The sequence below is a fragment of the Rhodopirellula sp. MGV genome (assembly GCF_002251265.1).
GTDB lineage: Bacteria > Planctomycetota > Planctomycetia > Pirellulales > Pirellulaceae > Stieleria > Stieleria baltica_A.
The window spans coordinates 1-57,671 of sequence record NZ_NPDI01000027.1 but is presented as its reverse complement, the minus strand read 5'-3'; the positions used below and the strand labels follow the sequence as shown (position 1 = coordinate 57,671).

Genomic DNA, 57,671 nt, shown 5'->3' with positions numbered 1-57,671 from the left:
CAACCGTGAAGTCGCGGCGGGAAAGCATCGCCGCGCAGCCTATATCTACGCGCACCTGCTGAATGATTTTCGGGCTGCGGCGAATGCGCTTGAGCAAGGCCGGTTTTATGCCGAAGCGGCGACGCTCCACAAAGACAAGTTGAATTCGCCTCGCAATGCCGCCCGTTGCTTGGCGTTGGGCGGTCAATTTGAAAAGGCCGCAGAGATTTACCTGGACCTTTCGGAATATGAGCTGGCAGGTGAAGCATTCGTCCAAGGGGGAGATCTCGAACGCGGCAACCAAGCCTTCGAGTCAGCCTATGGACGGGCTCTCGCACGACACGCGTTGGTGTTGGCGGCAGAGATTCTGACGAATCGACTTGGCAAACGTAAAGAAGCTATCGAATTGCTGTGTCAACAATGGCCCGATGGATATCAAGCCAAGGACACAGCTGAACTGGCAATCCAGTGGTTGGGACAGGACGGTCAGCACGAGCAAACACAATCATTCGCCCAGCGGGTGCTCGATCAAGCGTCCGTATCGCAGTTACCCGATGTGGTCGCAATCTTCAGCCAGCAGTGCCGACGTTACCCAGAACGTCTGTTGCGATATCAGTTCGACGATCATTGTCGAATCGCCGTTGCGCGAGCGATGGAATCCGATTCAAGGTTGGTCCATGACGAGGTCTTGAAATCACTTGGAGTTTCCTCGCCAGGAGATCGTCAGTTACGTCGGGACTGCCAGATTTACGGCAGGCGATTGAAGCCCAGTCCCAGCGAGCGTGTGCCGTCAGCATCGAGATCTGATGCGATCACGGCGGTCGCGAAACTGAAACTGCAGAAGCTTTTCCACTACAGCGACTTTCAGGTCTACAAGAAGCAGTTAATCGCGGTCGGTATCGCAAATGGTTGTTTGCAAGTGCATCGTGTCCCGGTTGGTGATCCAATGCCAATGGATCGGTATGTGAAGTCGGGCAAAGTGAAACTGTCCTCGGCATTGGGGCAGCACGAGCCTTGGATCGCATCAACTGGACTGGATCGCAACGATGGAGTCGATGCAGTTCGTATTTATGCGGATACACCTTGCGAGGCAATCGAGGCTGCAATTCCTGACGATCACATTGCGCCAGTCAAGATTTACATCGCAGCGCGTCGCGAATTTCTTGCCGCCGCGGGCACGATCGGAAAACAGGAGTGGATTGTTTTTGCGGCCAACCAGTCAATTGTGTTGGCTGATGCGGCCACCTCCTTCGATTTGCTGCAGCACCTGCATGCTGAGGATATCTCGTTGGAGGATCTCTCTTCCTTGAACGTCAAGTTAGCTTTAGTGGATGAGCAGCCTTTCGTCGCAATTGGGAACTTGCTGATCAACGTAAAGGGAGCGTCAACGCATTGCAGCCCGCTCGATTCAGACATTCGCCTTCTAGCAGGCTCGCCACCGCGGACGCGCAAACGTTTGCTGTTGGCTACCGAAAGCATGTTGGAATTACGATATCTCGATGGGCAGCCATCCGCAGTGCTTTGCCGTGACTACCGGTATGACAGCGCGATGATGGTGCCAAACGGAAGCATCATCGCGATCGAGAATCAGACGCTGCATCGATTCGATGTTCGCGATGGCGTTGGCAGTCGAGTCCAGTCGATGCGTTTGCCGGAGCCGAATCCGTTGAAGCTGCTTTGTGTGTCGGCGAAGCTTGTGGCTGTCGCGTATACCGACGGAAGCGTTTATTTCTACCGCTTGGCTTGATTAGCTTCGCTAGGCAGATGCGACGGCCGGTTCGTTGCAGCTTGCACAGTGAAGTGCACCGAGGCCCCAGATCATTTCGCGGCAGTTCACTGTGGCAAATTGGATGTCTGGAGTGCCCTGTTTGGCAAGCGACTTGAGGAGTTCGGCCGCTTGCGCGTCACATGCTTTGTCACCGAATTCGGGGATCAGCAAAGCTTGTGGTCCGACGCGAAGAAAGTTGCAGTAGCTTTCCGGCACGCGTGTCCCGTCGATGTAGCGCGGCGGAGGCGTGGGCAATCGGTGGATGGTCACGTTGGGTGACGTTTCGGTTCCCCAGCGGCAAAGTTGTTCGTAGTTCGCTTCGAGCCCGTCGTGATTTGGGTCAGCAGGATCGCTCGACACTGCGACAACGATGTTGGACGGATCGATGAACCGCGCCAGTTGATCGATATGACCGTCAGTGTCGTCGCCTTCGAGTGCACCGCCATCGAGCCAGACGACTTCGCGGGCGCCACAACGTTGTTGCAGCCGCTCGATCGCCTGGTCTTTGGTTAGCGTGGGATTGCGAGTGTCTGTGATCAGGCATTCGGTTGTGGTCAGCAGTCGTCCGCTGCCGTCCCATTCCAGGGCTCCGCCTTCGAGGCAAAGTCCGCCTTCGACACGATTCCAATTTCCGTTTTCGCTTGCCGCGTGGTCGATGATTAGGGCGGTCGCGGCGTTGTCCAGATTCCAGGGCGGGTACTTGCCGCCCCAGGAATTGAAGCCCCAGTCGATTGCTTGGTGTTGCCCGTTTGGCTGGAACACGAAGGTCGGTCCGTAATCACGAATCCAGCAATCGTTCGTCGGGATGTCGACCCAGCGGACTTGCGGAAGCTCGTCGAAGTCGACGCCGGCTTGGCGGGCTTGGTCGCGGAGTTCGGGGGCGCCGATGAGGCGGACGTTCGTAAACATCGCGGCGGCGCGGACGAAAGCGGCGAACCGCTGAGGGATCAACTCGAAATGACCGGGCCAGGTTTCCGGGTTATGCGGCCAGGCGAGCCAGATGGCTTGCACGGGTTCCCATTCAGCGGGAACGCGGAGACTGGGCGAGGTCAATCCTGGCGATTTCGGTGGACCGGTGATCACTGATCAAGAGGTTTCTGCTGAAGAAGAAAGCGGCCGATGGAGTGAAGGTCGGCCGCAAGTCGTTCAAGCGAGTTACTCGATTTTGATTTCTTCTTTGACCTTTTGGACAAAGTGTGGCGACTTCCCGCCTTTGCTGAGCTCTTTGGCACGTTTGTCGGCTTCGTCTTTCTTATCGAAATCGAAGACAGCAACACGTTTCAGGCTTTGGCTGAAAACCCCCCAGTAGAGTCGCATGCGAACATTGTCGGAGGCCTTGGATCGCTTGCTGGATTTCTTCTTCTTAGATACGAGCGCTTTTTCGGCGGCTTCGGCTTCGGCAGCTTTATCGGCTCGGCTAACGACCTTTCGGGCCATGGACAGGTAGCGGGCTTAGTGGTGTGGAAACTATCAAAATCGTCCCGTAGCCTAGCAGTTGGTCGAACAGGTGGCCACGGGGTTATTGCCAAGTTTTGTAGCCGACTCACTCGCTGGGAGGGGCAATGGCGTCTATCGGACCCACCCGGGTGGGCTATCTTGCAAAATGATCGCTACCCGCGGACGCAATTGTCGCGTATGCTTGCCGGATATCAGGAGTATTCCACGCTGGCGCGGTGTGCTGGGCCGTTCGTGTGATGAGCGCGATTTTTGGTCGTTGCACACCATTTTTTGGCATTCGAGGCCGAGAAATCTGTCGGCGAGACGAGCGTGGAGTCGAATAACATCGATCGGAGAGAAGCAACGATGCAGGTAAGTGTCTCGGCACGCCACGGCAATCTTCAGCCTGGTGACCAAGAGTTAATTGAAGAAAAGGCCACGAAGCTAAGGCGGTTGAACGACCGGATCAACGCCATTGAAGTGACCGTGGATCTGGAGCACACCGACAAACCTGTCGTCGAAATTCAAGTCTCGATCGAACATGCCGGGGAGTGCGTTTCGCACGCGGATGCCAACACTGTGATTGCAGCGCTGGATATGGCAATCCCGAAGGTGGAGCAACAGCTTCGCCGGGTCAAAGAAAAAATGACCGGTCATCGAGCCACCGGACACAAACACATCGAGGCTCCCACGCCGGACGAAGCCGAGTCCTGATTGGGGCCCGACATTCGAAATCCGTGTGGGGAAGTACCACCCACTCAAATCAATAATCCACACCCATGAAGTTTGCAGATTTCATCTCAACACCGTCGATCAAGGCGGAACTCCAGGCCAAGACAAAAGAGCAAGCGATTGAAGAGCTTGTCGGAAGTCTTCTGGAAGCTGGCGAAATCGACGCGGATCAACGCGAAGACATCATCGCCGCGATCATGAAACGCGAAGAGCTGGGATCGACTGGTATCGGTCGTGGCGTCGCCGTTCCTCACACCAAGCACCCTAGCGTGCAGAAGTTGGTCGGAACGGTTGGTGTCAGCGAAGAGGGCGTCGACTTCGACTCGCTCGATGGCGAACGCGTCCAGTTGTTTTTCCTGCTGATTAGCCCTCCAGAACGCCCCGGCGATCACCTTCGGGCGCTCGAAAATATTTCTCGCCAACTCCGCGACGAAACGTTCTGCCGCTTTTTGAAGCAAAGCAAGACGGCCGACGACATCTCGCAGCTGCTGCAAGAAGCCGACGATAACCAGTTCGCCACCGGCTGAGCTGACTGGCCGGTTCGACCGGCCGACACACAGCGGCTGACAATGAATTGACTTGTCAGCCGCGTCCCGCTTCAGGGAAACGCTCTGTTTCTCCGAAGCATGATTTGACAATCCGCAATTCGCCCCACGCACTTCGTCCTTACCTGCCGCATGTCCAAGGCGCACAGCCGAACCGTCGTTGTCCGCAACCCTCAAGGGCTCCATGCGCGACCCGCTGACATGTTGGTCCGGATGGCAAATCAGTACACGTCTAGCATTTTGATTAGCCGTGGGGGCGAGGCCGTCGATTGTAAAAGTATCCTGTCGTTGTTGACCCTCGGTGCCGCTTGCGGGACCGAGCTTTCGCTACGAGTTGAAGGCGATGACGCCGAAGCGGCGATCGATTCCATCGAGCAGCTGTTTTTGCGAGGCTTCGACGAAATGGGCGACGAAGATGTTGCCGACAATAATTCCGACCGCAATGAACCCGGCGACAGTAGTGAGTCCGCCGAGAGCGTCGGACAGACCGACTCGACACCTTCGGCGTGACGCAGCATTGCTCCGCCGGTTTGGTTTCGCCCGGTAAACAAAACACAAAACTGATAAGACAAGACTTGGTTTGAAAGACTCGAACATCCCATCCGAGTCGCCCGCCGACGTCCGACGTCGGCACCGTTGTTAAAACTATCCGTACACACATTTAATCGATGGATCGGTCCAGCCTGCCTTGGCTAAATGACTGTCAGTCACGAGGCCTGTGCGCATGATCGCGAACAATTCCACTCACCTGACTCTGCCGACCGGTGCGCCGGGCGGCTCCAGTTCGCTCCCACGGCCAGGCTTCAAGCATGGCTCTGATGGCGATCCTGGAGGGGTGTTCGTGGAAGCGAATTCGTTGCATGGGTGTCGACGTGAACGCCAGCGTTGGCTTGCCCCGGCAGGTGATCACCGAACCATCGGCCCACGATGGTCGAACTGCAAGGCATCCCCGTTTCACCAGGGGTCGCAATCGGCCCAGCCCTAGTGCTGGACGCTGCCGGTTACCGAATCCCTCGTACCCTGTTAGCCGCCGATGAGGTGGACGCGGAATTCGCGCGTCTGCGCGAGGCGGTCGATAAGGTGTCGACGGGTCTCGAAGCGAATCGCTTGGAAACCTCTGCCGTCGCCGGCGAACACACCGGCGATATCTTTGCTGCGCAGCTGCAGATGCTTCATGACCCGCGTTTGCAGGCCGAATTGCGGCGTCGTATCCGCGAAGAACGCCAGTCGGCGGCCTATGCCGTTAGTCGCGTTCTGCACAACTATGCTGCCGCGATCCGCCGCGTCGATAGTCCCCTGTTGGCTGACCGCGCCGACGATGTGCTGGATATCGAAAAGCAGTTGTTGATGTGCTTGGGCGCAGTCTCCGCGGGGCCGCTTTCGGATCTGTCGGAACCCGTCATCGTGCTGTCCCATGTCCTGACGCCCAGTGAAACCGCGAACTTGGACCGCAATTACGTCCGCGCGTTTTGCACCGAAACCGGCGGGCCGGGCGGTCACACTGCAATCGTCGCCAAAGGTTTGGAACTGCCTGCGGTGGTCGGCATCGGAAGCTTCTTGGATCAGGTCGGTGACCACTGCAATGTGATTGTCGATGGCGATCGCGGCCGGGTGATTATCAACCCTGATGCCGAAACGATCGCGTATTACCGCAAGAAGCTCAAAGATCGACGATCGCTGACGGCGCGTTTGTCGGAACTGCGCGATCTGCCTGCCGAGACGATTGACGGCACGCCGCTGCGGCTGAGTGCCAACATCGAATTTCCGCACGAAACGTCAACCTGTATCGAACGCGGCGCCGATGGCATCGGTTTGTACCGCACCGAGTTCCTGTACCTGGCCAGTCACGAAGAACCTAGCGAAGAAGATCACTACCAGGCCTACAGTCGGGTGATCCGAGAAATGGAAGGCCGTCCCGTGGTCATCCGCACGTTGGATTTGGGCGCTGACAAAATGGGCCATCGTCCGATGGCCGAACACGAACACAATCCGTTCTTGGGCCTGCGCAGTATTCGATTGTCGCTGCGCAACTTGGACCTGTTTCGCCCTCAATTGCGCGCGATCTTGCGCGCGGCGATCCATGGTGACGTGCGAGTCATGTTTCCATTGATCACCACCTTGGCCGAGTATCGTCAGGCCAGGATGCTGTTGAACGTTGTCGCCGAAGATTTGGTCGATGCGGGGATACCACACCGCAGTAACATTCCGGTCGGCATGATGGTCGAGGTTCCGGCGGCCGTCATGATGCTGGAGCGTTTTGCGCCTGAGGTCGATTTCTTGTCGATCGGCACAAACGATTTGGCCCAGTACACCTTGGCGGTCGATCGTAGCAATGAAAACGTTGCCGACCTTTATCAGTCCAGCGACCCAGCCGTGTTGCGTTTGATCGCGCGATGCGTGGAGGTCGCCGAACAATTTGACAAACCACTTTCGATTTGTGGCGAGATGAGCAGTAACCCCGCCCGCGCTTTGTTGCTGCTGGGGATGGGTGTCCGGCATTTGAGTGTGCCGCCTTCTTCGTTGCTACGAGTCAAGAAAGCGATCCGCTCCGTTTCGATCGATCAGTGCATTGAGATCGCGAACCGGGTGATGCAATTGGAAGCGGCTCGCGATGTAGATCTCTATCTTTTGGATCGACTGGGTGAATATGTTCCCGAGTTGATCGTTACCTAATCCGAAATTGATGACCTCTTCTGAATCGAATCTCCAAGACAATGACTCGCAAGCTGAGCCGACGGAAGCGTCGTCGCCATTGCGATTACGTTATCGAATTCGGTTCGCCAAGACCGGCTTGTTGCGTTGGACGAGTCACCGAGATTTGGCAAGATTGTGGGAACGGTTGCTGCGCCGTGCCCAATTAAAACTTTCGATGACCGAAGGCTTTCACCCCAAGCCACGGATCAGCTTTCCATCGGCACTCGCACTTGGAATCAGCGGCTTGGACGAAGTCGTCGAGCTTGAACTGGCCGAGTCGCTGGACGCTCAAGAATTGCTGACGCGATTGCGAAGCGATCACCAACCGGGATTGGAGATCAAAAGCGTCCAATTGATGCCCGAGGGTTCGGGCAAAGCCAAGCTGGTCAAAACCGATTACATCATTTCGCGCCCCGACCCAGATCTTGGGGAATGCGACGTCGACGAGGCCGCAATCCACGCCCGCATCGATGAATTTCTGAATCAAGAATCTGTCACGGTGACTCGCAAGAAGAAGCCGCTGACGGTTCGTGTCTCCGACCAAGTGTTGTCGCTGGCGTTCAGCGACAATCTCGAATTATCGCTCGCCGCATTAGACGCGGCGACGTTGAAGCCTACCGATGTGATGGACCTAATCGGGCTCTCCGATTGGATCGCTGCCGGTTCGCAAATCATTCGAACAGAGGTGGTCTTGGCTTCTGAAGTCACGCCCGCCGATCCCAATACATTCGCATCTGCAAACATCACGCCCCAAGCAGGCGAAACCACCGAAGAGGTGCCTAAATGAAACGAGAAATGTTGATGAACGTGCTCCAGCCCGAGGAGAGCCGCATCGCAATTTTGCACGATGGAAAACTCGAAGAACTTTACGTTGAACGTAAGAGCGTCGAAGCATACGCGGGCAACATCTATCGTGGAAAAATCGTCAACCTGGAACCGAGTATCCAAGCCGCGTTCGTAGATTTTGGCGTCGGCCGCAACGGCTTTTTGCATATCAGCGACGTCGAGCCACAGTATTTTCGTCAGGGCGGTTACGATCCCGAAGAGATCAAACGCGAATCTGACGAGATGGCCGAAGCGGCAGCCAAGCGAGCGCGAGAATCAGGTCGTGGATCGAAACGGGCTTTCAAAGGTGGACGCCCTCGCATCAAACCGCCGATCCAAGAGATCTTCAAACGCGGTGACGAAGTCTTGGTCCAAGTGATCAAAGAAGGCATCGGAACCAAAGGGCCAACACTTAGCACGTACATCTCGATCCCAGGTCGTTACCTGGTGCTGATGCCCGCGCTCGAACGTGTTGGTGTCAGCCGCAAGATCGAAGACGAAGACGACCGAAAGCGTTTGCGTCGTTGCTTGTTGTCGCTGAACCCGCCAAAAGGTCTCGGGTTCATCGTTCGAACCGCCGGTGCCGGACGCAGCGAAAAAGAGCTCGGCCGCGACATGGATTACTTGATCCGGTTGTGGAAGACGATCGTTCGTCGCGTCAAAAGCGATAGCGGTCCTGGCGTGCTGTACGAAGAGAGCGATCTGATCATCAAGACGATCCGCGATATTTACAGCGACGATATCGATCAGATCTTGATCGACGAAAAACAGTCGTTCGAAAACGCGCGTGACTTTTTGAAAATGGTCATGCCTCGCGTCGTCGACCGTTTGAAACTCTATGACGGTGCCGAGCCGCTGTTCCATCGCTACAAGTTGGAACGCGAGATCATCAAGATCCATCAACGCCAAGTCAAACTGCCCAACGGCGGTTCGATTGTGATCGACCCGACGGAAGCGTTGGTGGCGATCGACGTCAACAGCGGAAATTTCCGTGGCGGCGAAGAATCGGCTGAAGAGAACGCATTCCGCTTGAACTTGGCTGCGGCAAAAGAGATCGCGCGCCAACTTCGCCTGCGTGACCTTGGTGGCGTGATCGTCAACGACTTTATCGACATGCGTAAAGAAAGCCATCGACGTAAAGTCGAGCGAGCGTTGCGTGACGCGATGAAGAACGATCGAGCCCGAACCAAGATTCTGCGGACTAGTCCGTTCGGTTTGGTCGAGATGACCCGTCAGCGAATCCGCCCGAGCTTGAAACGTAGCATCTATCAGGACTGTCCGTGCTGCGAAGGTCGCGGCTTGGTCAAGACCGCCGAGAGCATGTCGATCGAAGTCGTCCGCATGCTGGCGTTGGCGGTCAAGAACGAGCACATTCAACGCGTTACCATCCGCGTCAATGATGCCGTCGCCGCACATCTGAATAACCAGAAACGTCGCAGTGTGATGGAAATGGAAGATGCCGGCAAAATGACCGTGCAAATTCTTGGCAGCGAAGGCTTGTATCCCGAGCACTTGGAAATGGATTGCCGCGATTCTCAAGGCGAACGCGTCGAAATCGATTCCTAGCCATCTGTTTGCCCTTTTGGCTGCATGTATCTCGCAGAAGGTGCAGCGACTTACCAATAGAACACGACACCCGTTTTGCACTGCCAAAAACGGGTGTTTATGCTTAATCACCGCCGTTGCAGTGAACGTTCTGCGGTGTCGGATACTCTCGATCAGGAAGTGGGGACGACCCCACCGCTCCAATTACTCTCAGGGACGACCCTGAAAACGGAGGAGCGATTCGGATGGCTTGGTTGCTTTTGGTTCTAGCGGGACTCTTCGAGATTGTGTGGGCAGTTGGTTTGAAACTGTCCGACGGCTTTTCACGTCCGATTCCCAGTCTCTGGACGATCGCCGCAATGCTGATCAGTTTCAGTTTGCTGGGCGTCTCGATGAAAACACTGCCGGTCGGAACGGCCTATGGCGTTTGGGTAGGGATCGGAACGGTGGGGACGGTGATTGTGGGGGCGATCATGTTTGGTGAGCCGGCCAGCGTGCTGCGAATGGTGTTTGTCGTGTTGATCGTGATTGGAATTGTGGGGCTGAAATTGACGAGCCCAGCGTAGGCGTCGCCAAGCACGATCCAAGACAAGTTCTCAAGCGATTCCTTGTTTTTGATACATTGGCAGTTGGTAATTCTCGAGCCAACTTTTCTCTTTCGGAACGGAGTGTGAACATGGTCATCGGGATCGATCCACGCGTTGACTTCGCCTGCAAGTTGCTGCTTGGTAGCCCGGACCACCCTGCGATCACGATTCATTTCCTGAACGCAGTTCTTGGCGGAGAGCCGAAGATAACGGATGTAAAAATACTTAATCCGATCGCTGACAAGCGTCATGACGATGACAAACTGTCGATTCTGGACATCTTGGCGACCGACGATCACGGGCGGTTCATTGACATCGAGATCCAGACAACGCTACCGGCGGGACTCGCAATGCGACTCACCTATTACGCGGCCAGCCAGCTGGTCGAACAACTTGGTGAGGGCGATAGTTACCGCGATCTACGCTCTTCCATTGGGATTTGCATTCTCGATGCGTTTCTTTTTAAAGACTCAGCGAGCCTGCACCTCGATTTTCAATTGCGATCCAAGACGGGAGAGCGTCTCACCGATTGCCTGCAAATCCACCTTTTAGAGTTGCCCAAGTACGTTCCTGACGAGGATAATGAACTGTCGTCGGATTCCATTAGGCAGTGGATGCATTTCTTTCAGTTTGCCGCGACCTCCACTCCGGAGGAGTTGCACCACAAACTTCCCGATCCGGCGTTTACCGAAGCGATAGGAGTCTTGGAAATGATCGCCAGAAACCCCGAAGAACGACGGTACTACGAATCACGTCTGAAAATGCAGCGTGACGAACAGGCGCGACTTGAAGCGGCAGAAGAGCGTGGCGAGGCACGTGGAGAGGCTCGTGGGCAAGCGATTGGCGAAGCTCGTGGCCAGGCGATCGGACGTGTTCGCGTTCTGCAATCCCTTGCTGGCGTTGAAGAATCGACCGTCGAGCAGTTGCGTTGCAAGACGCTGGAAGAGTTGTCTGCGATGGAAGCGATCCTGAAACAGCAACTGCGTGATCGCGGCTGATCAAAATGTCTGTAGCTTCGTGCTTTTAGTGCAAATCAATCAGAGCCCAGTGCGGTTCGATCGGCGTTCCATCTGGCATCGTTCTTGCGCTCAGGCTCGCTGAACGCAAACCTGAAAAGTCGACTACAATGCAGGGACCGCTTGCGCATTCTCCCCCTCCCATCCACAATCCCCGCGTTTACTCCGATGAATCGAATTCTCGCTTTTGCGTTCGCCATGGTTCCGCTTGCCGCAATCGCGGGCGAAGTGAAAATTGTCGACGATGGCAAGAAAGCTGTTGTCACGATCGATGGCCAGCCTTTCACCGAATATCGCTACACCGGATACGCAAAACCGATTCTGTATCCAGTTCTCGGGCCGGGCGAGAAGCCGATGACACGGGACTATCCGATCGTCGAAGGCACGCCCAATGAAGCGAACGATCACCCACACCACAAATCCATTTGGTACACGCACGACGATGTCAATGGAATTCGCTTTTGGATGGAAGAGACAGAAGGCAAGCCGGTGAAGAACATCGGAAAGCAAGTCTGTACGTCGCTGGAAATCGAGGGCAACTCGATCCTTACCACCAATGATTGGCAAAGTGCTGATGGCGAAGCCGTGTGTACTGACAAACGCAAGATTAGCTTTGGTACCATCGGTGACGCTCGTTATATCGACTACGAAGTCACCTGGGTGGCAAGTTCTGGTGATCTGCGTATCGGGGACACCAAAGAAGGCACCATGGGGATTCGCACCAATCCCAACTTGCGTCTAAAGGCGTCGCCGAACCACGGAAATCACACCGTCTCGGGACATAGCATCAACAGCGAAGGCGTGCGTGATGGGGCGATGTGGGGCAAACGCGCCGCATGGGTCGACTACTGGGGCGAGATCGATGGGGATACCGTTGGCATTGCTGTCTTTGATCACCCCAGCAACACTCGCCATCCGACTTGGTGGCACGCACGCGACTATGGTTTGGTCGCGGCAAACCCCTTTGGCGTTCACGACTTCGAAGGCAAGCCGGACGGTACGGGTGACATGACGTTGAAGGCAGGTGAAACGATGACGTTCAAGTATCGTTATCTGTTTCATCCTGGCGATCATGACACTGCCAACGTCGCCGAGCAGTATGAAGCCTTTACGCGTTAAGCGTTGCGAGAAGGTTTGGCTAGGAATTGCAGCGGACGGTTTGAAACAGCTTCAACGCGTCCACCGTCATGCGGACATTGTGTACCCGAACGATGTCCGCGCCGGCTGCTGCCACGGCCAAGGTAACGCCAAGCGTTCCGGCATCACGATCGGCCTCTTTGTCGCCGATCAGCTTGCCGATGAAACCTTTGCGGCTGTGACCGATCAGAATCGGCACGCCGATTTCGCAAAAGCGATCGGTATGTTGTAGTAACGTGATGTTGTGTTGGTGTGTTTTGCCAAAACCGATTCCGGGGTCCAAGCAAATTCGATCACGAGCGATTCCGGCGGCCTCAATTGATTCCAATCGTTTGACCAAATAGTCGTAGATCTCTTCGACAACATCGCCGTATTGCGGATCGTCTTGCATGGTTTGCGGCGTGCCTTTCATGTGCATCGCGCAGATGCCGACATCACTGGCGATTGCGACGCCCAGCATTTCGGGATCGCCTTCCAGTCCGGTCACATCGTTGATGATCTCTGCGCCGGCATCGATCGCCGCTTTCGCAACAACAGCTTTGCTGGTGTCGATGCTGATGGGGATCGATAGCTTTTCGGCGAGTCCTTTGATCACGGGAATCACCCGGCGTAGTTCTTCGTCGGTTGCGACGGGATCGCTGTACGGCCGAGTGCTTTCACCCCCAAGGTCGATGATGTCCGCGCCATCGCGTTCCATTTGCATTGCGACTTCGATTGCCTGCTCGACGCCGTTGTGTTGGCCGCCGTCAGAAAAGCTATCTGGCGTGACATTCAAGATGCCCATCACCAAGGGGCGATGTTCGAGCGACAAATGACGCTTGCCGAGATTCCACATTGGGCAACAAAAGGGTTCAGGGGATTTGGTCGGTTGGCAGCCCGAGCATTGTTTCATCGAATCGAATGCCAAACAGGGGTGCGAACGTCAAAATCTGCGATTCGCTTGTCTCCTTCACCGCGATCTGGCTCCTGATTTTCGGAGCGTCTCCAAACGAGAATGCCAGTGGCAATGGCTTGGCGTTTCGTCAAAGTCGACTTGATCGTCATGTTAGGACGTTCGCGAGTTCTGTCTTGGTTGTCTCTCCGTCGCGTTGAAAACTTGATCGTGGAATTCGGCGGCGAATGGCCGATTGAAGAACCGACGAGGTGTGCATTACGCCTAGCACGCCAAAATGGACCGGTGCGTCATCTGCCGGAAAATCGTCGCTGCTGCCCCTCCGGTCCAAGCTGTTTCAACCATTCCATCCGGCCCTAACCGTAGTCAGCCGGTATGAGCGCGTACCCTTTTCATACGATGGAAGATACTCGACGACCCAGTCCCATCTTGGTCCTGTTGACGATGTGTCTGCTGGTCGGCGGCGGATTGTACTTCGCGCAGAACTACAAGATCGCGGGCCTGGATCATCTCGAAATCAAGCCCAAGTCGGACCCACCGCCGCCATCACCCGAAACCGACCTAGACGATTTTTTCTTCGTCAACTCGATGGACACGGCGGGGAAACCTGCCAAGCCAGCTTCGTTTGTCGCTCGGCCCGATGTCCCGCCAAAGAACCTCCATCCGCTCAAACTCGCCTCATGGGCACTCAGCGGTTTTGGCCCCACAAAGTTCGCGAATGATCAATGCCGCTTAGGCGTGATGCGAATCTTGCAACAATACGACATCATCGCGTTGCAGCAGATTACGGCTGCCGAACGCGACTTGGTACCGCGATTGGTCGATGAGCTGAACGAAGGAACAAACGGCGCGTACGACTTCGTACTCGGCGGTATTACCGGCCCGCCGACCAGCAGCGAGCAACTGGCAATTCTCTTCAACAAGAATCGCGTTCGTATCGACCGTTCACAAACCTATACGGTTGCCGATCCTCAGAATCAGATGACCTACGATCCGATGGTCGCTTGGTTTCGTGCGGCCGAACCGCCAGACCAAGTTGCTTGGACGTTTTCCGTGGTCAACGTACGAATCAACTTGGCCCGTGCACCAGCCGAAGTCGCATTGCTGCCTGGTATCTTTTCGTCGGTCCGCTTAGACGGTCGGAACGAAGATGACGTCGTGATGATGGGGTTGTTTCAAGCAGACGACACGTACTTGCTGAAACGTACGATGGGCGATGAAGTTGTCGCTGTAGTCCGCAGTAGCGCGACTGACATCTTTGGACGCCACCAAACCTCAAATATCTTGGTCGATCGCAATCGAACGAACGAGTTTATCGGGCGTGGCGGCCCATTCGATTTTCTCAGACAGTACAACTTGACGCTTGGCGAGGCAGAAGCGATCAGCAGTCATCTGCCTGTGTTTGGTGAGTTCACACCGTGGGAAGGCGGGATCTAGTTTGACTGTGCAACAGCAGCATCGCCATCCAAAGCATGGTAAGGCTGGCGGGAAAGGCCGGCAGAATCGTGTCTTCGACAAGTCCAGAAACCAACACGTAAGTCGCAATCCCGCGAAATAGCGGTTGGGGAGATCGAATCGCGATCTGTAGTGTGATCAGCAGCAGCATCACGACGATGCCACCCGCGACGATCCCGCCAGAAAACAGTATGTGAAACATCAAGTTATGTGTGCCGACGGATTCCGGGCTCATCACCGTCGCGGCGCTGTCCATTCCGTAGCCGATCCACCAACGCTCGCCAATCAACGTGAGAGCTTCTTGCCAGATCCGCGTCCGCCCGGTCAACGAAGTCAGCTCTTCGACGTTGCCTGATTTGGTCACCTTTGAAACGGCGCTATCGAGCGGTGACTTTCCGCTGGCAAGTCCATAGACCAAGAACGCGGCTAGTGCGGCGATTAAACCGAGGTTCGCAAGTAACATCCCTTTGCGCGAGTACAGGCGGTCAAACAGGATCATGGCTGACGCGATGACCGTCGCTAGAACCGCCGTCCGTGACAGTGTGGCGACCAGCGTTGCCGCGGCCAAACAGAGAACGGCTGAATCAAACAATCGCCAACGCGATTGAACTTGACTGTCATTTTTAAAATCGATTGCTGTGGTGCCGAACAACGACGCGATCACCAGCAACACTGCCGTTGACGCTTCGTGAGCGATCGCGTTGGGATGGGCAACGCCGCCCATCCGTGCGACGGTCGTGGTTGCGTCGACGTATTCGTGAAATTCACCGAAAGAGGGAAACAGCAAATAGATCAGCCACGCGATCCCCAGATACATCGCTAAGCCGAGGACCAAGGCCCGTGCCAGCGTTCCGAAACCGATTGCCGACAAGCTGGCGGTGACGAACCCCAAATATCCGATCAGGATCAATGCCGCAGCGACACTGATCAGCCGCGAAGATGTCGGTGAGAGGATGCCTGCGACAAGCATTGTCGCGGACAAAGTAGCCAATGCGATGCCAACTGTCGTGGCAATTGTTTGTCTGGTGGCGTGGCTTCGAAGCAGGCTCCAGACGGTGATCACCCACGCGCTCGCTGCGGTTGCCAGCTTGAGCAGCAAGACTGGGTTCGTCGAGCTGACGCGTCCTTCGGTGACGGGCTGGACCGGATTTAGCAGTGCCGCCAACAACCCGATCACCGCGATCGCGACCGGCGCGACGGGGATTCGGGTCTGCAGATGCTCGCCGACTGTCATCGGTGGGGTGTCAGTAGAGGCGTTCATCGGCTGGATGCGATCATCAGTGAAGCGGAGTTCCATTCAGGATAGTCGCTGATGGTACGATCGTTAAACTGGTGAGTGATTCCATTCACGAAAATCGACTCGACGGATTCATACGACCCAATTGATGGGATCCTGATGGGACAAAACGAAGCAAAAACGTACCAACTGAATGCCGAACAGCGACAAGCGGCCGAATTCGACGGGGGGCACGCTCTGGTTTTGGCCGGTGCAGGAACGGGCAAAACCAGCACCATCGTCGCTCGAGTGGACCATTTGATTTCAAGCGGAGTCGACCCACGCCGGATCTTGCTGTTGACCTTCACCCGCCGCGCCGCTCGAGAGATGCGGTTGCGAATGATGGAGCACAGTGGCGAAGGCACGAAATTGGTGTCCGCCGGAACGTTCCACAACTTCTGTTTGCAATTCCTTCGCCGCTGGCCGGATCTGTTTGGTTGCGGCGCGTTATCGATCATCGACCGTGACGACCAGCTGCAGCTCATGAAGCTGGCTCGCGGAACAGTGGTGGGCAAAAACGCGCAGTTCCCAAAGTCGGCGGAGCTGGCCAATTACTATTCCTACGCCCGTAACACCAACCGCACGATCACCGAGTACCTGAAGGAGTTCACCGAACACGACGAAGAATTGATCGAGCGAATTTCGGCGGTGCTACAGGATTACAGCAAACGCAAACGCGATTGCCGGTACTTTGACTATGACGACATTCTGCACTTGTTCGCGCGAGGGCTGCACCAGAACAATGTGCTGCGTGAGAAGCTAAAACGCCGCTTTGATCATGTCTTGGTCGACGAGATGCAAGACACCAACCCGTTGCAGTGGTTGATCTTGGACGGCCTGCGTGATCCGGCCAAGCTGTTCTGCGTCGGCGACGACGCACAGAGTATCTATGCGTTTCGCGGTGCTGATTTCCAAAACGTGCATTCCTTCACCGAACGAATCGAAGGGGCAACCGTGCTGCGGTTGGAAGAGAACTTTCGCAGTTACCAGGAGATCTTGGACCTGTCGAATTGGCTGCTCGATCAGTCGCCGCTTCGGTACAACAAAAAGCTGCATGCGTCGCGTGGCGCGGGAGTGAAACCGTGCCTGATCGATTTCGGCGAGGATTTGGAAGAAGCGGACTGGATCACGGATGACTTGCTGGACCGACACGAAGGCGGCGATGCGTGGAACCAACACATGATCCTGACGCGGACCGCGTTTGGTGCCAGACACATCGAAGCGTCGTTGGTGATGAAAGATATCCCGTATCGATTCATCGGCGGGACTCAGTTGTTGCAGTCCGCGCACGTGAAAGACCTATTGAGCTTGCTGCGCGTGGTCGACAATCCGTCCGATCAGTTGGCCTGGATGCGATACCTGACATTGTGGCCAAGAATCGGCGACAAGTCGGCGGCGACGATGATCGGCAAGCTGTTGGTGATCAGCGGTGCGGAAAAGATCGAAGCCGAACTTGCGCAGCGTGCCAAAGCGAATCCCCGTTTGGCAGAGGCCTATGGCGGGTGTGCGAAACTGCGTGACAAACCCAAACAAGCCATCACGGCAGCTGTCGATAAAATGACGCCGCTGTTGGAAAAAAAGTACGACGATTGGGATCGGCGATCGAAGGACTTAAAATTGCTGGAACGCCTCGCCGAGAAGCACACGACCATTGGCGAGTTTTTGGAAACGTACACGCTGGATCCAATCTCCGAAAGCGAAGCGTCCAATGACGACAACACCGATGTCGTGACGCTGATCACCGTTCACAGTGCCAAAGGCACCGAGTCACCGGTGTGTTACTTGATCGGAGTTCAGCCGGGAACTTACCCACACGCTCGCAGCATCGGTGATGATGACAAAGAAGAGGAAGAACGCCGCGTCTTGTATGTCGCAATGACGCGTGCCAAGAACGAGTTGATCCTTACCGGGACGACACGTTACCGAGGTGCGTACGTGCCATATCACAATCGCGGTTTCGCCGCGGCCGGTGCAAGCACGACGTACTTCTTGGAAGACGTCCCGGCCCATTTGCTGGGCGACACGGATTCGTTTGATGAGGATCCGTTTGATTCGCCGATCAGGTCTTATCGCGATTGATTAATAGTTCGAACTGCGTTCGATCAGGTTCATCAATTCGGCCGTCGGTTGGCGAACGTTGATCACGCGTTGGCCAGACGGTTGGTTGGGATCACGGATGATCACAATCATCTCTTGTGGGATCGTGGCGAGACGCGTTTGTGGTACCGACGGGGCTTCAGGAACCGAGATGCCGCTGGTTTGGGCGATCATTCCATGAGCGGGCTGTTGCACAGGTGCCGCAGATGGTCCGTTGCACAGATGTGACATGCCGATTCGTGCCATTTGCCAGCTGATGCTACGAGGCCCGGTATAGATTCCGACATCGTCGTTGTAGTCGGCAGCGTTGCAGACACCGATCACACGGCCTTGTTCATCGAACAGGCCGCCGCCGCTGCGACCATCAATTGGTGCCCCGGCGATTTCGATATTCGACGCGTTGATTTGTGGGTTGTATTTGTCGATGCCCGTGATTCGGGTATCGCGTCGTGAGGGATCGGCGCCACGGTCGCATCCGAAGCTGAACACGACTTGCCCGTTCTGCGGGGTTTCGTTGACGTTGATCAGTGGAGCGACGGCAATCTCAAAGCCAGGTCGAATGGCGACGAGAGCGATGTCGCGGTCGCCCGCGTCATAGTCGACGACTTGACCTGGTACAGTGCGAACTTGGCCACCGACAAACAAGTCGACTTCGACTTGTGATTGCAGTTTGGTTTCACGGAACAGGTGGCCGCAGGTCAACACGAGTGCTTCCGCATCATGGCGGTCAATAATCGTTCCGGTACCGACGCCAAAGCCATGCCCATCTTTGACGCGTAAGCGAACGGTGGCGGCGCGAGCTCGTTCGACGGCACTCGCACGCTCGACGCTAGGCATCGGTTCGTTGTATGCCGCTTGCGCAACGTTGTTTTGTGCACCCGCCGCGGTTTGCGTCCCGAAAGATGGTTGCGACGTGATCGGTTGGCTGTTGAGCAGTTGCCCTTGATGCAAGTTTGTTTCGATCGGCAGCAGGGTGCGAGTGCCGGCCTGGAGAGCTTGCTGAAGTTTTTCAACAGATTGGGCGCCGACGAGCCGAGTTAATTCTCGTCCGCCCGACAAAACGACAAAGGTTGGCACTTGGCGGACACCGTAGTGCTGCGCAAGTGTGCTTTCACGGTTGATGTCGATGTGGCGGATCGGGGTGCCGCTGAGTTCCATCTGGTGCAGCGCCGGTTCCATCGCTTTGCAATGCCCGCAGTTGTCTGACTTAAACGCCAATAGCACAGGCGTCGCGGCAGCGTAGTTGGCCCCGATCACGGTGGAAATAAAAACGACAAGAGCCGTGACCGTCGCCCCATAGAGGCGACCGAACATCGTAAGGTCCAACATTGTCACTCCATCGACTTGAAAAGTCAGACACGCGATCCAAGCCGGCCTGGCCGCACGCGAGTCTGGTGGTTGCGTCCGGCACTCGTTGCCGCGACGATCGGACTGTCGAGGATGTGTCAGTCCGCGACAAGATCAATGCGGGGACAGACTCTGCGAAACTGCGTGAAACACGCGGGATTACGAGTTTCACGACGTTCGGTACAATTCGCAACTGAAAACCAAGTGGCTGCGATTCCTCGCCCTCGATGCTGCTAGCAAAATACCGCTTCGGCCTATCAATTTCGGTCGAACGCCCAAGATCCAATCAACTATCAATTCCATGACCCGACAAATCCTTGTCACCAGTGCCCTGCCGTACGCGAACGGTCCGATTCACATCGGTCACCTGGTGGAGTACATCCAGACCGACATTTGGGTGCGTTACCAGCGTCTGGCCGGCAATCGCTGTGTCTACATTTGCGCTGACGACACGCACGGCACGGCGATCATGATCCGTGCAAAAAAAGAGGGCCGCAGCGAGGAAGAGCTGATCGCGGACATGAGCGGTCAGCACCAACGCGACTTCGACGGTTTTCATGTCGAATTCGATCACTATGGCAGCACCCATAGCGAGGAGAACCGCGGCCAGTGTCATTTCATCTGGAAAGCCCTCCGCGAAAACGGCTTGGTCACCGAAAAGCTAATCGAGCAGCTTTACGACCCGGAGGCGGAGACGTTTTTGGCGGACCGTTTCGTGCGAGGAACTTGTCCCGTCAGCGGCCACAAAGACCAGCCCGGTGACAACTGCGTTTGTGGCGCGACGTATTCGCCGACCGAATTGATTGACCCGGTCAGCACGCTCAGTGGCGCGACACCCGAGATTCGCTCGGCAGTGCACTTGTTCGTGCAACTCGAAAAGCTGCGTGAATTTTTGTCGGACTGGATTGAAAACGGCGATGCGTTGCAAAAGGAAACGGCGAACTACTTGAAAGGCTATTTCCTGGCCGAGGACAAAGAGCTTCGCGACTGGGACATCAGTCGGCCGGCGCCCTACTTTGGTTTCGAGATTCCTGATTCGCCCGGCAACTACTGGTACGTTTGGTTCGACGCACCGATCGGATACATCTCGTCGACCGAGCAATGGTGCAAGTTGAACGGCGAGTCATTTGACGATTGGTGGCGCAGCGAATCGACCGAGATCCACCATTTCATCGGCAAGGACATCACGTACTTTCACACGTTGTTCTGGCCAGGGATGCTGCACACCGCTGGCTACCAATTGCCGACCAAAGTTCACATTCACGGTTTCTTGAATGTCGACGGCGAAAAGATGAGCAAGTCCAAGGGGACGTTGATCACCGCCGAAACGTATTTGAAACACGCCGAGCCAGACTTCCTGCGTTACTACTATGCAACGAAGCTGACCCCGAGAGTCGAAGACTTGGATTTGGGGATTCAGGAGTTTGTCGACAAGGTCAACAGCGACTTGGTTGGGAAGGTCGTGAACTTGGCCAGCCGCGTTGGCAAGTTCGCCGGACTGACCGGTTTGTCAGAAACCTATCCCGACGACGTGCTTTTCGAAAAGGCAGCCGCGGCGGGCAAAGAGATCGCACAGGCCTATGAAGCTTGTGACTATAGCCGTGCGATGCGATTGATCATGGAGTTGGCTGATTCAGCCAATCCCTATGTCGAACACGCCAAGCCGTGGGAGATGAAAAAGGACGCCGATCGCCAAGATGAACTTCGCGACGTCGTCACCGTGGCCCTGAACCTGTTCCGCCAGTTGGCCATTTACCTTTCACCGGTCTTACCAACGCTCGCCGACAAGTGCGCCGCGTTGTTGAACGATCCGATCACGTCATGGGATCAAAGCCAAACGCCGCTGTTGGGCACATCGGTCGAAAAGTTCAAACGAATGATGGAACGTATCCAACCCGAGGATTTAGAGAAGATGATCGAAGAAGGAAAATCCCAAGCCGAAGCGGACAGCGACGCACCCGCGGCTTCGCAGTTCAACGATTCGGACCAATTCATCAAAGAAAAGCCGATCGAAGAAGAAATCACCATCGACGACTTCGTCAAAGTCGACTTGCGTGTCGCACGGATCCTTTCGGCCGAACACGTGCCCGAAGCCAACAAGTTGCTGAAGCTGACGCTGGGTCTGGGCGGCGACGAAACTCGCCAAGTCTTCGCGGGTATCAAGTCGGCCTACGACCCAGAAGCGATCGTCGGGCGATTGGTCGTGATGGTTGCCAACTTGAAGCCACGGAAGATGCGTTTTGGGCTGAGCGAAGGGATGGTTTGTGCATCCGGTCCTGGCGGCGGCGATATCTTTTTGCTGTCCGTCGATGACGGGGCCCAGCCTGGCCAACGCGTGACATGATCGTCAAGCTCCGGCGTCGAATCCTGGACCGATTCGTGTTGCGTCCTTCACGCAACCAATTGGACTTTGGGCAAAAGCAGCGGTATTGGTTCGAGTCGAACGAAAATCGCGACGAGTACTTCGTCAGCGATCCCAGTCCCGCGCAGACGCCGGACCTCTTGATCATCAAGTTTCCCGGAACCGCCGGTCGCGCTGAACGCGCGACCGACTGGCCTGGCAATGTTCTTCCGCACGTTCATGTGCGTAGCTGTACCTGGAATGCACCCGGGTACGGAGGTTCGACTGGCAAGGCATCGTTATCACGAATCGCCCAGCGGGCCGAAGCGTTCTTTTTGCACCTCGCCGACCAAGTGAATACCGAACGCACCGCGATCTGGTTGACGGGAAATTCGTTGGGCTGCGCGACAGCAACGTATTTAACCAGCAAGTACGGGGACCGGATCGACGGGCTGGTGCTGCGTAACCCGCCGCCGTTGATCGAGACCGTCAAACGTGTGGCAGACCGTTATCCGCTGGGGCGATGGGCGTACGCGATCGCTGACAGCTTGCCCGAGTCAATGAATTTACTGCACACCGCACCAAACGTGATCACGCCGGTGGTCATGCTGCAAAGCGAACTCGACGAACTGGTGCCACTTGCGCTTCAGGACGAAGTATTCGAGTTACTGTCCTCGCCCAAACATCGCGTCGTAATGAAAGGCATCGGGCATGCTGGGTTGATCAATGATGATCACCTGCCATCGATCTCGGAAAGTATTCGATGGCTTTGGGATCAATCCGCAAAGGCTTGATCAGCGTCGACGGCGGCGAAGTAGCACACCGGTGCTGAAGAAAAGCCCAATGCTCAAGACGCCCGGTTCAGGAATCGATGTAATGGTGTAGCTCGTCGTCGGCCCGCCGTTCGGATCGGTATAGGTCAAATCTAGAAGCGTCGATTCACCGGCTGAACGTAGGCTGACCGCGGTCGTCCGGACTTCGGTTCCGTCGTCGATACCAGTGATATCCAGTCGCACCGTGTCGCCATCGGATAACGCCAGTGAACTGAAGTCGAACGTTAGCGTTCCGATAAGAAACGGATTCGTATCGACGATTGAGAAAACGTCGGTCCCCGGTGGCGAAAATGGCTCCATCACCAGCCTCGAGGGCGAGTCCGGGTTCTGCCCGAACGAAGTTGCTTGCCATTCGCTGAAAGGGAACGCGGCATCAAATTGGACCAACGAAAAATTCGTCAGAGACGTTTCGCTCACAGTCGAGAGCGAGAGATCGATTTCGACAAATTCTAGTTCGTCACCAATGTGATCCGCAGTCGCGCGGAACACGAGATCGCTGGCGAATTGATGAGAACTGACCGCTCGGGCGTCGCTCAAGTAAGCGACCATTTCGGCGTTGCAGCGTCGGCCGAGTAAGAGCAGAGTCGCCGTGCAAGCGAGCAAAATGCGTGGCAGCATCGATTTTTTATACGTGAGAGCGTTCATGGTGATGCGATGCTAAGCCGTCACCCCCCAAGCTGCAAGCTTTCCGCGTCAGATTTCGTCGAGAGGTCCCAGAGATCCGTCTTGCGGCCATCCAGTGATTCTGCGAGTTTCACGGTCATTAGTCGGCATGATGCCTTTGGTGTACCCGCCCGCCATTCGAATGGAGACCTGCAACCGTGGCTCGAATACTTGTCCTTCTGACGATCGTCGCCCTTCAAGTTTCGCCTACCTTTGCCGAGGACGCACCAGAAAAATACACCCTGCGTTACTCGCTTCAGACGGGACAACGGCTGAACTACGAAGTCACGCACGTGGCCAAAACTAAAACACGACTGCAAGGCCAAGAAGAGGTTTCGCAGGTCCATACGGTCAGCCGTCGCTACTGGGATGTGACAAAAGGCGACGACAACGACATGACATTCGATCACGTGGTCGATTCGGTCGAAATGACTCAGCAGCAAGGCGAACAAGAAGAGATTCGCTGGTCGAGCACTTCGGGTGATGAAGCACCGGTTCAGTTTTCGAAAGTTGCCGAGCAGATCGGAAAGACGTTGTCGACCATTTCGGTCAACGCACGTGGACAAGAAACCGCTCGCGAAGACAACGGCGGCAGTAAAGCATCACTGGGAATGGGATCGTTGACCTTGGCGCTTCCCGAAGAGCCAATTGCCATCGGCGAATCTTGGTCGATCCCACGTGAGATCAAAGCCCGCACCGACGACGGCTTGGTCAAGCCGATCAAAATTCGCGAACTGTACACACTCGAAAAGGTCAAGGCTGGCGTCGCGACGCTTTCGATTCGAAGTGAACTGCTGACACCGATCAAAGAAGAGTCAGTACGTGCACAAGTCGTTCAGCAGTTGAGCAATGGGACGATCAAGTTCGATCTCGATGCCGGTCACATGATCAGCAAGGAACTGACTTGGGACGAGACCGTTGTCGGATTCCAAGGGGCGAATAGCTTGATGGAGTACCGTGCTCGAATGAACGAAGAATTGCTCGACGACGTGCCACGTACTGCACGTCGTTAATCACAAGCTTTTCTAATCGTTTTTCGGTTGCCAGAAGCCGCTTAGGATCCCGCCGCTTTTTCGTGGTGGGATCTTTGCCGTTGCCGGTTGAGCTTGTGTCTTGTCATGCCCCAGTCGCTTGGTCCAACTGGAAAACCGTTGGACGAACGACGGCGAAGCCGGTTCGGTTTGATCAGCGATTGCCGGTGTCGTCGGCGACAAGCGTGTTGCGACACGCTCCGGTTCAGGTACATCGCTCTCTGTAATGCCAAACTGATCTGCCATGCCTGCAAACAAAGGCTCTGTCGTTTCTGACGGATCGCTTTCTACATTTGCCGCAGATGCAGATGGCATCGCATCCGATTTGCTCGTCCTCGCGATAGGCAGCGGCTGAGCGTGTTCGTTCAAATGAACCACGTCAGCAATTTGCATGTCATCAACGACCTTGGCGACCTTCGTCTGTGCGTCGGTCGCATGTTGCAAAGCAGGCTCGGGGCGAAGTTCAACAGCGCTGACCGATTGCGACCGGATCACTTCCGCTAGGTTGTTCTCCCTCGGAACAAACGGCTCCAGTTCCTCGCGAAACGCATCGGGTGGGACCGAAAGGTGACTGCCGATTTGATCAATCGCCATCATCCCGAAACCGTTGGCATTCGCTGTTGAACGCGCATCGAATGTGGGATCATTGCCTTCGGAAAGCAACTCCACCACTTCGTCAATATCGTCGACGGTGCGTTCTGGCAGCTCTGGTTGCCGAACAACGAGGGCGCCAGCGAGCGGTTGATGATGGGGGTCGACAGGAATTTTCAGCTGATTGTCGTCGACATGAAATTGGTGCAGCTTCGGTGGCGCGTCGACGACCATTGGGTTGCGACGGACGACTCCCGTCGGGGATTCTTCCGGCGTGATCGTGGCAGTACGCTGTGCGACTTGAAACGACGGCGTCGAGTGTCGCAACTGCGTGGGGCGATGATCGTATTGATGCAGCTCGACGAAGCGATTGATCCGTGTGACACCCGCTATGTCGCTGTTAACCGGTTTTTCGGCGACGTCCTGCAGACTGGACGTTGCCGGTGCGGGAGACAGCAGAGGACGTAGTGCTTTGGCACCCGTTTCCTGCATCCCGGATTCGACCGGTGCTGCCGCTGCGCAGTGGCCAGACGCGACGGCGAGAGCCAGAGCGAGCACATACCGCGACTGTCGATTGATGAGGGTTTTTTCCGCCATGGACGCTTCCTTGCGTGATTTCATGAGTCGAGCGTGATCATTAAATCATTGATGCATTCATTTGCGTCGACATTGCGCGAGACGTCGCCGAACGTCATCTATCTGGTTTGATGGCAAAATCGAATCAAGCCATCGGGGAATAGACGTAATCGTCGGCAAGCGAACGAGCTGGCGATTCCGAACAGAAGCTCACTTGGGCACAACCGTCAAACTTTGCCTGATGAGAGCGGTTTCGATTAGAACGCCCGGTGGTCGGCATCACTAGGCATCCGCCAGTCCCCGCGTGGCGACAAGCTTACAGAGCCGACCTTGGGGCCGTCGGGGACACAGTTCCGTTTGAACTGGTTGCGAAAAAAACGCACGGCGAATTGGTCCAACGTCGACTCGATCGTTTTTGCGTCATAGGTCGAATCGAAGGTCGCCTGCTTGGCCAGGTAGAGCACTTTCTCGCGATCGAACCCGTTGCGGACAAACTGATACAGAAAGAAATCGTGCAGCTCGTAGGCCCCAATCGATGCCTCTGTATTTTGTCGGATCGAACCGTCAGGGCCGGGGGGCAGCAATTCTGGGGAGATCGGTGTGTCCGCAATTCGGTGAAGCAGCTCTGTCGTTTCGCCGGTGAAGTGATGGTCTGCCGCAAAGCGGACCAGGAACCGTACCAGCGTTTTGGGGATCGATGTGTTGACGTTGTACATCGACATGTGATCGGCGTTGTACGTTGACCAGCCGAGTGCCTGTTCGCTCATGTCGCCGGTGCCAAGCACAAAGCCACGATTCATCAGCAGCATCGTACGAATTCGGGCTTGAACGTTTTCAAACGTCAGATCGGCTGCGTCGTCAGGCATTTGATTGAGCTGCGTTTGCAACGACTCCACCGTCGTTTGGTCGTCGATGGTGATTCCTAGCGGCGAGTGCCCGAGCGAGCGGAACGTGTCCAAACACAACTGCCGGATCTCGATGCATTCACCAGTGATCCCGGTTTGTTCGATCAGCAGATCGGCACTGGTTTTGGTGTGCTTGGTGGTGCCAAAACCGGGCATCGTGATCCCGATGATGCTGCTGCGTGGCCACTTCGCGGCGTCGACCGCATGAAGTGCGACGAGTAATGCCAGCGTGCTATCGAGTCCCCCGGAGATGCCGATCGCAAGTGGCGTTGATGGCGACAAGCAGGACAGTCGCTTGACCAAACCCGCCGACTGAACCGCAAAAATCTCTGCACAGCGGTCGGACAGTTCCTCTGACTTTGACGGCACAAATGGATGCGCATCGACATGTCGCTTCAGAGTTGCCGGCGCGGTTCGCTCGGCAAGCTTTTGCAGATGGACATGGCGGAACGTGCGTACGGTGTGGTCGATCGCGTCATCGAATGAACCGACGACGCGGCGATCGTGGGCAAGACGTTGCAGGTCCAGGTCGCAGCATATCTCGGTTTGATTGACATAGGCGGGGCTCTGCCCATCGCCGATGCGTCGCGATTGTCCGACCAGGCTTCCGTTCTCGGCAATCAAGCAGTGACCACCAAACACGAGATCCGAGGTTGATTCGCCGGGGCCAGCGGACGCATACACATATCCCGCGATGCAGCGACCCGATTGTGATCGAACAAGGTCGCGCCGCCATTCGGCTTTGCCAATCGTTTCATTCGAAGCCGACAGATTGATCAGGACATTGGCACCGGCGACGGCTTGGTATCCGCTCGGCGGGAGCGGCGTCCAAAGGTCCTCGCAGATTTCGATCCCCAGAACCGCTTCGCCGAAGTGGAAGATCAGATCGCTGCCGAAGGGAACGGGTTGGCCTCCGAAGTGGACTTCATTTGGATCACCAGGGCTGGAGGCGCGAAAGTGTCTGCCTTCATAAAACTCGCGATAGGTCGGCAAAAACGATTTGGGAACGAACCCGATGATGGTGCCTTGATGAATCACTGCCGCGACATTCATCAAAGAGTCCTGCACCCTCAATGGCGTACCGACGACGATGGCGGCGGGAGATTTCCGGCTGCGGTCGGCAAGAAGTTGCAGTTGTCGTTCGGCGGCGTCGAGCAGCCATTTGCATCCGAACAGATCCCCGCAGGTGTAACCGGTGAGGGCGAGTTCCGGGAAAACGATCAAGTCGGACTTTGCCGATTCGATGATCGAAACCATCGCGTCAACGTTTTCTTGAGGGTTTCCGACGGTCACCGACGGTGCCGCAGCGAGGACGCGGAAAATCCCGTGTTCGAATACTTCGGTGTCGTGATGCAAGTCGTCGCGATAGATGGGGGGAACGTTAATTTGGTGGCACAATCGACGACATTGTAGTGTGCCCCCTTCGGCCCGACGACTTCCCATCAGCTATAATCTTGGACCGTCGCGGCCATGACGGAACGGTCGTGACCCCACGAATTCGAGTGATACCCCACCACCAAGAAACAGAACATGACTAGATTTTTGACTGCATCGTTGGCAATGATGTTCACCGCCTCGATCGCAATGGCTCACTGCCAAGTTCCTTGCGGGATTTACGGCGACCAAATGCGTTTCGAGCAAATGCTTGAAGACGAGCACACCATTTCGAAGGCGCAACTGGAGATCAACAAGATCGCCGACGGAAGCCTGAAAGAGGCGCAAGCGATCAACCAAGCGGCCCGTTGGGTTTCCACCAAAGAAGATCACGCGACCAAGATCCAAAACACCATCGCCGCTTACTTCATGGCTCAGCGAATCAAAGCTGACGGCGACAACTACACCAAGAAACTGACCGCCGCCCATGGCGTCATGGTTGCCGCAATGAAGTGCAAACAATCCGCTGATCCCGCGACCGCGAAGGCACTGGAAAAAGCGATTTTCGATTTTTATCGTGCTTACGAAGGCAAAGAGCCTGACTTCGAGCACACTCACTAGTCGCGACCATCACGCTGTTGGCGTGATGGTGCAACAATGACGGCCGCGATCGTTGCGACGCGGCCAGTGTTTACTTAGTTCCACGTCGCGTCGTCTTTGCCAGACAGATGCTGTTGCAGAAAACTGGCACGACGCGCGTGACGTTCGGCGGTCCCCAGAATTCGGCCTTGCAGTTTTTGCAAGTGCGCCGACTGGGACTGCAAGAACAGTTGGTTGATGATCTTGACGTTTGGCTTTTCGATCAGCCCCATGCTGATGCCCAAGCGGATCTTTGAAAGATGGTGCATCGTTTCTTCGCTGCTGATCTTTCGCGCCGTGCTGAGGATCCCCATCGCGCGGCTGACTTCGTCGTGCAAGTCATCTCGGTTGTTCTTTAGCAAGGCTTCGCGGGCTTTGCGTTCGTACTCAATGATCCGCGGTGCGACTTCTTTGCCGACCAAGTCCAGTAATTCTGCTTCGGTGTAACCGAGAGTGACTTGGTTGCTGACTTGGTAAAAATCGCCGGTGTATTGCGAGCCTTCACCGTACAAGCCACGCACGGTGACGTTGATGCGTTGCATGCTGCGAAAGACTCGATCCATCTGTTCGGTGATGACCAACGCGGGCAGGTGCAGCATCACGCTGACTCGCAATCCGGTCCCGACATTGGTTGGGCACGCTGTCAGGTAGCCATAGCGTGGATGAAACGCATACAGCATGACTTCTTCGAGCATGTCATCGATGCGGTTGACCTGTTTCCAGGTGTTTTCGACGTCCAGACCGCTGCGCATGACTTGGATGCGCAGGTGGTCTTCTTCGTTGATCATCACGCTATAGCCTTCGCTGGCATCAAACGCGACGGCGCGTGAGCCTTCGGATTCGGCGATTTCGCGGCTGATCAGTTGCCGCTCGACGAGCAGTTGTCGGTCGATTTCCGAAAGCGGTTCCAGATCGACGTATTGGGCCGATTCCCAAAGGCGGTCGGCGATCGTTTCCATGCGCGCGCGGACAGTCCGTTCGATGCTCAATCGGTCATCGTCGCTACAGCGTCGGATAAATGGAAAATCGGCTAGGTTGCGGGCCAGTCGAACACGCGTGCTGATCACGATGTCCGATTCGGGGCCTTCGCCTCGCATCCATTCACCGGTGTAGCGTGCGAGCTGTTGAAAGTCAGCATCACGTTTCACGATTGGTCGTCCGTATCAGAGTGGGGTGGCTGCATCGGGGCGGCCATGGATTTCAATTCGTCGCGTATTTCGGATGCGCGTTCGTAGTCTTCTTGTTTGATCGCTTCGTCCATCTCGCTGCGTAATTTGATCATTCTCGCGAGCGAGTCCGCTGTGCCGGCGGAACGGTGTGGGCTTTTGCCAAGGTGCTCGGTTCGGTCGTGAACGTTGACCAACAGCGGCCGCAGGTCGGATTCGAAGTGGGTGTAATCGTAAGGGCAGCCCAATCGTCCGCTGTTGCGAAATTCTTTGAACGTGATCCCACAGACAGGGCATTCTTTTTGGTCGAGTTCTTCGAGGTCGTCGCCGCTCTGTTCCAGCTGCTTGGCGAGTGCTGTGGCGATGGCGGCCATCGGCGAGCTTGCCCCTTTGTGAAGAAAGCCTTTGGCGTGTTCTTCGCAGAGATGCATCACCTGAGGGCCGGTCGGTTCGGTCAGTTCGGTGATGTGAAAGGTCGCCGGTTTTTCACAAAATTGGCACTTCATGGTCTGCTACCGGGTCTGTCGCAACGATTGCCGGCGGCATCAAACGCCGGCGTCCAAGCATTAAATGGCGGAGCCTTCTCCGCCCGCAGGTTCGATTGAACCGAGTTGGCAACTGTCGAGTTGGTCGACCGGTCGCGACTCGGGGAGAGAAGCAGAGCGGGACTTGAAACCCGCTTGAATTCGTGATCCGCCTCGTTCGATTCTATCGCTCGCCTAATCCAAAACCAACCCAGTACCAATTGTCGGGGTGCCATGTGTCACAACATCAGCCCTGTCGGTGGGAATCCTTGGAATCACCTTCGGGGAAATCGCTCGTTGTCGTGACCAGGCTTTCGCAATCATGCTCGCCAACGGTTGCTAGCGAATCCAGCCTTGCCGGTTGCGGACGAACCTTTTGTCCGGGTGGGGCGTCTTCCGCACGTCAGCCCCCTACACGTCGGCCGCCTCGGCGACGACACTAGCGGCTATTCATCGGAAAAAAATCCGAAAAACGAGGCAAGTTTGCGTGTATTACACGCTGACAAAACCCTCAACCGATCGAGTCCATTCCAGTCGTCCCGCAACTGTTTTCATCTGTCGATGCATCACCCTACCCCCAACGCGTTTGCTGCACTGGCGACGGAATATGATTTTGTCCCCGTTTACCGTCGATTGCTCAGCGACGCGCTGACCCCGGTCACGGCCTTTCGTCGATTGGATTCGTCTTCAAAAACTGGGGGCGGCGGCGCGTGCTTGTTCGAAAGTGTGATCGGTGGCGAAAAGGTTGGCCGATACAGCTTCTTGGCGGCGGACCCGATCTTGCGTTTTGCGGCTACCCGACAAAAGGTCAGCGTCACGGATCTGCAACAGGCCAAGGTGGTTCAGGAGTTTGACGACCCCGATCCGCTCAATGCGTTCCGCAAGTACCTCGACAAGACCGTCGCGCAGCTGGATGAATTGCCTCCGTTTGTTGGTGGGGCGATCGGCTATGCGGGCTACGACGTCGTGCGTTACGTCGAAGACCTGCCCAACGCACCGGAAGACGACCGCGGGATCCCGGACCTAGACTTTGCGTTTTATCACACAGTGTGTGTGTTCGATCATGTCGACAAGACAATCACCGTGGTGACGCTTGCCGATTGTCGTGGTATCGAGAAAGCGGCGGATGCCGAGAGCACTTACCAAGAGGCCGCCAGCCAAGTCGACGAAACGATCGACCGATTGATGGGAACCGGTGGCGGACAATTCTTGCCGGCCGCATGGGACGAATCGGTCTGGCGTCAGGCGGCGAAAGAAAGCCCCTTGGAAATCACATCGAATTTCACCCGCGAAACCTTTGGCGATGCCGTTCGCCAATGTGTCGAATACATCCGCGCCGGCGATATCTTTCAAGTCGTTCCCAGCCAGCGGTTGTCTGTCAAAACCGATGTCGATCCGCTCGAAATCTATCGTTCACTGCGAGTCGTTAATCCCAGCCCGTTCATGTTCTATTTGCGAACCGGTGACTGCGTGTTGGTCGGCTGCTCGCCAGAGATCATGTGCCGTGTCGAAGACCAAGTTGTGACCGTGCGGCCGCTTGCCGGCACACGTAAACGCGGCCAGACCGAAAAGGAAGACAAAGCACTCGAACGTGAGTTGCTGGCCGATCCGAAAGAGCGTGCCGAGCACGTCATGCTGGTCGACTTGGGACGAAACGATGTGGGGCGCGTTGCCGAATTTGGAACGATCGACCTGACCGAAATCATGGTCGTCGAACGTTACAGCCACGTGATGCACATCAGCAGCGAAGTCCAAGGGAAACTGCGTGAAGGCCTCGATGCGTTCGATGCACTGAAAGCCGCTTTGCCCGCCGGAACGGTTTCGGGTGCACCAAAAGTTCGCGCGATGGAGATCATCGACCAAATCGAACCACACCGCCGTGGCCCGTATGCCGGTGCCGTCGGCTGGGTCGACTACCGTGGGAACATGGATACCTGCATCGCACTGCGTACGATGGTGATCAAGGATGGCACGGTCTATGTCCAAGCCGGATGCGGCGTGGTAGCTGACAGCGATCCGGACGCCGAGTACGACGAAACAATGAACAAGGCCCGTGCGCTGATCACGGCGATCGAATTGACCGTCCAGCGTTTAGGCGATCGCTGAAACAAGCGGAGTTCCGCTCGTAGAACGAGCCAGTAGGGGCAAGTTGCCACCGATGCGGATCGTGCCGGGTGGGAAACGCCATTTGCGTGGGCCACCGTCGCTGGGTTCGCCAATCAGACAGCATTCGGGAGGCGCCTTCGAGGATCATCTGCTCGATGGTGTCGGCTTCGGTGAAAGTTATTCAAACAGCTCCCGTTGATCTGGAGCATCGCTCCGATATGCCTGTTGCGGGTGGTTTGGGTCATCTGGGTAAGTCCGTTTCAGCAGCCCTTTCTCAACCATCGGTCGAATGTAGCTTTTCAGAACACGGTCCTGGTTGCGTTGCAAGAGTTCAGCAATGTCACGTCCTGTTAGCTCCCGATCTCGGCACAGGCTTAAAATCACGTTTTGCATCTTCGCAGGGGGCAGTCGTTTATTCTCGCGAGCAGGCGACGCAATCTTTAGCAATGCTGGGTCCTGACCGGGCGGGCATCCCGATTCAACGGAGGCTTCGGTTGCGCCCGGAGTACTCTCGCTTGCGCCCGGACCCGACCTCACTGCGCCCGGAGTTGCGCCCGAACCTTCCGGACCATTTGAAGGCGTCGGACCATGACGAAGGCGTTCTGACCAACTGTAAGTTGCTCCGCGTCCATGGCCGTCCCGCTCCAACAGGTCTCGTCCAACCAGGTTCTTCTGCAATTTGGTTAAGTCCGAGGGATGACGTTCGGTCAGCGATTGCAGCCGGAAATTGGAGACGGAACCTTCGATATCAGCGGTCACCAAGGCCTGAACTTCTTCAGCGTTCAGGCTTTGCAGCTCGTCTCCGATAATCCCACGCAGCTTTTGGACTGCGGCATCTGGCAACAGACTGACCATCGGCATCGTCACGGTCACGCGGTCAGGTTGAAACTGTTCACTTAAAGTGGGTAAACGCCAGCGAACGCTTTTCCAACCTTCACGAATCTTGTCAATTCCCGATCCGGCTTTTTCACCAAGACCGATCAAGGTGAACATGGTTTGCAGCGTTTCGTTGCGGCATTCACTCACGCTGCCACGAATCAGCTGCTCAAAGGAGACCAGAAGGTTTCCGGGGTCCGAGAACTCCAACCGATCGAAATGATGTTCCATCACGATCCCGCCCTGGCCGCGATAGTCAGCGTGTATTAGGCAGTTCACCATCGCTTCGCGAATTGCTTCATGAACCAGCGTGTCATCGCGACGCACAATCACCGCATTGCCAAGTTGCGGGTCCGGTTCCTTTTGGTAACCAAAAGGAATTTTCAAACCTTCCGTCAAACGTGGGTACACACGAAAGAAAAACTGAAACAGGTTGGCGTTCCAAGTCCCGTCCTGCCAGACGCGATCGACCCACCGTACGCTCGGGTCTTCGCTGCGACGATCTCGATAGTCGAGTTGAAATCGAATGCCCGCTGCCGGGTCCTTGATCGCTTCTTCTTTTCCGAACATCAGCAAGCCAGCGACGGTCAATCCTTCGTCGCCACTATCGCGATCTTTTCGGATGCCGCCAATTTTTCGAAGAAACCCGGATACATCTTCGTTGAGCCAGGGATGGGTTTCATCGCGTGATCGAAATCGGTTTCGATAAGCCTGCAAAGACTCAATGTGAATGTCGTCCATGCTGAACTTTGACAGGACGCGTGAATCGGCCGAGTGTTCTTCGGCGTCCGAAAGCATCCGACGCACTTCGGCGTCATCACAGCGATAATCTCCTTCGTGGTATCGACGATAAGTGCCGACCAGCGGATTAGGCCCCAGGAAGACAGGCCGTTGATGCCGATCGGCGCGAGGCACTTCAATGATCAGTACATCGCTACCTTCAACGGGCACAACGCGGACACAATCGTTCCGCAGCAGGTTATGACTAACGTGGGCCTTGTTGTTGACGTTGTTCCAAAAGTCCTGCCGAATCTTTTCGGCGTTTTCAAGTCCCTGAATCTCGAACCGATTGCCGCTTCGTTGCTTTACACCGAGAACAATCACGCCCCCATCGGTATTGGCGAACGCGCTGTAAGTCTCCCACAAGGATTTTGGGACACCACCGCGAGCCGACTTAAACTCGATCTCGTGGTCTTCCCCCCAGCGTCAACGCATCAAGCAGACGATCAGTATCCACAGCCACCTCCGCAGGCGAGTGCTTCGTTCGGGCGAACCAGTCCGTCGTTTTGGACGGCCAGCGGAATGGCTCTGAGCTCGTAGACACAAGTGTCGGAGCGATCGGGCTGAGCGGCGATTTCCGGATTGGCCAGCACCACATCGAACTGTCGCAGCCGATCGCCCCCTACCAACTTCGGATCAGTGAGCGTATCGCCGCAAACGTATTCGAAATCCTCGACGCCGTGCAGAAAGCAGTTCATGCGGGCAATGGCCGACTCCAACTTCCGCATGGCGTCCTGAATCGCCTTGCCGACGTACCTGCCAGTTTCCCTCACGACGTTCCGGTGGGCGTCCTCGGGGATCACGAAGCAATGGTTCTCGGCAAACGAGGCGTAGTCTTCATCGCCATTCGACTCAGCCAACGCGAGGGTGTACTCTTCGTCGTACACATCACACATGCGTTTGAAGAAGAGTAGCGGAAAGATGTACGTCTTGTAATCTGCAGCGTCGACCGGCCCGCGAATGATGTTCGCGAACTCCCCAAGGTGAATGCACAGCGTTTGGAGTTCGAGGTCGTTGTCAGTCACGGATATCGATTGCTAAGTTTTTGGTGTTGTCGGCTTTGTCTGTTCGTCGATCGTTGGCACTTCGTCGAGTTGGGCTTGCATGGCGTTGCCAATGTTTCGTTGAGTGAAGTCATTGCCCCCAAGACACGTTTAGTCATGAGGGGGGATTGTCCGCGTTGCTCGCAGTTGTTGTCAATTAGTGGCAAGGCAACAAGAATGGCCGGCCGCCTTTCGACGGTCGGTGGTGAATCATACGAGGAGCGGTAGTGGCGTTTACGGTTCGAGCAGGCGGTCTTCGATTTTCGACAAGCGTTCCTGGAGGAGGGTTGCCCATCGTTTCGGAGGGCTCAAACTTTGTTCGTAGGTCGCTCAAAGTTTTTACATAACTTGAAGCAGAATCATTTGTGGCGCACGCTCTCAGCTCGGAGAGCTGAGCGACAATGTCGCTCGGTTCTCCGAACCGAAGGCGCCTTGAGCAGCCACGTTGCCCAGTTGTCCCCACATTACTTGAAGCGGGATCAGTTGTGGGGCACGCTATCAGCTCGGAGAGCTGAGCGACAATGATTCCGTGAACGGTTACTGCTAGTTCGTGCTGGGCTTCGTTGAGCTGCTCGATGAACTTGTCGTACTCGGCGATCAACTCGTGGTCTTCGCAGGTTTGCCGCAAGTCGGCGAGTTCTTTGGTCCGGACGGGTGTTTTCCCGTCAAACATCTCGCGAACCGTTGCCGCGACTTTCTCCGGTTCGCTCAAAGGTCGGTCCTGATCCGTTTCGGTGAAGGCAAGCAGCTACCGCATCGTTTTGGTCACACCGTATTCTCGGGCAAGCGTTGAGTTTCGTCTCGTAAACTCCGCTACAATGACGGCTTGTCCGTCTCTCACCGATCCTGCCCGGAGTTTTACGATGCGGCCAGCCCGTTTGCCGTTCCCTTTGAGGGACTCGTTTGTTGCGTTGGTGGCGTTTGGTCTGACGTTCGTAAACGCAGTCCGGGCCGCCGAGAATCCAGCGGACTCGATCGAACAGGCCGCCGCCGTGTTGGCGAAAGCCGACGTGCGAGCCGGTTTCTTTGTCGTGCTCGACAAGCAGGATCCCGAGTTTGCCAAGGCTCTCGGACGCAGCGATTCGGCACAGGTCCAGGTGTTGCTGAACGACGAAGCAGCGGTTGACCAAATGCGCCGGTTGATCCGAACTGGCGGTGACTATGGCGACGTGTCGGTCGATCGCTTCCCCGGCGAACAGCTTCCCTATGTCGATAACATGGTCAATCTGTTGGTCGCCGAGTCGATGGCCGGTGTGACGATGGACGAAGTCATGCGGGTGCTGGTTCCCAATGGCGTCGCGCTGGTCAAGCAAGGTGACCAATGGGAACGGCATACCAAGCCACGCCCTGACAACATTGATGAGTGGACTCACTACCTGCATGACCCGACCGGCAATTCGGTCGCCCACGATGATGTCGTCGCACCACCGCGTCACCTGCAGTGGGTCGGCAGTCCCCGATGGTCGCGGCACCACGACCGGATGGCCAGTATGAGCGCGCTCGTTTCCGCTGGCGGGCGAATGTTCTACATCATGGATGAAGGCAGCCGAATTTCGATTCAATTGCCTTCGAAATGGAAACTGATCGCACGCGACGCATTCAACGGCAGTGTGCTGTGGAAAAAAGATATCGCGACGTGGCAATCACATTTGTGGCCACTCAAGAGCGGCCCCAGCCAATTGGCACGTCGGTTGGTCTGTACCGACGACCGTGTTTACGCGACGCTCGGATACAACGATCCGCTGGTGGCACTCGATGCCGAAACTGGTGAAGTCTTGCAAGAGTACGCCGACAGTGACGCGACCGAAGAAATCATCTCCACAGGTGATCTGCTGTTTTTGGTCGTCCGCAAAGGCGAGGCAGAACTGCAACACTACGCACCGCTGTTCGGGACCACCGGTGACCAAGCCCGTTCACGAAGCATCTTTTGGAACGAAGAGCCACGAATCTTGATGGCCTTTGATGCGGCCAGCGGTGAGCGTCTGTGGTCAACGAAAACGGTGGTTTCGCCATTGTCGCTGTCGGCAAAGGACGGCAACGTGTTCTTTCACGACGGGGAGCAGATCGTTTGTTTGAATCAGCGCAGCGGTGAACGTGTTTGGGATAGCGAACCTGTCACACGACGTGATTCGTTTACGTTCAACTTTGGACCACGATTGGTGCTGCATGACGATGTCGTGTTGTATGCCGGTGGCGATGGCAAGTTGATCAGCTTGAACGCCAAGAGCGGCGAACGGCTTTGGGATGCCGATTTCCCCAACAGCGGCTATCAATCCCCGCAGGACTTGATGGTTGTCAACGGATTGGTCTGGCTGGCACCGCTGACCAGTGGCAAGGACTCGGGCGTCTATACCGGGCGTGATCCGAAGACCGGCGAAGTCAAAAAGTCATTTGCTCCCGATGTCGATACCTACTGGTTCCACCACCGTTGCTACATCGCCAAAGGCACCGATAACTTTTTGATGCCGTCGCGAACCGGGATCGAGTTTGTCAATCCTGACCAAGAACACTGGGACATTCACCACTGGGTGCGCGGCGGTTGTTTGTATGGCGTGCTGCCGTGCAACGGTTTGACCTATGCACCGCCGCACAACTGTGCGTGTTATCCCGAAGCGAAGCTGTATGGGTTCAACGCTTTGGCACCCGTCGCGCCGACGCGTCCGATCCCAAGCGAAGTTCCCGAGGAAGGACGTCTATACAAAGGCGAGGCTTACGGCACTGCGCTACAGTCTGCTGATCTTGCGGCTGCGGATGCCGCCAACCGTGATGATTGGCCGACCTACCGACACGATTCCAATCGCAGCGGCACGACTGGCCGAACGATCGAGCCGAATCTGGAAACCAAATGGCGAGTCAACTTCGGCGGACGTTTAACATCACCGGTGATCGCCGATGGCAAAGTGTACGTCGCGCAAATCGATGAACACACCTTGCACGCGATCGATGAAAACGACGGCCAAACGATCTGGTCCTTCACCGCCGGCGCACGGATCGATTCCCCGCCGACAGTGTCTCGCGGACGAGTCGTCTTCGGATGTGCTGACGGTCGAGTCTATTGTTTGACCGACGAAGGTGATTTGATTTGGCGCTATCGGGCTGCACCACTCGATCGTCGTGCAATGGCATACGAACAACTCGAGTCACTATGGCCGGTCCATGGCAGCGTGTTGATCCACGACGGATCGGTGTACTGTGTCGCGGGACGTTCGATTTTTATTGACGGTGGATTGCGTTTGATCAAATTGGATCTCAGCACCGGCGAGCAACAGTTCGAGCGGATCCTGGACGAGACCAACCCAGAAACCGGGAACAACATCCAAGAACGTTTGCAGATTTTGCAGATGCCTGTCGGACTGCCAGACATCTTGTCCACCGACGGACGGCACTTGTATATGAAGTCGCAAAAGTTTGACTTCGATGGGAACCGTTTGGAAATCGGTCCCAACTCCGGTGACTTCGCCACTCAAGCTTCGAAACAACGCGGCGAAGACGCACACATCTTTGCCCCGATGGGTTTCTTGGATGACACCTGGTTCCATCGATCTTATTGGGTGATGGGACAGAGCTTTGCCGGTGGACACGGTGGCTATTATCAAGCCGGTCGATTTGCACCCTCAGGCCGAATCCTGGTCAAAGGCAACGGGTACGTGTACGGCTATGGCCGCAAGCCACAGTACTTGCGCTGGACGACGGTGCTGGAGCACCAGTTGTTTGCCGCGGAACAAAACCCACCCGAAATCCCCGAAGACTTTGGACGAAAACAAGGTGGCGGGGCGAGTGTCCCGTCGGCATCGTTCCCGAAAACGGCCAGCCTGAATCCCGAAGGCAAACCGATCACCGTCGAAGCTTGGGTGACCACCGTGCGTCCCCAAGGAGTCGTGATCGCACGCGGGGGACCGACCGAAGGGTTCGCGATCGCGCTGAAAGGCGGCAAGCCAGAATTTCACGTGCGTGTCAAAAAGGCGTTGACGACGATCACCGCTCCGAAGCGGATCATTGGTGGTTGGCACCATTTGGTTGGTGTGTTGGAATCGGATGGCAAGATGAAGCTTTACGTTGATGGTGAACGCGTTTCCGAAGGCGACGCCGGCGGAACCCTGGCCAGCGATCCTGCCCAGGGATTGGACGTTGGGGCTGACAGCATGTCTGCAGTCGGCGATTACGAATCACCCAGCCAGTTTGCCGGCGTGATCGATGAAGTGCGTTTGTACTTTTCGGCGGCGACCGACGAGCAGATCAGTCGTCGTTATGAAACCGGCAACGAGATTTCACCCGACGCGGTTCTCGCGGTCAGCTTTGATGACGGCACCGCTCGCGACCACAGCTTGCATCGCAACAGCGGCACCGTCGATGGTGGCAAAGTCGTTGACGGAAAGTTCGGCAAAGGGATCCAGTTCCCTGCCGCTAGGAACAATCGTCAACAAGCAGCCGGCAACGCACGCCAAGGCAACAGCTTGGTCGATCCAAAGTGGGCAAAAGAAGTACCGATCTATGTCCGTGGAATGGTGTTGGCCGGGAACAAATTGTTTATCGTCGGCCCTCGCGATTCGATCAACGAAGAAGAGACGTTCAAGCAGCTGAGCGAAAGCGATCCGCAAGTTCAACAACTTCTTGCCGATCAAGACAAAATCCTGATGGGTGATGAAGGTGCAAAACTGCTAGCGGTCAACATCGACACCGGCAAGATCGAACAGAACTTGCCGATCGAGTCGCTGCCCAGTTGGGACGGATTGGCAGGAGCGGGCGGTCAGTTGTTTTTGTCCACAACCGACGGTGGCGTGATGTGTTTTGCGAGCCCCAAATCGACAGCCGAGAAGCAATGATGCAATTGAACCATCGTCGTTCCGTTCGTTGGGCAACTAATCGAGTCGCGATCGTTGCCATTGCCTTGATCGGCAATTTTGTTTCGTCGGCCAGTGCTTGCAACATTCCGGTGTTCCGTTACGCACTCGAACGGTGGCAGCCCGATAACGTCGAAATCATTGTGTTTGGTGCCGGTGGCCACACGGATGCATCCGCGTCACCGCTTCAGCGTTTGCAGCAGTTGTCACAGGGGCCGAATGCGTCTTTAAACGCCAAAATCGTTCAGCTGGATCCGTCCGATTCATTGCCGCAGCCCTACGCGGGAGTTTGGGCCAAAGTCAAAGACGATGTGACCGAACTGCCGTATGTGGTGGTGCAAACCAAAGTCGGGCAAGGACGTGTCGCAACGCATCTGCAAGGAAGCCTTGGTGAGATTGATCTGAATCGAGTCATTGAATCGCCCGCTCGGAACGAGCTCCAACAACGATTGCTGGCCGGGCACAGCATTGTGTGGTTGATGATTCGGTCGAAGGATGCCGCTAAGAACGCCTTGGCAAAAGACATGCTTGAGAAAGCATTCAAGACGCTTGAGTCCGAAGTCGAAATTCCGGAGGGCGTCGGATTGCCGGGGTCGGAGTTGTATGCCGATGTACCGCTCGTCGTTCGTTTCAGTATTTTGGAAATCGATCCGGATGACGAACAGGAACAGTTTCTGTTGGATCTGTTGACCGGGATCCGCAGCGACGCGACTGGTCAAAGCGAGCCGCTTTTGGTGCCGGTGTTCGGTCGCGGTCGAGCGCTGGAGGTTTTGGCCGCTGATCAGACGACACCGACAATGATTCAGGAACTGACAAAGTTCCTAGCCGGTGCATGCTCCTGTCAGGTGAAGGAACAAAACCCAGGGTTTGACCTGATGATCCGTTGTGATTGGGAAGGCGAATTGTTCGGCGGGTTTGAAAATCGGCCTCCGGATCGGTCCGCCGAAGAAGGGCTCAATCGGCAACCGACGTTGGTGCCGATTCCACCAGGACGCAAAAAGTAACCGTCTGATGAATCGAACCTACCTTTGGATGCTCGGCTCGGGGTTGCTGGTTGCCGGATTGGTCTATGTCATGGGCAATTCCGGCGGCAGCCTCGCTTCGCGACAAACCGAATCTGAGAACGGGCACAATGCGTCGGTGATGTTGTTCTGTGCCGCAAGCAACCGAGCGGTGATGGAATCGGTCCGCCAACGCTACCAAGACGAATACGGCGTCGAAGTCGAAGTCCAATACGGACCTTCGCAAACGTTGCTTTCGTCGATCGAAGTTGCCGGGCAAGGCGATTTGTTCTTGCCGGCTGACGATAGCTATCTGGAATTGGCAGATGAAAAAGGGCTTGTTGCCGAGACGCTTCCGCTCGCGAAAATGCGTGCGGTGGTTGTCGTCGCAAAAGACAACCCGAAAGGGATTCGTTCGATCGAGGATTTGCAACGCGAAGACATTCGATTGGTATTAGCGAATCCAGAAACCGCGGCGATCGGCAAGGTCACCAAACGCGTGCTGCAGTCACAAGGCCTTTGGGCAGGTCTCGAATCAAAAGCGGCTACGTTACGAGCGACCGTTAACGAAGTCGCCAGCGATGTCGCGATCGGTGCCGCCGATGCGGGAATCGTTTACGACGCTGTCTTAAAAACGTTCGAAGACGTCGATTACGTCGTGATCGACGAACTCAGCGATGCTGCCTCTGACATTGCGATTGGCGTGATTGGATCGTCGAAGCAGCCCGCCGCCGCATTGCACTTCGCACGCTATGTCACCGCCCGAGATCGCGGATTGCAGGAATATGGCAAGTTCGGCTTTACTGTTGATGGCGGTGACCGGTGGGCCGACACGCCGGAGCTGTCCGTGTTTGCCGGTTCGATGTTGCGGCCTGCGATCGAAGAGACGATTCAAGCGTTCGAACAGCGTGAAGGCGTCAAAGTGAATCGAGTTTATAACGGTTGTGGCATCCTGGTTGCGCAGATGAAAGCGGGACAAAAGCCAGATGCCTACTTCGCTTGTGACTTAGAGTTCATGAATCAAGTTCACGATCTCTTTCCCGAGCCAGTTCCGGTCAGCAACAACGAATTGGTAATCATGGTGCAGAAGGGAAATCCGAAGAACATTCACTCGCTAAAGGATTTGTCTCGCGAAGGTTTGCGTGTCGGAATTGGCCATGAAAAGCAATGTGCAATGGGATGGATCACGCAAAATACCTTCCGCGAAGGTGGTGTCACGGCCGAAGTCATGCCCAACGTGACGGTGCAAACGCCGACCGGTGACATGTTGGTCAATCAATTGCAAACCGGATCATTAGACGCGGCAGTCGCCTACCTGAGCAACGCTGCCGGGGCATCCGAGTTCTTGGATGCGATCCGCATCGAAGGGATCGAGTGCAGTATTGCGACGCAGCCCTGGGCCGTGTCAAAGGAATCGGAGTACCCACAGTTGGCCAGTCGCCTGTTTCGCAAAATTTCTAGTGCCGATTCACGCGATATCTTTGCCGCTGAAGGGTTCCGTTGGCGATTGGATTCGGCTGGTCCATGAGTTCGACGGAAACAAAGGTCCCCAGTCATCAACGACGGAACCGGCAAAGAAGCGATGCGCCGTTCTTTTTCGTGATGGGGGGAATCTCGGCGACATTCATCACGCTGATTGTCTTGTTGTTGGTTGCCGATTTGCGATTCACGTCGCTATCGGATTTTCATGCCGCACTAGTCAAGCCGGAGATCCAAGCGGCAATGCGATTGACGATCGCCAGTTGCACCGTTGCGGCGATTCTGTCCCTTTGGGTTGCGGTACCGCTTGGGTATCTACTCAGCCGCTATCGATTCCCGCTTCGTTGGCTGATCGACACGATCGTCGACATCCCGATTGTGCTGCCCCCATTGGTCTTGGGGCTCAGTCTGCTGATTCTGTTTCATCAAAAAATTGGCGACTGGCAACTCGAGAGTTTTCTTGGTGATCTTGGTTTTTCGGTGACGTACCGTTGGCCGGCGGTGGTGCTGGCGCAATTCTCGGTCGCTTGTGCCTTTGCGGTCCGAACGATGCGGGTGACGTTTGACCAAATCGATCCACGGACCGAGGACGTCGCCCGAACGCTCGGTTGCACTCGCGGTCAAGCATTCATGAACGTGACGCTACCGCAAGCACGCAGGGGCATGATCGCCGCGACGACGATTGCTTGGGCAAGGTCGCTGGGCGAGTTCGGTCCGATCTTGGTGTTTGCCGGTGCGACGCGGATGCGGACCGAAGTGCTCTCGACGACCGTCTTTTTGGAATTGAGTGTCGGCGAGCTCGACTCGGCGGTCGCGGTCTCATTGCTGATGGTCGCGATGGCAATCGTCGTGTTGTTGATTTTGCGTTTGCTGGGCACAGGTTTGAACACGTGATTGAATTGAAGAATGTCGCAATCACTGCGGGCGGATTTCAGCTAGAACGCATCGAATTGACCGTGCCCACTGGAGCGTATGCTGTCTTGATGGGGCGAACCGGTCGCGGAAAAACGACATTGCTAGAAGCTATCTGCGGCTTGCGGAAAATCAGTTCCGGGCAGATCCTGATCGACGGTACCGATGTGACTTCATGGGCACCAGGGGACCGTGAAGTCGGCTATGTACCGCAAGACCTCGCGCTGTTTCCAACCTTGAATGTTGCCGAGCATCTCGCGTTCGCGCTCAAGTTACGTCGCTGGGGTGTCAAACAGATCAACGATCGGATCGAAGAGTTGGCGACGGTGCTTGGCATCGAATCATTGCTGAATCGTGGCGTCGCGAACTTGAGCGGCGGCGAGTCACAGCGGGTCGCCTTGGGCCGGGCGTTATCGTTTCGCCCGACGGTCCTGCTGCTTGATGAACCGCTCAGTGCGCTCGATGAAACGACCCGTGGTGAGATCCAAACACTGTTGTTGCGACTGAAGCAGTCGGTGACAATTTTACATGTCACTCACAATCGCGAAGAAGCGATGGTGCTGGGGGATCATCACTTTCGATTGGACGATGGACGCTTAATCGAGGCCGTGCTTGAACACTAACTCAGATTGCCACAGACTTTGCAATCGGGGCGGCGTTCGAACTTCAGCTTTCGAAAGCTCATGTCGCGAAGGTCCATTTTCAGCAATCGACCTTGCAAGGTTTCGCCGATGCCCGAGATCGTTTTGATCGCTTCCATTGCGGCCATGCATGCGATGGTGCCGGAGACGGCGCCGAAGACTGGGAATTGACGTTTCCAAGTCGGCGGGGCTTCAGGATTCAGACAGGCCAGACAACCGGTTTGGCCGGGAACGATGGATGTGATTTGAGCTTCCAGTTCGTACATCGCGCATTCGACCAAGGGAATGCCAAGTGCGACGGCTTGGCGGTTCATCGCGAACCGTTCCGGAAACAGCGGAGCGCAATCGACGATCAGGTCAGCCTGTTGTGCGAGTTCGGCGGCGTTGTCTTCGCTCACGTTTTCGGCCAATGTGACCAATTCCAATCGCGGATTCAGTTCCAGTAATCTGCGTTTGACGGATTCGATCCGTGGTTTACCGATCCAGTCATGCGTCATTAGCAGCTGCCGGTTCAGATCGCTCGGTTTGACGTTGCCCGCGTGGGCGAGGACCATTTTGCCGACACCAGCGGCGGCAAGCTCATACGCGACGACACTGCCGACGCCGCCGACACGGCTGATCATCACCGATGCCGATTTGAGGCGTTGTTGGCCCACTTCGCCAAAGTCGTCGACCCACATTTGCCACTCGTAAGTGGCCCGTTCTTCGTCGGTGAGCGGTGGCAACTGTGTCATGGATTCGCTAACAAGTTCTGACGGGTGTGTTGTTGAAGCAACACTGTAACGGGTCAGACCCGTCACATGCTAGTTAGCGGACTGACATGCGTGCCTAAGATAGTCGTAGACGTTGTGTGAGTTGTCCAATCAGTTTGGTTCGAAGCCGAGCGTCGATAATCAACGTCGACTTCAGGCACAGAAAAGCGATCATCAAAAAGCCAAACAGGGCGGTCGTTTTCCCAGCCGAGACACCGAGGATCGCAATTCCGATCAACAGCACGCCCAGATCGATGCGAAGCCCATGGCGGATGCATACGATGAACACTGCGGATAAGACGAACAGGTGAGCAACCAGTGTTGACGCGACAACACCTTCGATCCCCATTCGCTGGACGAGGAAGTAGCCCGAAACAAAATTGACAATCAGTCCCATCAACACAAAGCAGCTTGTAATCCAGGCCTTTTCAATGCACCACACGTAGTTCTGCGTCACCGTCGAAATGGCGCCGATCGAACAGAAACACAGTGCCATTGGTAACAAGGCCTCGCCAAGGGTGAATTTGTCTTTCCAGAGATCACCGAATAATACCGGTGCGATCAGCAAAACGCCGACCGAGCCAGCAAGACAGATCATCCCGACAGCCTTCATCATCAGGTTCATCCGATCGGCAACGGCTTGTTGGCGACCCTCTTCCCAGTCCTTGGCCAAGTACGGCATCCCGGTCGATGCCGCCATCGCGCCGATCGACATCAGCAGTAGTGGAAAAATACAGGCGGTGTGATATTGGCCGATCAAATACTGAACGTCGACGCCGCTGTCTGGGTAAAAGTTGACAAGCAGCATTCGGTCACAAAGCGAAAATAGATTCTCGAGTGCGTTGCCAACCCACACCCAAATCGCGAAGGGCAGCAACTTGCGCCACATCGTATGATCCATGGCCGAATCGGAGGCTCGCTCGGCATCTTGAGTTTCTTCCTCGACCGCGAAATATCCGAATGCCAACAACACCCCGATCAAGCAGGACGCGAGATAGGAAATGACGACCCATTTCGCTGACACGCTAAAAAGACGAAGCGATGCGACACAGGCGACTGCAAAGAACAGCGTTTGAGTGAATTGAATTCGGAACACAAATCGGTTCAGGCGTTTTCCGCTGAACCAGCTGGTCGAAAAATTGAAGAAGATGACAACCGGCAATCCGATCGCCAGCAGACGGACAAGCCCTTTGAATTCAGTTGATCCAAAGAAATATTCCGCGACGGTTTCGGCCATCAGCCAGATCGATGTGCAGGATGCGAACGTCAGCACCAAGCATGCGATCAGAGTTTGCGAAAGGAAACGCTTTTGGTCGCCATGAGTTTCGTACTTCGCCAAAAAACGGCCGAAGGCACCGGGAATTCCCAAGACGGTCAATGGTGCGGCGAGCATCAAAAAATTGAATGCCAAATCCCATTGTCCAACTTCGTCCGCCGAGAGGGCACCGCAGACATAGAAACTGCGAAAGAATCCAATCGCGCGCTGGACAATCATCAACCTGCGATCAGCAGTACGCTTTTGGAAAATGTATCCGCTGCTGCCCTACGACGGGGCGCTTGGTCAATCGAATTAGATGTGGCTTGGCTCATGTTCCCCTCGGGCTTGGCCACCGCGATGGTCGATCGCTCGGAATCGCGGTGGGCACTGATCCAAGAACGCTACCTCGCGAGAAGCCTGTCGTGACGATTGCGCGTTGCTGATCGAATACCCGACCCGACGAAGCAGATTGATTGTGCAGGTTTTAACGACGGCGGTGAGCGGCAATTGACGAGACCCGAAATCATCGATCTTGCAAGACCCGTGTTGGTTTGCCTCTTCCAGAGGGTATCCCACATTTATCGCGGGCCCATCAATACAACAAACTATGTTGCCTGCATCGCATCCAAGCCATCGCAGGAACCGGAAAAGGAAAAAGGATGACACTTCGTATCGAGCTAATCGACGATCTAAAGAAGCTGTCGTCAGAGGACATCGCACAGATTAATCGGCTCGCCCCGCACCCTTTCTTGTGCTGGGAATGGATGGGCAGTTGGCTGGAAGCGTTCGCGGCATCGTACCAGCCGTTCGTGTTGATTGTACGAGAAGGCAATGAGACGGTCGGAGTGGCACCTTGGTGTCTCGAGCGACGCACCGCTGGCGGACGTACGATCGTATTTATCGGGTCTGGAAAAGCCTGTACGGACCATTTGACGCTGTCGGTCGCCCCGCAGCATCGCCACTCGGTTTGCGAGACAATTGCCGGGTGGTTAGCCGGCTCTGACGGTCGCACTCGATGGGACATGATCGAGTTGATCGGTGTGGATGCGGTGGACGAAACCATCGCTGCACTGGCTCAATCGATGCAAAGCGTTTCCTTGCCGTTTGAGCGTACCGAAGGGGATCCCTGCTACGCCGTCTCGCTTCCTTCATCGTGGGATGAATACATTCATTTGCGCTCTAAGAGTGGGCGTCGCGAGATTCGCCAATCGTTGAAAAGCATCGACGAGGGCACCATTTCATTGGTACGGATCGAAACGACTGACGAACTCGAACGCTATTGGCCCGACTTCATTGCGTTGCATCAAAAGCGTCGCGACGATGCCGGGACGTCAAACTGTTTTGAGTACCCCCACTTTGAACAGTTTCTACGGACCGCTGCGGCGCGTTTGTTGAGATCCGGGCATTTGCAATTCCTGATCGCATTCGCCGAAAGCAAACCGATTTGTGCTCACTTCGCAATCGCGGACGATCACGCTTGGTATTTCTATCAGTCCGGGATGGACCCCGAAATGTCACATTTGCGACCCGGATTGAGCGTGTTTTGCCATGCGATTCGCGAGTCGATCCAGAGTGGACGGACTGTTTTCGACATGATGCGTGGCGACGAACCCTACAAGTTGCGATGGCGCGCCGAACCAGTCGCGACGCAGCAATTGCGAGCGTTCAGTCCGACCGGGCGGGCGCAGGTGCACAAGCAAGTTCGTCAGACCGGTATCACGTTCAAAAACCTTGTCAAACACAGTTTGGGAGTCGGGACGCCCCGCACTTAAAGGCACCGAATGTTGGACACTCGCCAAATCGGTCTACACGCGTACTACGCCGGTACCTCGTGGTTGCGAAAGCACTATCGCGAGAAACTGGAACAAGAGCGCCGCGCGCCGATGTGTGTCCTGTTCTATCACCGTGTCGCAGACAAACATCCCAACCCATGGACCATCTCGAGTGGTGAGTTTGAGCGCCAAATCCATTGGTTGATCGAAAATATGGACATTGTGTCGCTGGAAGAGGTCCAGCGCCGAATGGCGACGGGACAGAACGACCGAACCACAGCGACGGTGACTTTTGACGACGGATATGCCGAAAACCTTGACACGGCGATCCCGTTATTGGTCCAGCTCGGTGTCCCAACGACCTATTTCGTTACGCTTGATTTCATGTACGGGAAGAAGCCCTTTCCACATGATGTGCAGCGTGGTGTTGAGCTGCCGACGAACACGATCGAGCAACTGTTGTGGATGGCGGGCCAAGGCGTCGAAATTGGCGCTCACACGAGAAGCCATTGCGACGTCGGCGCGATCACCGACCCGAATGAATTGGTCGACGAAGTCCTGACGGCCACCGAAGAGCTTTCGCAGTTGATCGGTCGTCCCGTCCGTTACTTCGCGTTTCCCTATGGCAAGCCCGAAAACATGAATCAGGCGGCAGTGGATTTGCTCCGACAAGCCGGATTGAAAGGCGTCTGCTCGGCATACGGGGCATACAATTTTGCTGGGAGCGATCCGTTTCACATCCAGCGAATTCATGGCGACCCAGACTTCATTCGCTTCAAAAACTGGATGACGATCGATCCCAGGAAAGTGTCGTTGGGGATCGATTTCCGCTTTGCCGAATCGACATTGTTGTCGGATTCACAGCTGTCGGATTCACGAAGCTAGAACGTGTGGGCCCTGCTCGCTGGAACGCGAGAGTTTTGCTCGCTAGAACGCGCGAGAGAGGTTTCGCTGAGGCGACTAAAACGCAACAGCTTTGTCATTTTCCATGACTTCGGCCGCGGTTTTGGATTTGACCGCGATCGACTTTTCAATGGTTCTCATGCCGGATGATTGCGTCCACTGCGACAATCACCCGGCCGTCTCGTTCAGCGAGTACTTAGCACTGGATCAGACGCATCTTGCCCTTGCCGTAGCGTTGAACATCCAATTCGAAGCTTTGATCGAGCGTGATCTTGTCTGCCGAAGGAAGTTCGCTGCTTCCGTCGTACTCGGCACCTTGCAGGACAAAGTGACGTGACTGGTGGGAAGGCAGCAAGTTAACGGCGATGTTGAAAACTTCGCCGACATTTTCACAAAGGTTTTCGGCGATCTTGCCGTCTTTGATGCTGTCTTTGACGATGCCCGGTGGGATTTGAGTCAGTCCGGCACCCAGGATCGCAGCACAAGCAACATCGGTGACGATGTAGCCAGCGGGATTGCCTTCGCCGTCGTTGTAAACGGCAACCGCAGCAGCGGCAACTTCACCGTCGCAATCGACTGCTTTGATTTGCAACCCGAGCAGGTTGTGGAAAAATGAGCCGACTTCTTCGGCGGGAATACTAGAACTTGCAGTGGTCATAATAGTTCTTCCGAGAGTTTAACTGGGGAAAGTGGTTGCACCATGAACCTGGTGCGAGGGAACGGTGGGATGTCAATTACGACAGGATCGGTTCGAGGGCGGCCTGAATCGAATCGGCGGTGAACGGTTTGGTCACCAGGAAGGCTGCGCCTGATTCGGTCGCTTGTTTGCGAGTTTCGACGGAGCTTTCGGAGGTGATAAAACCGAATCGAATGTTGTTACCGGCTTCGCGGACCTTTTGCAGCAGTTCGATGCCTTTCATTTCCGGCATGTTCCAGTCGGACAGGATGAGGTCGGGCGATTCGGTCTCGAGCTTCTGGAGAGCTTCAGCACCGCTTCCGGCTTCGATGACGGTAAAGTTGGTCAAGTCGGTTTGTTTCAGCGTGCGAGCTACGATCATTCGCATCGCTTTGCTGTCGTCAACGATCAAGATTTTCATCTAACTTCCTTCTGAAAATATTTGAACCGTAGGCTGGAGCTGCCTCGGTAGTGGAAACGGAGAATGAGTTATTGGGTGCGTTCTTTAAACAGGACAGTGATTGGTTCGCCTCCGAGATCGAAGGCAGTGGTCATTGCGTTGTCGGCAAGCGGGGTTTGAATGGTCCCGACACAAGGAAGCGATAATGCGCATTCTTGGTCGTAGACACCTTTGACGTTTCCGCCAATGACGTTGACGACTTCGCCAAGCGCGTCCAGGATTTCTTCTTCGGCCAGGTCGCTGGCTTCCGTCGCAAACATGGCGGTTGCGATTTTGGTTGCCAGGTCATGTGACGCGAACACTTGGATGAGTGCGCTTCGTTCGCCGCTGATTTGGATCGACGCCGAGAGTGTTTCGGCATCGAGTTCAGGTGGTGCGATGGGTGAAGCATCGACATCCATCTCAAGCATGGCTGTGAAAAGGTTGTCGACCATTTGTGCGATCAAGTCGACCGTCACAAGTGAGTCATCATCATCGTTCGGGTCACTGGCTGTTTGGTCGATAGCAAACGGTTGCATCAATTTCAGTCCTCTGGAAGGGAACGTTTAGACCGATCGTCGTCTCGGCAGCGCCAATGAACAGGTACCCGTCGGGCCGCAGAGCTCTCCGCATTCGCGTCAAGATGTCAGCCTTCGTACGTTGGTCAAAATAAATTAGGACGTTGCGAATGAAGATGACGTCAAACTGGCCAAGAAATGGCCAAGGGGTAGTGAGGTTTAACCGACGGAAGTCAATTAATTCCGACAGTTCACGTTTCGCTTGCCACGACGCGCCTTTGCGCTCGAAGTAACGAACCAGGCTCTTTGCCGGCAGCCCGCGGTTGACTTCGAGTTGCGAGTAAGCACCCGAACGTGATTTGGAAAGCATCTCTTCGGACAGGTCCGTCGCGACGATGCTGACTTTCCAACTAGCGAGTTGGGGGAAATGTTCTCGGATCACCATCGAAAGCGAATAGGGTTCTTGGCCACTGGAGCACGCGGCACACCATATGCGTATTTCTTTTGATCGCTCGTTCTTTTTCATCAAGTCAGGAATGACTGACTTACGCATGGCTTCGAACACATGCATGTCACGAAAGAAACTCGTCTCGTTAACTGTGACGGCTTCTGCCACCTGATTGGAAAGGTTGGCGTCATTCGTCGAGCGTAGCTTCGCAACGAGCGCGGGGACGTCGCCTAGGCCAATCGTTCCGGCCAGCGGGGCGAGTCGCTGCTCAAGCATGTAAACTTGCCGCGGCGCGATCACGTTCCCAGAATGTTTGGCAACGAGATCACGGAGGAAGTCGATATCTGATGTAGCAAGGGTCATCGTTGTGTTTTTTCCCCGTGATAGATCAAGTGATGCTTGCCGGTTGGCCGGCACGCACCATTCGAGTGATTTCGTTAGCCATCTGGCCGATCGGCAAGACTTTGTTGGCGAGTCCCGCCTTTACCACTTGGCCGGGCATCCCCCAGACCACGCTCGTTTCCTGGTCTTGCGCGAAAACATGCGCACCACGTTCCCGTAGCCGCTTCGAGCCGAATGCCCCGTCCTGTCCCATTCCGGTCAAGACGAGACCGAGGGCTCGGTCCCCGTAGCAATCAGCCAAGGATGTGAACAGCGGGTCGACCGCCGGACGACAGGAGTTTTCCAGTGGCCCCTGATCAAGCTGAGCGCGGACAACTCCTGAATCCCGAATGACCCGTAGGTGATAATCACCTGGCGCGAGCAAGACGTTACCGGCGAGCAGTTCTTCGCCGTGCGTCGCCTCGCGGACCTTGTGTCCGGTTTGCGAAGCCAAACGGTCCGCAAGTAACCCGGTGAACACCGGTGGCATGTGTTGGGCGATCACAATCGGGATGGGGAAGTCTTTGGGCAGTCCGCCTAGTACGGTTGCCAAGGCTTGTGGCCCACCTGTCGAGACGCCAATTCCCAGGACGTTGACTTGGCCAGACGAGGTTGCCGCAAACCCTCGTTTACCGGGTTCCGGTACAAACGACGGTTCGTGTTGTGTAGGAGTGCCATTGTGTGGCGGCAGCGTCGCTTTGGCATCGAATTTAAAGGGTACGGGAGGTTCGATTGGTGCCCGACGAGTCCATTGCAACAGCTTTGGAATTAGCTCGCGACGGACCGATGCCATCGCTTTAGTGATGTGTCCGGCCCCGACCGGTTTGGTCGCGAAATCCGAGGCGCCGGCTTCGATCGCGTCCAATGATGCTTCGGCACCGCGGCTGGTCAGCGAGCTGAACATGATGATGGGAACGGAACGTGACAGTTTGCGAATTTCACGCACCGCGTCGACGCCATCCATCACTGGCATTTCGACGTCCATGATGATCACATCTGGTTTAACCGATTTGACATTGTCGACCGCCTCGCGACCGTTTTCGGCTTCGAAAACGACGTTCAAGCACGGTTCGCTTTGCATTGACGCGCGAAGCAATCGCCGCATCACTGCAGAGTCGTCACATAGCAAAACTCGAATTTCGTTAGACATGGACTTAATGTTTCCCGCCGTTATGCAATGTCGGAGTTACCGGAAGCGGACTCGCTGAGAACTCCGTCAAGAATCTCGTCGACAACCTGATCACGGTTCTCGAGTAGTTCGGGGTATCCCAGCTTCGACAGGACGTGCGCGCCCCGATTCAAACCGATGTCGTAACCATGGTCTTTGTCGAAACGTTGAAAATGGCTGGCCAAATGATCGGCGGCCGCGACCAACGCGATCAGCTTTTGATTGGGGTGGTGCGTTTCGGGCAAGTGGTGCAGTTCGATCACCGAAACGAGAGACCGAGGCAGTTTGTTGAATTCGGCAAACCAAGCACCGAATTGACAGTGGTCAATGCCGAGCACGTTTCGTTCGCGAGACAGGAACTCACTTTCCTCTTCGAACGACATCGGGTCGGCTTCGGCAAAGTCCTCTGGGTTGGCGACGGCAAGCAGCAACCGCCCAAAGTCATGTAGCAATCCCGCAGTAAACTCTTCGCCGTCAAAGCCGATTCGCAATTGGCGATTGAGGTAAGTGGCGACAGTTGCCGTGCGAAAGCTGTGTTGCCAAATAATCTCACGAACCCATTCTTGTTCCAACGGCATGTTCTTCATCAAGCTCGCCGCGCTGGAGCTGATGATTAGGTTTCTTACTTGTTTCAGACCAAGTCGTACGACCGCTTGGCGAAGACTGACGACGGGGACGCTGGCAGAAAAAATAACGTTGTTGCTCATCGACAGGGTTTCTGTCGCCAGCTTCACATCGCGTTCGATGACGCTTGCCAATTCTTCGGTCTTGCAATCGGGGTCGTTGGCCAATGCCAACGCCTCGCTGGCAACTGCCGGAAGCATTGCCAATTCGTCAGACCGATCCAGCAGCGTTTGCTTCAATGCATCTGCCGAGGGACTTGCTTTGGCGGTCATTGGAATTCCTTTTTCAAAACGGATAGTAGACACAGGGTTGTAGGACGGTTGACTAGACTTCGGACGTGTTCAGGCCAACGCCGATCAGCTTTAGCTTTTCGACCAAAATCTCTTTGGTAAACGGCTTCATGACAAATTCATCGACACCTGCCATCAGTGCCCTGGCCATCTGAGCCGGCTCGGTCTCGGTGGTCACCATGACCAATTTCTTGTCGGCGAATTGTTCGAGCTCACGAACCGCTTTGACGAACTCGAGCCCGTTCATCACTGGCATGTTCCAGTCGACGAGAACGACTTCGATGTCGTCACGCTCGGCAGTGAATTTCTCCAACCCGTCTTTCCCATCACCCGCTTCGATGACGTCGAAGCCCAGGTCTGACATGATCGAACGGAGGATGCGACGCATTGCGCGAGAGTCATCAATGACTAAGGATTTCATCGGTTGTACCTTTGACCCTGATATGCAGCGAAGAAAGTGAAAGGCTGCCGGTTGTTGAAATTTGGCTGGCTGCTAGTCAGATGGCCGCCAGGAAATGAGAATTTTGCATTGCTTAGGGAACACGGACTTGCCATCCGGGACTGCCCAAAAAGCATGCCCTCACAGCGATGGGGAAGACCCAAAAAAGTCGCCCGCGACACAAGTTGCGGCGCGGGCGATCAAAGATGGACGTGATGATTCGATTGTGAATCACCGCTCATGTTTGTGAGGTTCGTTGCTAGAACGAACCTAGGTATGCGTCTTCGCGAGCTTCCGGAAGGCGGTACTTTCCGCCGCCTTGCTTCGCGGGCGGCTTGCCTTTGGGCGTCGGCTTGTTCGACGACGCTGCCGCTTTTCGAGTCGCTTCTTGAACATTGCCAACCAGCGCCAACAACTCCTCCGCCAGTCTTTCAATGCTGCTGGCCGTGCTGAGCGTTTGATCGGAGTACGTCGTTGCACTCTTCGCCGCGGAGGCGACTTTCGCGATGCTTTCGACGATCTCGTTACTGCCGGCCGCAACTTCCCCGATATTTCTGGAGATCTCCGATGTCATCGCGGTTTGTTCTTCGACCGCTCCGGCAATCGCGTTTTGGCTCTCGCTGATCTCGGAAATGATTTGGCTGACCGATCCGATGGCGTTGATCGCTTCTTTGGTATCGGACTGAATCGTTTCAATTCGGCCGATGATGTCTTCGGTTGCCTTGCTGGTTTCCTTCGCAAGCTCCTTCACTTCATTCGCTACCACCGCAAAACCTTTGCCGGCTTCACCAGCCCGAGCGGCTTCGATGGTTGCGTTCAAAGCGAGAAGGTTCGTTTGTTCTGCGATCGAGTTGATCACTTTGATCACGTTGCTGATCTCGCCGCTGCTGTCTCCCAAACGAGTGATCGTGCAGTTCGTCAGGCTTGCCGCATCGACCGCGTTGCGAGCGACATTCGCGGCGTTTGACGCGTTGGCAGAGATCTCTTTGATGCTCTCTTCGAATTGGTCAACGGCGGTAGCTAGCGTTTGCGCGTTTGAGCTCAGTTGTTGAGCGACACCACCCGCCAAGTTCGCTTGATCGGAAGTGTGTTCCGAGTCCTGACGCAGGCGAAGACTGACACGTGTTAAGTCGTCGTTTGAGAGGCGGCGTAGGTTGAGCGCCGAACTTCGCAGCGGCAACACCGTTTCTCGTGCGATGTACCATCCGGCGACGCCAAAGATCACGAGGACACCAAACGTTGACGCGGTGGAAATGCTGCGCCGGCTATCGATAACCGAAGTGACTTCAGCTTCCGTCGCAAGGTTTCGCTGCGCCGCCAGGTCGATGACTTGGTTGATCGAGTTTTGATGTTCGACAAACGCCTCACGCATTGGGCCACGAATCAACATCTGAGCTGCCCGCGCGTCTCCGCTGACACATGCCGGAATAAAAGACGCTTCCAGTAATTCAAAGAACTCTGCCGCCGGTGGATAGCATTTCAGATTCTTTGCCCGCTTGATGTCGCCATCGTTTAGGTGCCCATTCCAGTAGTCGTAGCGATCTTTGAACTCGCTCTTCAACGTCTTGCAATGCGCGATGTAGCGGCCCATCTGTTTTTCGTTGACGCCTTCATCGACTTCATTGGCCATGTGGAGCGCCAACGCATAGGGTTCGATGATGTAGTTCGCAGGCGCCCGCATGTCGGCGATTAAGTTTTTGCCGTCGATAATCTTTTCGTAATAGGGGCCATTCACTTTGGCGATCTGCAGCGTCTTCCATGACCACAGTCCGTAGCCGACGAAGCAAGTGGAGACCACCGCCACCAAGAAGGCGATTTTTGTACGGACTGTAAAGCGACTAAATGACACGGAAATTGCCTCTCGATGTGATTGTGCTGGTGTCTTTGGTGTATCGGGACAAAACGCTTGGAAAGCAAAAGCGACTACGCGGGGATGGCAAGAACACGATCGATGTCGAGAATCAACAGCAATTTGCCTTCAAGTTTGAAGGCCCCCGTGAGCATTTCTCGTTGTTGGCTTTGCAGCGTTTCGGGCAGAGGCTCAAATCGATCTCGATCGACTTGGACGACGTCACCGATTTCATCAACGAGCAAGCTGATCGGGCCTTCCGAAGAACGCACGACGACGTTCATCGGTTTGTGATCGGATTGGGCGGGGGGCATTCCCAAGACATATCGCAGGTTGAGTGCACTTACGATTTGCCCACGCAAGTTCATCAGGCCGTGGACGACCGCGGGTGCCAAAGGGACCGATGTTGTCGGGTGTGTCCGAATGACTTCTTGAACCTGACAAACTTCGACACCGAACAAAAGGTCGTCGACACGGAACGTGCAATAGGACTCAAGTTGTTGGCTGGATTGTTGTGACATGTCTCTTTCAGATGGCTACAAACAATGGATTGCTGGTGGGTGACCGGTAGGGGCACCGAAGCAACCAAAGTTGCAGTGCGCCCCCGTGCTGTTGATGTCGATCTCGGAGAACCGACTGGATGCGATCCGCTAAACGCTACGTTGCAAAAAGTGATCGTTCGACGAATCGATACGAAACCTGGTGACGCTCTCACCTCACCAATGCGATGACATGCCGACGCCTTGGCTGACGACGTGTTTCAGGTCAACGATTTGTGTGACGCGGTCTTGAATCACACTTCGTCCGGACGCGACGTCGTTGTTATTGCCCAACTGTTGGTGCACGATGTCAACGATCTTTCCGACGACAATGCCGACGCTTTGACCTTCATAGGAGTACACCACGGTATGCAGGCGTTCCTGGCCGCTGTTGCTAAAGTCACTGACCTGTGAACTCAACGAAATCAGCGGAAGGATTTGACCGCGATACTGAACGACGTAGCTATGGCCGCTGCGTTCCAAGTCGTTCGTAGCAAACTCCTCGAGTCGTGCGACCGAGGAGAGTCGGATCGCAGCGCGAGTGCCGTCACCGGAGTCGATAATCAGAACAGACTCGCCGTCTTTCGATCGCGACATTCCACGGTGGGCATGTTCACGCAGCGAACGATCGCGATGTTCAATCAGGACGCAACTTTTCTGCGCGATGCCGATGACGTCCAGAATCAGGGAGACCGTTCCATCGCCCATGATCGTTGCGCCCGCGTAGGCGCTGATGTTTTTCAGGTGTGCACCGAGCGGTTTGACCACGATTTCTTGTGTGTCCGTAATCGCTTCGACAACCAATCCGAATTGTCTGTCTTCGGCTTGCAGCACAACGATGTTGACCGCGTCGAGATCTTGTCGATGCTGGCCGAACGGACGAATTCCGAGTTGCTCGTCCAGATAAACCAGTGGCAACAGGTGCTCGCGAAGTCGGTAGACGGGGACGTCATGGATGTATTCGATTTCTTTCTTGGCACGTGCGCCATCCAAACGAACCAGTTCCAGCAAGCTGACTTGCGGGATCGCGTATTGGCCGCCACCAGACTTGATGATCAATGCGGGCACGATCGCCAGAGTCAACGGAATCTTGATCCGCAAGGTCGTACCTTGTCCGCCTTTGCTTTGGATTTCCAAAGTGCCGCCGATTCGCTCGATATTCGTTTTCACGACATCCATGCCGACGCCACGCCCGGAAACGTTGGTGACCTTGGCAGCGGTCGAAAAACCCGGAAGCAAGATCAGGTTGGTGAGCTCTCGATCACCCATCGTGTCGGCTTGCTCGGGAGTGATCAGGCCTTTTTCCAACGCCTTATCGCGTACCCGGTCGGCATTGATACCGCCGCCATCGTCAACGATTTCGATGTTGACCTGGCCTCCTTCATGGAACGCTCGCAAACACAGCGTGCCTTCTTCCGGCTTGCCAGCTTCGAGACGAACTTCGGGAGGTTCGATTCCGTGGTCGACAGAGTTGCGAACGATGTGCGTCAGCGGATCTTTGATCGCTTCAAGAATCGTCTTATCGAGTTCTGTGTCCGCACCTTCCATGACGACGGCTACTTTCTTGCCACAGGATGTGGAAAGGTCTCGAACAACGCGTGGCAGTTTGTTCCATGCGTTTCGGATCGGCTGCATCCGCGTCTTCATGACGCCTTCTTGCAATTCGGTCGTGATCAAATTCAGCCGTTGGCTGGCCGCCGCCATGGCGGGATCTTCCGTCGCACCGCTGAATTGCATGATCTGATTTCGAGCCAGAACAAGCTCACCAACCAGGTTCATGAGCTTGTCCAACAACGCGACATCGATACGAACGGTGCTGTCGACGACGGAGGCAGACTTCTCACTGGAATCGCCCCCTCCCGAACGTCCTGCTTCGGACGCGCGGCCGCGTGAAGGTTTTGCCGCGGCCGCAGGTTGTGGAGGCGCGGCCGGCGGTCTGGAGCCTGGCGCACCACACCCCC

General features: G+C 55.6%; 48 protein-coding genes (1 of these 48 running past the window's edge). 24 read left to right on the top strand and 24 right to left on the bottom strand.

Annotated features, from left to right (window positions below):
- A protein-coding gene (locus CGZ80_RS08555) for a hypothetical protein (protein ID WP_094413338.1) crosses the window boundary here: on the top strand, nucleotides 1–1,726 show its 3' portion. 1,106 nt of this gene lie to the left of the window's left edge; 1,726 of the gene's 2,832 nt are visible here — the last part of the coding sequence; its start codon lies off the left edge, out of view; the stop codon is at nucleotides 1,724–1,726.
- A 9-nt stretch (nucleotides 1,727–1,735) separates the two neighbouring features.
- Here CGZ80_RS08555 and CGZ80_RS08550 read toward each other — a convergent pair whose 3' ends face one another.
- Nucleotides 1,736–2,830, bottom strand: a complete 1,095-nt coding sequence (locus CGZ80_RS08550; protein ID WP_315851415.1) for an agmatine deiminase family protein — start codon at nucleotides 2,828–2,830, stop codon at nucleotides 1,736–1,738.
- 72 nt (nucleotides 2,831–2,902) lie between these two features.
- A complete protein-coding gene (locus CGZ80_RS08545) occupies nucleotides 2,903–3,184 on the bottom strand; it encodes a hypothetical protein (protein WP_094413336.1) in 282 nt (93 codons plus the stop codon).
- A 366-nt stretch (nucleotides 3,185–3,550) separates the two neighbouring features.
- On the opposite strand from CGZ80_RS08545, the gene hpf reads away from it, so the two are divergent.
- The 9 genes from hpf to CGZ80_RS08500 all read left to right on the top strand — a co-directional run bounded on the left by hpf (nucleotide 3,551) and on the right by CGZ80_RS08500 (nucleotide 12,247).
- Complete coding sequence (gene hpf / locus CGZ80_RS08540) at nucleotides 3,551–3,898, top strand: ribosome hibernation-promoting factor, HPF/YfiA family (RefSeq protein ID WP_094413546.1); 348 nt, start codon at nucleotides 3,551–3,553, stop codon at nucleotides 3,896–3,898.
- Between the two features lie 65 nt (nucleotides 3,899–3,963).
- Nucleotides 3,964–4,443: a PTS sugar transporter subunit IIA gene (locus tag CGZ80_RS08535; protein WP_094413334.1), complete on the top strand. Its 480-nt coding sequence runs from the start codon at nucleotides 3,964–3,966 to the stop codon at nucleotides 4,441–4,443.
- A gap of 150 nt (nucleotides 4,444–4,593) precedes the next feature.
- Nucleotides 4,594–4,971 carry an HPr family phosphocarrier protein gene (locus CGZ80_RS08530; RefSeq protein WP_094413332.1) on the top strand — a complete coding sequence of 126 codons (378 nt, stop codon included), beginning with the start codon at nucleotides 4,594–4,596 and terminating at the stop codon, nucleotides 4,969–4,971.
- A gap of 417 nt (nucleotides 4,972–5,388) precedes the next feature.
- On the top strand, nucleotides 5,389–7,134 hold the full coding sequence (gene ptsP / locus CGZ80_RS08525; RefSeq protein WP_094413330.1) for a phosphoenolpyruvate--protein phosphotransferase: 1,746 nt from the start codon (nucleotides 5,389–5,391) through the stop codon (nucleotides 7,132–7,134).
- Nucleotides 7,135–7,144: 10 nt separating this feature from the next.
- Nucleotides 7,145–7,942, top strand: coding sequence for a TIGR03936 family radical SAM-associated protein (locus CGZ80_RS08520; protein ID WP_094413328.1), 798 nt, complete (start codon nucleotides 7,145–7,147; stop codon nucleotides 7,940–7,942).
- Nucleotides 7,939–9,546: a ribonuclease E/G gene (locus CGZ80_RS08515; protein WP_094413326.1), complete on the top strand. Its 1,608-nt coding sequence runs from the start codon at nucleotides 7,939–7,941 to the stop codon at nucleotides 9,544–9,546. Before CGZ80_RS08520 ends, CGZ80_RS08515 begins: the two co-directional genes overlap by 4 nt.
- A 224-nt stretch (nucleotides 9,547–9,770) precedes the next feature.
- The gene (gene sugE, locus CGZ80_RS08510) at nucleotides 9,771–10,091 is read left to right on the top strand and encodes a quaternary ammonium compound efflux SMR transporter SugE (protein ID WP_094413324.1); all 321 of its coding nucleotides are present in this window, start codon (nucleotides 9,771–9,773) and stop codon (nucleotides 10,089–10,091) included.
- 110 nt (nucleotides 10,092–10,201) lie between these two features.
- Nucleotides 10,202–11,110, top strand: coding sequence for an Rpn family recombination-promoting nuclease/putative transposase (locus tag CGZ80_RS08505; protein ID WP_094413322.1), 909 nt, complete (start codon nucleotides 10,202–10,204; stop codon nucleotides 11,108–11,110).
- A 186-nt stretch (nucleotides 11,111–11,296) separates the two neighbouring features.
- Nucleotides 11,297–12,247: a PmoA family protein gene (locus CGZ80_RS08500; RefSeq protein ID WP_094413320.1), complete on the top strand. Its 951-nt coding sequence runs from the start codon at nucleotides 11,297–11,299 to the stop codon at nucleotides 12,245–12,247.
- A gap of 19 nt (nucleotides 12,248–12,266) precedes the next feature.
- Here CGZ80_RS08500 and folP read toward each other — a convergent pair whose 3' ends face one another.
- Nucleotides 12,267–13,100 (bottom strand): dihydropteroate synthase, encoded by an 834-nt coding sequence (gene folP / locus CGZ80_RS08495; RefSeq protein ID WP_233148307.1) that lies wholly within the window; start codon nucleotides 13,098–13,100, stop codon nucleotides 12,267–12,269.
- A 456-nt stretch (nucleotides 13,101–13,556) separates the two neighbouring features.
- Between folP and CGZ80_RS08485 the strand changes: the two genes are divergently transcribed.
- Entirely contained in the window at nucleotides 13,557–14,594 is a 1,038-nt protein-coding gene (locus tag CGZ80_RS08485; RefSeq protein WP_094413542.1) for a deoxyribonuclease I, read from the top strand.
- On the opposite strand, the gene CGZ80_RS08480 is transcribed toward CGZ80_RS08485, so the two are convergent.
- Complete coding sequence (locus tag CGZ80_RS08480) at nucleotides 14,569–15,873, bottom strand: O-antigen ligase family protein (protein ID WP_158222610.1); 1,305 nt, start codon at nucleotides 15,871–15,873, stop codon at nucleotides 14,569–14,571. The genes CGZ80_RS08485 and CGZ80_RS08480 overlap by 26 nt on opposite strands.
- A 75-nt stretch (nucleotides 15,874–15,948) precedes the next feature.
- Between CGZ80_RS08480 and CGZ80_RS08475 the strand changes: the two genes are divergently transcribed.
- Nucleotides 15,949–17,967: an ATP-dependent helicase gene (locus tag CGZ80_RS08475; RefSeq protein WP_094413314.1), complete on the top strand. Its 2,019-nt coding sequence runs from the start codon at nucleotides 15,949–15,951 to the stop codon at nucleotides 17,965–17,967.
- Here the strand turns inward: CGZ80_RS08475 and CGZ80_RS08470 are convergent, their stop codons facing one another.
- On the bottom strand, nucleotides 17,968–19,314 hold the full coding sequence (locus CGZ80_RS08470; RefSeq protein ID WP_094413312.1) for a trypsin-like peptidase domain-containing protein: 1,347 nt from the start codon (nucleotides 19,312–19,314) through the stop codon (nucleotides 17,968–17,970).
- A 319-nt stretch (nucleotides 19,315–19,633) separates the two neighbouring features.
- On the opposite strand from CGZ80_RS08470, the gene metG reads away from it, so the two are divergent.
- Nucleotides 19,634–21,676, top strand: a complete 2,043-nt coding sequence (metG, locus tag CGZ80_RS08465) for a methionine--tRNA ligase (RefSeq protein ID WP_094413310.1) — start codon at nucleotides 19,634–19,636, stop codon at nucleotides 21,674–21,676.
- Complete coding sequence (locus CGZ80_RS08460; protein WP_094413308.1) at nucleotides 21,673–22,467, top strand: alpha/beta fold hydrolase; 795 nt, start codon at nucleotides 21,673–21,675, stop codon at nucleotides 22,465–22,467. The genes metG and CGZ80_RS08460 overlap by 4 nt, the downstream gene beginning before the upstream one ends.
- Here CGZ80_RS08460 and CGZ80_RS08455 read toward each other — a convergent pair whose 3' ends face one another.
- Nucleotides 22,468–23,151: a hypothetical protein gene (locus tag CGZ80_RS08455; protein WP_094413306.1), complete on the bottom strand. Its 684-nt coding sequence runs from the start codon at nucleotides 23,149–23,151 to the stop codon at nucleotides 22,468–22,470. It lies immediately after the preceding gene.
- A 176-nt stretch (nucleotides 23,152–23,327) separates the two neighbouring features.
- Here CGZ80_RS08455 and CGZ80_RS08450 point away from each other — a divergent pair, with 176 nt between their 5' ends.
- Nucleotides 23,328–24,182, top strand: coding sequence for a DUF6263 family protein (locus CGZ80_RS08450; RefSeq protein WP_198953655.1), 855 nt, complete (start codon nucleotides 23,328–23,330; stop codon nucleotides 24,180–24,182).
- A 12-nt stretch (nucleotides 24,183–24,194) separates the two neighbouring features.
- On the opposite strand, the gene CGZ80_RS08445 is transcribed toward CGZ80_RS08450, so the two are convergent.
- Entirely contained in the window at nucleotides 24,195–25,388 is a 1,194-nt protein-coding gene (locus CGZ80_RS08445; RefSeq protein WP_143543805.1) for a hypothetical protein, read from the bottom strand.
- Between the two features lie 236 nt (nucleotides 25,389–25,624).
- The gene (locus CGZ80_RS08440; protein WP_094413302.1) at nucleotides 25,625–27,715 is read right to left on the bottom strand and encodes an NAD(+) synthase; all 2,091 of its coding nucleotides are present in this window, start codon (nucleotides 27,713–27,715) and stop codon (nucleotides 25,625–25,627) included.
- Between the two features lie 87 nt (nucleotides 27,716–27,802).
- Here CGZ80_RS08440 and CGZ80_RS08435 point away from each other — a divergent pair, with 87 nt between their 5' ends.
- Entirely contained in the window at nucleotides 27,803–28,267 is a 465-nt protein-coding gene (locus CGZ80_RS08435) for a superoxide dismutase [Ni] (protein WP_094413300.1), read from the top strand.
- A gap of 74 nt (nucleotides 28,268–28,341) precedes the next feature.
- On the opposite strand, the gene CGZ80_RS08430 is transcribed toward CGZ80_RS08435, so the two are convergent.
- Nucleotides 28,342–29,433, bottom strand: coding sequence for a protein arginine kinase (locus CGZ80_RS08430; RefSeq protein WP_233148306.1), 1,092 nt, complete (start codon nucleotides 29,431–29,433; stop codon nucleotides 28,342–28,344).
- Nucleotides 29,430–29,957, bottom strand: coding sequence for a UvrB/UvrC motif-containing protein (locus CGZ80_RS08425; RefSeq protein WP_094413298.1), 528 nt, complete (start codon nucleotides 29,955–29,957; stop codon nucleotides 29,430–29,432). The genes CGZ80_RS08430 and CGZ80_RS08425 overlap by 4 nt, the downstream gene beginning before the upstream one ends.
- Before the next feature lie 579 nt (nucleotides 29,958–30,536).
- Here CGZ80_RS08425 and trpE point away from each other — a divergent pair.
- The gene (trpE, locus tag CGZ80_RS08420; protein ID WP_094413538.1) at nucleotides 30,537–32,081 is read left to right on the top strand and encodes an anthranilate synthase component I; all 1,545 of its coding nucleotides are present in this window, start codon (nucleotides 30,537–30,539) and stop codon (nucleotides 32,079–32,081) included.
- 177 nt (nucleotides 32,082–32,258) lie between these two features.
- Here trpE and CGZ80_RS08415 read toward each other — a convergent pair whose 3' ends face one another.
- Both CGZ80_RS08415 and CGZ80_RS08410 read right to left on the bottom strand, forming a co-directional pair.
- Nucleotides 32,259–34,142: an RNA-binding domain-containing protein gene (locus CGZ80_RS08415; RefSeq protein ID WP_255407702.1), complete on the bottom strand. Its 1,884-nt coding sequence runs from the start codon at nucleotides 34,140–34,142 to the stop codon at nucleotides 32,259–32,261.
- 41 nt (nucleotides 34,143–34,183) lie between these two features.
- Nucleotides 34,184–34,762, bottom strand: coding sequence for a type I restriction-modification system subunit M N-terminal domain-containing protein (locus tag CGZ80_RS08410; RefSeq protein WP_233148305.1), 579 nt, complete (start codon nucleotides 34,760–34,762; stop codon nucleotides 34,184–34,186).
- 881 nt (nucleotides 34,763–35,643) lie between these two features.
- On the opposite strand from CGZ80_RS08410, the gene CGZ80_RS08400 reads away from it, so the two are divergent.
- From CGZ80_RS08400 to CGZ80_RS08380, 5 genes are read left to right on the top strand one after another with little or no spacing between them, the layout of a single operon-like run.
- Nucleotides 35,644–39,603, top strand: a complete 3,960-nt coding sequence (locus tag CGZ80_RS08400) for a PQQ-binding-like beta-propeller repeat protein (RefSeq protein ID WP_158222609.1) — start codon at nucleotides 35,644–35,646, stop codon at nucleotides 39,601–39,603.
- Nucleotides 39,600–40,625 carry a hypothetical protein gene (locus CGZ80_RS08395; protein WP_094413290.1) on the top strand — a complete coding sequence of 342 codons (1,026 nt, stop codon included), beginning with the start codon at nucleotides 39,600–39,602 and terminating at the stop codon, nucleotides 40,623–40,625. The genes CGZ80_RS08400 and CGZ80_RS08395 overlap by 4 nt, the downstream gene beginning before the upstream one ends.
- A 7-nt stretch (nucleotides 40,626–40,632) precedes the next feature.
- Entirely contained in the window at nucleotides 40,633–42,150 is a 1,518-nt protein-coding gene (gene modA / locus CGZ80_RS08390; RefSeq protein ID WP_094413288.1) for a molybdate ABC transporter substrate-binding protein, read from the top strand.
- Entirely contained in the window at nucleotides 42,147–42,995 is an 849-nt protein-coding gene (locus tag CGZ80_RS08385) for an ABC transporter permease (RefSeq protein WP_198953654.1), read from the top strand. The genes modA and CGZ80_RS08385 overlap by 4 nt, the downstream gene beginning before the upstream one ends.
- Nucleotides 42,992–43,636 carry an ABC transporter ATP-binding protein gene (locus CGZ80_RS08380; protein WP_094413286.1) on the top strand — a complete coding sequence of 215 codons (645 nt, stop codon included), beginning with the start codon at nucleotides 42,992–42,994 and terminating at the stop codon, nucleotides 43,634–43,636. The genes CGZ80_RS08385 and CGZ80_RS08380 overlap by 4 nt, the downstream gene beginning before the upstream one ends.
- Here CGZ80_RS08380 and CGZ80_RS08375 read toward each other — a convergent pair.
- Together CGZ80_RS08375 and CGZ80_RS08370 are read right to left on the bottom strand one after the other, a co-directional pair.
- Complete coding sequence (locus tag CGZ80_RS08375) at nucleotides 43,633–44,388, bottom strand: HesA/MoeB/ThiF family protein (RefSeq protein WP_094413284.1); 756 nt, start codon at nucleotides 44,386–44,388, stop codon at nucleotides 43,633–43,635. The genes CGZ80_RS08380 and CGZ80_RS08375 overlap by 4 nt on opposite strands.
- A gap of 94 nt (nucleotides 44,389–44,482) precedes the next feature.
- Nucleotides 44,483–45,901 carry a lipopolysaccharide biosynthesis protein gene (locus tag CGZ80_RS08370; RefSeq protein ID WP_094413283.1) on the bottom strand — a complete coding sequence of 473 codons (1,419 nt, stop codon included), beginning with the start codon at nucleotides 45,899–45,901 and terminating at the stop codon, nucleotides 44,483–44,485.
- A gap of 422 nt (nucleotides 45,902–46,323) precedes the next feature.
- Between CGZ80_RS08370 and CGZ80_RS08360 the strand changes: the two genes are divergently transcribed.
- Both CGZ80_RS08360 and CGZ80_RS08355 read left to right on the top strand, forming a co-directional pair.
- Nucleotides 46,324–47,436 (top strand): GNAT family N-acetyltransferase, encoded by a 1,113-nt coding sequence (locus tag CGZ80_RS08360; RefSeq protein WP_094413279.1) that lies wholly within the window; start codon nucleotides 46,324–46,326, stop codon nucleotides 47,434–47,436.
- A 9-nt stretch (nucleotides 47,437–47,445) separates the two neighbouring features.
- Nucleotides 47,446–48,321: a polysaccharide deacetylase family protein gene (locus CGZ80_RS08355; RefSeq protein ID WP_094413277.1), complete on the top strand. Its 876-nt coding sequence runs from the start codon at nucleotides 47,446–47,448 to the stop codon at nucleotides 48,319–48,321.
- A gap of 214 nt (nucleotides 48,322–48,535) precedes the next feature.
- Here CGZ80_RS08355 and CGZ80_RS08350 read toward each other — a convergent pair whose 3' ends face one another.
- From CGZ80_RS08350 to CGZ80_RS08300, 10 genes are all read right to left on the bottom strand, one after another.
- Nucleotides 48,536–48,997 (bottom strand): hypothetical protein, encoded by a 462-nt coding sequence (locus CGZ80_RS08350; RefSeq protein ID WP_094413275.1) that lies wholly within the window; start codon nucleotides 48,995–48,997, stop codon nucleotides 48,536–48,538.
- A gap of 76 nt (nucleotides 48,998–49,073) precedes the next feature.
- Entirely contained in the window at nucleotides 49,074–49,436 is a 363-nt protein-coding gene (locus tag CGZ80_RS08345) for a response regulator (RefSeq protein ID WP_094413272.1), read from the bottom strand.
- 68 nt (nucleotides 49,437–49,504) lie between these two features.
- Entirely contained in the window at nucleotides 49,505–49,993 is a 489-nt protein-coding gene (locus CGZ80_RS08340) for a chemotaxis protein CheX (RefSeq protein WP_094413270.1), read from the bottom strand.
- Nucleotides 49,959–50,783 carry a CheR family methyltransferase gene (locus CGZ80_RS08335; protein WP_094413534.1) on the bottom strand — a complete coding sequence of 275 codons (825 nt, stop codon included), beginning with the start codon at nucleotides 50,781–50,783 and terminating at the stop codon, nucleotides 49,959–49,961. Before CGZ80_RS08335 ends, CGZ80_RS08340 begins: the two co-directional genes overlap by 35 nt.
- A gap of 25 nt (nucleotides 50,784–50,808) precedes the next feature.
- The gene (locus CGZ80_RS08330; RefSeq protein WP_094413268.1) at nucleotides 50,809–51,951 is read right to left on the bottom strand and encodes a chemotaxis response regulator protein-glutamate methylesterase; all 1,143 of its coding nucleotides are present in this window, start codon (nucleotides 51,949–51,951) and stop codon (nucleotides 50,809–50,811) included.
- Nucleotides 51,952–51,971: 20 nt separating this feature from the next.
- The gene (locus CGZ80_RS08325) at nucleotides 51,972–52,865 is read right to left on the bottom strand and encodes an HDOD domain-containing protein (RefSeq protein ID WP_094413266.1); all 894 of its coding nucleotides are present in this window, start codon (nucleotides 52,863–52,865) and stop codon (nucleotides 51,972–51,974) included.
- A gap of 52 nt (nucleotides 52,866–52,917) precedes the next feature.
- Entirely contained in the window at nucleotides 52,918–53,304 is a 387-nt protein-coding gene (locus tag CGZ80_RS08320) for a response regulator (RefSeq protein WP_094413264.1), read from the bottom strand.
- Between the two features lie 277 nt (nucleotides 53,305–53,581).
- Nucleotides 53,582–55,171: a methyl-accepting chemotaxis protein gene (locus CGZ80_RS08315; RefSeq protein ID WP_143543804.1), complete on the bottom strand. Its 1,590-nt coding sequence runs from the start codon at nucleotides 55,169–55,171 to the stop codon at nucleotides 53,582–53,584.
- A gap of 74 nt (nucleotides 55,172–55,245) precedes the next feature.
- Nucleotides 55,246–55,692 carry a chemotaxis protein CheW gene (locus CGZ80_RS08310; RefSeq protein ID WP_094413260.1) on the bottom strand — a complete coding sequence of 149 codons (447 nt, stop codon included), beginning with the start codon at nucleotides 55,690–55,692 and terminating at the stop codon, nucleotides 55,246–55,248.
- 195 nt (nucleotides 55,693–55,887) lie between these two features.
- Nucleotides 55,888–57,671: chemotaxis protein CheA (locus tag CGZ80_RS08300; protein ID WP_143543803.1), on the bottom strand; the 1,784-nt coding region annotated here is incomplete at its 5' end.

Excerpts from the sequence above, each read along its gene's own strand:
- CGZ80_RS08545 (WP_094413336.1), bottom strand. The coding sequence starts at position 3,184 with ATGGCCCGAAAGGTCGTTAGCCGAGCCGATAAAGCTGCCGAAGCCGAA.
- hpf (WP_094413546.1), top strand. The coding sequence starts at position 3,551 with ATGCAGGTAAGTGTCTCGGCACGCCACGGCAATCTTCAGCCTGGTGAC.
- CGZ80_RS08535 (WP_094413334.1), top strand. The coding sequence starts at position 3,964 with ATGAAGTTTGCAGATTTCATCTCAACACCGTCGATCAAGGCGGAACTC.
- CGZ80_RS08530 (WP_094413332.1), top strand. The coding sequence starts at position 4,594 with ATGTCCAAGGCGCACAGCCGAACCGTCGTTGTCCGCAACCCTCAAGGG.
- ptsP (WP_094413330.1), top strand. The coding sequence starts at position 5,389 with ATGGTCGAACTGCAAGGCATCCCCGTTTCACCAGGGGTCGCAATCGGC.
- CGZ80_RS08520 (WP_094413328.1), top strand. The coding sequence starts at position 7,145 with ATGACCTCTTCTGAATCGAATCTCCAAGACAATGACTCGCAAGCTGAG.
- CGZ80_RS08515 (WP_094413326.1), top strand. The coding sequence starts at position 7,939 with ATGAAACGAGAAATGTTGATGAACGTGCTCCAGCCCGAGGAGAGCCGC.
- sugE (WP_094413324.1), top strand. The coding sequence starts at position 9,771 with ATGGCTTGGTTGCTTTTGGTTCTAGCGGGACTCTTCGAGATTGTGTGG.
- CGZ80_RS08505 (WP_094413322.1), top strand. The coding sequence starts at position 10,202 with ATGGTCATCGGGATCGATCCACGCGTTGACTTCGCCTGCAAGTTGCTG.
- CGZ80_RS08500 (WP_094413320.1), top strand. The coding sequence starts at position 11,297 with ATGAATCGAATTCTCGCTTTTGCGTTCGCCATGGTTCCGCTTGCCGCA.
- folP (WP_233148307.1), bottom strand. The coding sequence starts at position 13,100 with ATGTGGAATCTCGGCAAGCGTCATTTGTCGCTCGAACATCGCCCCTTG.
- CGZ80_RS08485 (WP_094413542.1), top strand. The coding sequence starts at position 13,557 with ATGGAAGATACTCGACGACCCAGTCCCATCTTGGTCCTGTTGACGATG.
- CGZ80_RS08480 (WP_158222610.1), bottom strand. The coding sequence starts at position 15,873 with ATGAACGCCTCTACTGACACCCCACCGATGACAGTCGGCGAGCATCTG.
- CGZ80_RS08470 (WP_094413312.1), bottom strand. The coding sequence starts at position 19,314 with ATGTTGGACCTTACGATGTTCGGTCGCCTCTATGGGGCGACGGTCACG.
- metG (WP_094413310.1), top strand. The coding sequence starts at position 19,634 with ATGACCCGACAAATCCTTGTCACCAGTGCCCTGCCGTACGCGAACGGT.
- CGZ80_RS08460 (WP_094413308.1), top strand. The coding sequence starts at position 21,673 with ATGATCGTCAAGCTCCGGCGTCGAATCCTGGACCGATTCGTGTTGCGT.
- CGZ80_RS08455 (WP_094413306.1), bottom strand. The coding sequence starts at position 23,151 with ATGAACGCTCTCACGTATAAAAAATCGATGCTGCCACGCATTTTGCTC.
- CGZ80_RS08445 (WP_143543805.1), bottom strand. The coding sequence starts at position 25,388 with ATGGCGGAAAAAACCCTCATCAATCGACAGTCGCGGTATGTGCTCGCT.
- CGZ80_RS08440 (WP_094413302.1), bottom strand. The coding sequence starts at position 27,715 with ATGGGAAGTCGTCGGGCCGAAGGGGGCACACTACAATGTCGTCGATTG.
- CGZ80_RS08435 (WP_094413300.1), top strand. The coding sequence starts at position 27,803 with ATGACTAGATTTTTGACTGCATCGTTGGCAATGATGTTCACCGCCTCG.
- CGZ80_RS08425 (WP_094413298.1), bottom strand. The coding sequence starts at position 29,957 with ATGAAGTGCCAATTTTGTGAAAAACCGGCGACCTTTCACATCACCGAA.
- trpE (WP_094413538.1), top strand. The coding sequence starts at position 30,537 with ATGCATCACCCTACCCCCAACGCGTTTGCTGCACTGGCGACGGAATAT.
- CGZ80_RS08400 (WP_158222609.1), top strand. The coding sequence starts at position 35,644 with ATGCGGCCAGCCCGTTTGCCGTTCCCTTTGAGGGACTCGTTTGTTGCG.
- CGZ80_RS08395 (WP_094413290.1), top strand. The coding sequence starts at position 39,600 with ATGATGCAATTGAACCATCGTCGTTCCGTTCGTTGGGCAACTAATCGA.
- modA (WP_094413288.1), top strand. The coding sequence starts at position 40,633 with ATGAATCGAACCTACCTTTGGATGCTCGGCTCGGGGTTGCTGGTTGCC.
- CGZ80_RS08385 (WP_198953654.1), top strand. The coding sequence starts at position 42,147 with ATGAGTTCGACGGAAACAAAGGTCCCCAGTCATCAACGACGGAACCGG.
- CGZ80_RS08375 (WP_094413284.1), bottom strand. The coding sequence starts at position 44,388 with ATGACACAGTTGCCACCGCTCACCGACGAAGAACGGGCCACTTACGAG.
- CGZ80_RS08370 (WP_094413283.1), bottom strand. The coding sequence starts at position 45,901 with ATGATTGTCCAGCGCGCGATTGGATTCTTTCGCAGTTTCTATGTCTGC.
- CGZ80_RS08360 (WP_094413279.1), top strand. The coding sequence starts at position 46,324 with ATGACACTTCGTATCGAGCTAATCGACGATCTAAAGAAGCTGTCGTCA.
- CGZ80_RS08355 (WP_094413277.1), top strand. The coding sequence starts at position 47,446 with ATGTTGGACACTCGCCAAATCGGTCTACACGCGTACTACGCCGGTACC.
- CGZ80_RS08350 (WP_094413275.1), bottom strand. The coding sequence starts at position 48,997 with ATGACCACTGCAAGTTCTAGTATTCCCGCCGAAGAAGTCGGCTCATTT.
- CGZ80_RS08345 (WP_094413272.1), bottom strand. The coding sequence starts at position 49,436 with ATGAAAATCTTGATCGTTGACGACAGCAAAGCGATGCGAATGATCGTA.
- CGZ80_RS08340 (WP_094413270.1), bottom strand. The coding sequence starts at position 49,993 with ATGCAACCGTTTGCTATCGACCAAACAGCCAGTGACCCGAACGATGAT.
- CGZ80_RS08335 (WP_094413534.1), bottom strand. The coding sequence starts at position 50,783 with ATGACCCTTGCTACATCAGATATCGACTTCCTCCGTGATCTCGTTGCC.
- CGZ80_RS08330 (WP_094413268.1), bottom strand. The coding sequence starts at position 51,951 with ATGTCTAACGAAATTCGAGTTTTGCTATGTGACGACTCTGCAGTGATG.
- CGZ80_RS08325 (WP_094413266.1), bottom strand. The coding sequence starts at position 52,865 with ATGACCGCCAAAGCAAGTCCCTCGGCAGATGCATTGAAGCAAACGCTG.
- CGZ80_RS08320 (WP_094413264.1), bottom strand. The coding sequence starts at position 53,304 with ATGAAATCCTTAGTCATTGATGACTCTCGCGCAATGCGTCGCATCCTC.
- CGZ80_RS08310 (WP_094413260.1), bottom strand. The coding sequence starts at position 55,692 with ATGTCACAACAATCCAGCCAACAACTTGAGTCCTATTGCACGTTCCGT.